The organism is Pseudothauera rhizosphaerae, assembly GCF_004801305.1.
Classification (GTDB): domain Bacteria; phylum Pseudomonadota; class Gammaproteobacteria; order Burkholderiales; family Rhodocyclaceae; genus Pseudothauera; species Pseudothauera rhizosphaerae.
Map to the genome: position 1 here is coordinate 55,888 of NZ_SSOD01000016.1, position 57,671 is coordinate 113,558.

Annotated in this window: 42 protein-coding genes (1 of these 42 running past the window's edge); 16 read left to right on the forward strand and 26 right to left on the reverse strand. The window is 66.8% G+C overall.

The window, feature by feature from the left end; genetic code table 11:
• Positions 1–10: 10 nt before the first annotated feature.
• The gene (locus E6O51_RS17235) at positions 11–1,294 is read left to right on the forward strand and encodes a DUF4175 domain-containing protein (RefSeq protein WP_136386251.1); all 1,284 of its coding nucleotides are present in this window, start codon (positions 11–13) and stop codon (positions 1,292–1,294) included.
• Positions 1,295–1,309: 15 nt separating this feature from the next.
• Here E6O51_RS17235 and E6O51_RS17240 read toward each other — a convergent pair whose 3' ends face one another.
• Positions 1,310–1,858: a YaeQ family protein gene (locus E6O51_RS17240; RefSeq protein WP_136386252.1), complete on the reverse strand. Its 549-nt coding sequence runs from the start codon at positions 1,856–1,858 to the stop codon at positions 1,310–1,312.
• Positions 1,859–2,087: 229 nt separating this feature from the next.
• Between E6O51_RS17240 and E6O51_RS17245 the strand changes: the two genes are divergently transcribed.
• Complete coding sequence (locus E6O51_RS17245) at positions 2,088–3,134, forward strand: hypothetical protein (protein ID WP_136386253.1); 1,047 nt, start codon at positions 2,088–2,090, stop codon at positions 3,132–3,134.
• A 5-nt stretch (positions 3,135–3,139) separates the two neighbouring features.
• Here E6O51_RS17245 and E6O51_RS17250 read toward each other — a convergent pair whose 3' ends face one another.
• Positions 3,140–4,750, reverse strand: a complete 1,611-nt coding sequence (locus tag E6O51_RS17250) for an ATP-binding protein (protein ID WP_136386254.1) — start codon at positions 4,748–4,750, stop codon at positions 3,140–3,142.
• On the reverse strand, positions 4,750–5,439 hold the full coding sequence (pdsR, locus tag E6O51_RS17255; RefSeq protein ID WP_136386255.1) for a proteobacterial dedicated sortase system response regulator: 690 nt from the start codon (positions 5,437–5,439) through the stop codon (positions 4,750–4,752). Before pdsR ends, E6O51_RS17250 begins: the two co-directional genes overlap by 1 nt.
• A 193-nt stretch (positions 5,440–5,632) precedes the next feature.
• On the opposite strand from pdsR, the gene E6O51_RS17260 reads away from it, so the two are divergent.
• Complete coding sequence (locus E6O51_RS17260) at positions 5,633–7,798, forward strand: marine proteobacterial sortase target protein (RefSeq protein WP_168735312.1); 2,166 nt, start codon at positions 5,633–5,635, stop codon at positions 7,796–7,798.
• Positions 7,799–7,937: 139 nt separating this feature from the next.
• A complete protein-coding gene (locus E6O51_RS17265; RefSeq protein ID WP_136386257.1) occupies positions 7,938–8,669 on the forward strand; it encodes a class GN sortase in 732 nt (243 codons plus the stop codon).
• Between the two features lie 6 nt (positions 8,670–8,675).
• Here E6O51_RS17265 and E6O51_RS17270 read toward each other — a convergent pair whose 3' ends face one another.
• Both E6O51_RS17270 and E6O51_RS17275 read right to left on the reverse strand, forming a co-directional pair.
• Positions 8,676–10,304 carry a bacteriohemerythrin gene (locus E6O51_RS17270; RefSeq protein WP_136386258.1) on the reverse strand — a complete coding sequence of 543 codons (1,629 nt, stop codon included), beginning with the start codon at positions 10,302–10,304 and terminating at the stop codon, positions 8,676–8,678.
• Positions 10,305–10,459: 155 nt separating this feature from the next.
• Complete coding sequence (locus E6O51_RS17275; RefSeq protein WP_136386259.1) at positions 10,460–10,846, reverse strand: DUF488 domain-containing protein; 387 nt, start codon at positions 10,844–10,846, stop codon at positions 10,460–10,462.
• A 132-nt stretch (positions 10,847–10,978) separates the two neighbouring features.
• On the opposite strand from E6O51_RS17275, the gene E6O51_RS17280 reads away from it, so the two are divergent.
• A complete protein-coding gene (locus E6O51_RS17280; protein ID WP_136386260.1) occupies positions 10,979–12,973 on the forward strand; it encodes a peptidase U32 family protein in 1,995 nt (664 codons plus the stop codon).
• Here the strand turns inward: E6O51_RS17280 and E6O51_RS17285 are convergent, their stop codons facing one another.
• The 6 genes from E6O51_RS17285 to E6O51_RS17310 form a co-directional block, all read right to left on the reverse strand.
• On the reverse strand, positions 12,974–13,426 hold the full coding sequence (locus E6O51_RS17285) for a CesT family type III secretion system chaperone (RefSeq protein ID WP_136386261.1): 453 nt from the start codon (positions 13,424–13,426) through the stop codon (positions 12,974–12,976). It lies immediately after the preceding gene.
• Between the two features lie 13 nt (positions 13,427–13,439).
• Positions 13,440–14,687 carry a hypothetical protein gene (locus tag E6O51_RS17290; protein WP_136386262.1) on the reverse strand — a complete coding sequence of 416 codons (1,248 nt, stop codon included), beginning with the start codon at positions 14,685–14,687 and terminating at the stop codon, positions 13,440–13,442.
• A gap of 96 nt (positions 14,688–14,783) precedes the next feature.
• Entirely contained in the window at positions 14,784–15,005 is a 222-nt protein-coding gene (locus E6O51_RS17295; RefSeq protein WP_211091449.1) for a SlyX family protein, read from the reverse strand.
• Positions 14,998–15,909 carry a ribosome biogenesis GTPase YlqF gene (gene ylqF / locus E6O51_RS17300; protein WP_136386264.1) on the reverse strand — a complete coding sequence of 304 codons (912 nt, stop codon included), beginning with the start codon at positions 15,907–15,909 and terminating at the stop codon, positions 14,998–15,000. Before ylqF ends, E6O51_RS17295 begins: the two co-directional genes overlap by 8 nt.
• Positions 15,910–16,017: 108 nt before the next feature.
• Positions 16,018–16,206, reverse strand: coding sequence for a DUF2283 domain-containing protein (locus E6O51_RS17305; RefSeq protein ID WP_136386265.1), 189 nt, complete (start codon positions 16,204–16,206; stop codon positions 16,018–16,020).
• On the reverse strand, positions 16,196–16,444 hold the full coding sequence (locus E6O51_RS17310) for a DUF4258 domain-containing protein (RefSeq protein ID WP_136386266.1): 249 nt from the start codon (positions 16,442–16,444) through the stop codon (positions 16,196–16,198). The genes E6O51_RS17305 and E6O51_RS17310 overlap by 11 nt, the downstream gene beginning before the upstream one ends.
• 239 nt (positions 16,445–16,683) lie before the next feature.
• Here E6O51_RS17310 and E6O51_RS17315 point away from each other — a divergent pair, with 239 nt between their 5' ends.
• The 3 genes from E6O51_RS17315 (at position 16,684) to moaA (ending at position 19,887) form a co-directional block, all read left to right on the forward strand.
• Positions 16,684–17,763: a 3-deoxy-7-phosphoheptulonate synthase gene (locus E6O51_RS17315; protein ID WP_136386267.1), complete on the forward strand. Its 1,080-nt coding sequence runs from the start codon at positions 16,684–16,686 to the stop codon at positions 17,761–17,763.
• On the forward strand, positions 17,760–18,590 hold the full coding sequence (gene serB / locus E6O51_RS17320; protein WP_136386268.1) for a phosphoserine phosphatase SerB: 831 nt from the start codon (positions 17,760–17,762) through the stop codon (positions 18,588–18,590). Before E6O51_RS17315 ends, serB begins: the two co-directional genes overlap by 4 nt.
• Positions 18,591–18,807: 217 nt before the next feature.
• Entirely contained in the window at positions 18,808–19,887 is a 1,080-nt protein-coding gene (gene moaA, locus E6O51_RS17325; RefSeq protein WP_136386269.1) for a GTP 3',8-cyclase MoaA, read from the forward strand.
• A 25-nt stretch (positions 19,888–19,912) separates the two neighbouring features.
• On the opposite strand, the gene E6O51_RS17330 is transcribed toward moaA, so the two are convergent.
• From E6O51_RS17330 to E6O51_RS17350, 5 genes are all read right to left on the reverse strand, one after another.
• Positions 19,913–21,277 (reverse strand): HlyD family type I secretion periplasmic adaptor subunit, encoded by a 1,365-nt coding sequence (locus E6O51_RS17330; RefSeq protein ID WP_136386270.1) that lies wholly within the window; start codon positions 21,275–21,277, stop codon positions 19,913–19,915.
• A 142-nt stretch (positions 21,278–21,419) separates the two neighbouring features.
• The gene (locus tag E6O51_RS17335) at positions 21,420–29,270 is read right to left on the reverse strand and encodes a putative Ig domain-containing protein (protein ID WP_136386271.1); all 7,851 of its coding nucleotides are present in this window, start codon (positions 29,268–29,270) and stop codon (positions 21,420–21,422) included.
• A 773-nt stretch (positions 29,271–30,043) separates the two neighbouring features.
• Entirely contained in the window at positions 30,044–30,565 is a 522-nt protein-coding gene (locus tag E6O51_RS17340) for a hypothetical protein (protein ID WP_136386272.1), read from the reverse strand.
• Positions 30,566–30,627: 62 nt separating this feature from the next.
• On the reverse strand, positions 30,628–30,945 hold the full coding sequence (locus E6O51_RS17345; protein WP_136386273.1) for a hypothetical protein: 318 nt from the start codon (positions 30,943–30,945) through the stop codon (positions 30,628–30,630).
• Complete coding sequence (locus E6O51_RS17350; protein WP_136386274.1) at positions 30,942–31,496, reverse strand: hypothetical protein; 555 nt, start codon at positions 31,494–31,496, stop codon at positions 30,942–30,944. The genes E6O51_RS17345 and E6O51_RS17350 overlap by 4 nt, the downstream gene beginning before the upstream one ends.
• A gap of 184 nt (positions 31,497–31,680) precedes the next feature.
• On the opposite strand from E6O51_RS17350, the gene E6O51_RS21925 reads away from it, so the two are divergent.
• Positions 31,681–31,872 carry a hypothetical protein gene (locus E6O51_RS21925; RefSeq protein ID WP_168735313.1) on the forward strand — a complete coding sequence of 64 codons (192 nt, stop codon included), beginning with the start codon at positions 31,681–31,683 and terminating at the stop codon, positions 31,870–31,872.
• Here E6O51_RS21925 and E6O51_RS17360 read toward each other — a convergent pair.
• The 4 genes from E6O51_RS17360 to E6O51_RS17375 form a co-directional block, all read right to left on the reverse strand.
• Positions 31,867–32,493: a hypothetical protein gene (locus tag E6O51_RS17360; RefSeq protein WP_136386275.1), complete on the reverse strand. Its 627-nt coding sequence runs from the start codon at positions 32,491–32,493 to the stop codon at positions 31,867–31,869. The genes E6O51_RS21925 and E6O51_RS17360 overlap by 6 nt on opposite strands.
• Positions 32,494–32,541: 48 nt before the next feature.
• Positions 32,542–33,081, reverse strand: a complete 540-nt coding sequence (locus E6O51_RS17365) for a hypothetical protein (RefSeq protein WP_136386276.1) — start codon at positions 33,079–33,081, stop codon at positions 32,542–32,544.
• Complete coding sequence (locus E6O51_RS17370; RefSeq protein WP_136386277.1) at positions 33,081–35,246, reverse strand: peptidase domain-containing ABC transporter; 2,166 nt, start codon at positions 35,244–35,246, stop codon at positions 33,081–33,083. Before E6O51_RS17370 ends, E6O51_RS17365 begins: the two co-directional genes overlap by 1 nt.
• Positions 35,247–35,371: 125 nt before the next feature.
• On the reverse strand, positions 35,372–36,634 hold the full coding sequence (locus E6O51_RS17375; protein ID WP_230976828.1) for a DNA recombination protein RmuC: 1,263 nt from the start codon (positions 36,632–36,634) through the stop codon (positions 35,372–35,374).
• Positions 36,635–36,725: 91 nt separating this feature from the next.
• On the opposite strand from E6O51_RS17375, the gene E6O51_RS17380 reads away from it, so the two are divergent.
• Positions 36,726–38,003 (forward strand): EAL domain-containing protein, encoded by a 1,278-nt coding sequence (locus tag E6O51_RS17380; protein ID WP_230976831.1) that lies wholly within the window; start codon positions 36,726–36,728, stop codon positions 38,001–38,003.
• 52 nt (positions 38,004–38,055) lie between these two features.
• On the opposite strand, the gene E6O51_RS17385 is transcribed toward E6O51_RS17380, so the two are convergent.
• From E6O51_RS17385 to E6O51_RS17395, 3 genes are all read right to left on the reverse strand, one after another.
• On the reverse strand, positions 38,056–38,574 hold the full coding sequence (locus tag E6O51_RS17385) for a contractile injection system tape measure protein (RefSeq protein ID WP_136386280.1): 519 nt from the start codon (positions 38,572–38,574) through the stop codon (positions 38,056–38,058).
• An 84-nt stretch (positions 38,575–38,658) separates the two neighbouring features.
• On the reverse strand, positions 38,659–40,065 hold the full coding sequence (locus E6O51_RS17390; RefSeq protein WP_211091450.1) for a phage tail sheath family protein: 1,407 nt from the start codon (positions 40,063–40,065) through the stop codon (positions 38,659–38,661).
• Between the two features lie 68 nt (positions 40,066–40,133).
• Positions 40,134–42,626: an ABC transporter permease gene (locus E6O51_RS17395; protein WP_136386282.1), complete on the reverse strand. Its 2,493-nt coding sequence runs from the start codon at positions 42,624–42,626 to the stop codon at positions 40,134–40,136.
• A 223-nt stretch (positions 42,627–42,849) separates the two neighbouring features.
• On the opposite strand from E6O51_RS17395, the gene E6O51_RS17400 reads away from it, so the two are divergent.
• Positions 42,850–43,317: an REP-associated tyrosine transposase gene (locus E6O51_RS17400; protein ID WP_136386283.1), complete on the forward strand. Its 468-nt coding sequence runs from the start codon at positions 42,850–42,852 to the stop codon at positions 43,315–43,317.
• 52 nt (positions 43,318–43,369) lie between these two features.
• Here E6O51_RS17400 and E6O51_RS17405 read toward each other — a convergent pair whose 3' ends face one another.
• Positions 43,370–44,557: a M20 aminoacylase family protein gene (locus tag E6O51_RS17405; RefSeq protein ID WP_136386284.1), complete on the reverse strand. Its 1,188-nt coding sequence runs from the start codon at positions 44,555–44,557 to the stop codon at positions 43,370–43,372.
• Positions 44,558–44,786: 229 nt separating this feature from the next.
• On the opposite strand from E6O51_RS17405, the gene E6O51_RS17410 reads away from it, so the two are divergent.
• From E6O51_RS17410 to E6O51_RS17425, 4 genes are all read left to right on the forward strand, one after another.
• A complete protein-coding gene (locus E6O51_RS17410) occupies positions 44,787–48,158 on the forward strand; it encodes a transglutaminase family protein (RefSeq protein ID WP_136386285.1) in 3,372 nt (1,123 codons plus the stop codon).
• An 85-nt stretch (positions 48,159–48,243) separates the two neighbouring features.
• Entirely contained in the window at positions 48,244–50,724 is a 2,481-nt protein-coding gene (locus E6O51_RS17415) for a circularly permuted type 2 ATP-grasp protein (RefSeq protein WP_136386286.1), read from the forward strand.
• Positions 50,721–51,689 (forward strand): transglutaminase family protein, encoded by a 969-nt coding sequence (locus E6O51_RS17420; protein WP_230976829.1) that lies wholly within the window; start codon positions 50,721–50,723, stop codon positions 51,687–51,689. Before E6O51_RS17415 ends, E6O51_RS17420 begins: the two co-directional genes overlap by 4 nt.
• Before the next feature lie 22 nt (positions 51,690–51,711).
• Complete coding sequence (locus E6O51_RS17425) at positions 51,712–52,677, forward strand: arsenic resistance protein (RefSeq protein WP_136386287.1); 966 nt, start codon at positions 51,712–51,714, stop codon at positions 52,675–52,677.
• Positions 52,678–52,768: 91 nt separating this feature from the next.
• Here the strand turns inward: E6O51_RS17425 and xdp1 are convergent, their stop codons facing one another.
• Positions 52,769–53,617 carry an exosortase-dependent surface protein XDP1 gene (gene xdp1 / locus E6O51_RS17430; protein ID WP_168735315.1) on the reverse strand — a complete coding sequence of 283 codons (849 nt, stop codon included), beginning with the start codon at positions 53,615–53,617 and terminating at the stop codon, positions 52,769–52,771.
• A gap of 133 nt (positions 53,618–53,750) precedes the next feature.
• Positions 53,751–56,543, reverse strand: a complete 2,793-nt coding sequence (gene prsT / locus E6O51_RS17435) for an XrtA/PEP-CTERM system TPR-repeat protein PrsT (RefSeq protein ID WP_136386289.1) — start codon at positions 56,541–56,543, stop codon at positions 53,751–53,753.
• Between the two features lie 401 nt (positions 56,544–56,944).
• Here prsT and E6O51_RS17440 point away from each other — a divergent pair, with 401 nt between their 5' ends.
• Positions 56,945–57,671, forward strand: the 5' portion of a protein-coding gene (locus E6O51_RS17440) for a histone deacetylase family protein (protein WP_136386290.1). It continues 197 nt past the right edge of the window; the window shows 727 of its 924 coding nt (coding positions 1–727); its start codon is at positions 56,945–56,947; the stop codon falls past the right edge of the window.

The window sequence follows — 57,671 nt, forward strand, 5'->3', positions numbered from 1 at the left end:
AATGCGTGGCATGCAGGGTGCTGCCGTGAGCGCCGGCCAGCGTTCGCTCAGCTACGAGGCCACCCCGCCCTTCCACGTCCCGCTGTCCTTCTTTCTCGCCGCACCGCTGTTCGGCGTGGCCGCGGGGCTGTATCTGCTCGCCCAGCCGGAAGCCCTCGCCTCGCGGTGGACGCCCGGCGCCCTCGCGCTGACGCATCTCGTCACCGTGGGCTTCATGCTGCTGGTCATGTTCGGTGCGCTGATGCAGGTGCTGCCGGTGGTGGCCGGCGCCAGCGTTCCGGCGATCCGCCCCGTCGCGGCCGGCGTCCATGGGCTGGCGAGCAGCGGTGCGATCGCGCTGGCTTCCGGCCTGGCGGCGGGCCGGCCCGTCCTGCTGCAGGCCGGCGGCGGCCTGCTCGGCGCCGCCATCCTGCTCTTCCTCGGCGCCGCCGCCGTCGGCCTGCACCGCAGCGCGGCCAGCCGCGTCACCGGGCGCGATCTGCGCATCGCGCTGATCGGCCTCGCCGTCACCGGCGCGCTCGGCATCGTGCTGGTGCTGGCCTTGTCCCGCGGCCTGGCCGTGCCGCTGGTGGAACTCGCCAACCTGCACGCGGGCTGGGGCTGGCTGGGCTGGGGCGGCGTGCTGCTGGCGGCGACGAGCTGGGTGGTGGTGCCCATGTTCCAGATCACGCCCAGCTACCCGGCCTGGCTCACGCGCTTCTGGGCGCCGCTGGTGCTCGCGGTGCTGGCTCTGTGGAGTGCGCTCGGCCTGGGCGGCTCCGCGGCCGGAACGCGCATCGGCCCGTGGCTGCTGGCGCCCCTCGCGCTATGTTTCGCAGCAGCCACGCTGTGGCTGATGCGGCGCACCCGCCGCCCGCATCCGGACGCGGGTTTCCGCACGCTGCAACTGGCCATGCTCAGCATCGCGGCGGGTGCCCTCTGTGCCCTGGCCGCCACCTCGCTGGAACACGGTTTCTGGCCCGTCGCCGCGGGCGTCCTGGTGTTGCACGGCGGCTTCGTCGGCGCGATTTCCGCCATGCTCTACAAGATCGTGCCCTTCCTCGCCTGGCTGCACCTGACCCAGGCGCGCGTGAAGGCACCCAACATGAAGAAGCTACTGCCCGACGCCCCCATGCGCCGCCAACTCCTGCTCCATGCGATCACCCTGCCCGCGCTGCTGGCCGCGGCCTCGGGCCACGCCTGGGCCGGTCGCATCGCCGGGCTGCTGGTGACGGCGGAATTCGGCTGGCTACTGGCGAATCTCGCCGGCACCGCCCTGCGCTGGCGGCGGGTCATGGGCGAAAGCGGGCGCTGACCGCAGCGGCCGCGATCAGGCGCGCGGGCCGCCCTGTAAGGTTTCCGGTTCCACCTGCACCGTGCGCTGGCCATCGGTCACCCACATCTGGCCGTCCTGGATGGTGAACTGCAAGCGCATGCTACGCTCGGTCAGTTCGGCCAGCGCCGGGGCCGTCTCGGGGGGCAGCTTGAGCACGGTGAGCTTGTCCTGGCGCGCGAGCTTGTCGCGCACGCCCTGCCACCAGATGTCCGCCGCGCGGCCATAGCTCAGGATCACGACGCCGTCGGCCCGGTTGCAGGCCTTGCGGATCCACTTCTCGTCCGGCTGGCCCACGTCGATCCAGCGCCGGATGTGGCCGGTCAGGTCGCGCAGCCACAGATCGGGCTCGTCGTCCACGCACAGGCCCTTGCCCGAGGCCAGCCCCTCCTCGGCAAACAGCGCGAACGCCAGCAGGCGCACCATCATGCGCTCGTCGGTCTCGGACGGATGGCGGGCCAGGGTGAGGTTGTGGGTGGCGTAGTAGCCGCGATCCATGTCGGCGATCTGCAGCTCGGCCTTGTAGATGGTTGCCTTGAGGGCCATGGGGGGCGTTCCGGTACGGGGCGCCATTCTGGCAGTCCTGCCGCGGGCGGGCAATCGGCACGAGCAATTCATCTGCTGCCGACAATCCGCGGGATGTCTTCGGCAATCAGGCGACTACGGTCCCGTGCAAAGGGTATATTCCATGCTGCTACGACAGTGCGAAGATTTCAGCCTTGGCGCAGCCCTGCCTTCCTTCTTCTCGGAACCGTTCACCAACGGAGATTCCCCGATGACCGATCCCATTCCCTCACCCACGAATCCATCCGCCACCTTAGGCCGGCCCGGCATTGCGACCGGTATGCACGTGACGGCATCCATCGGGGTTGGCTACGAGAAACAGGTCGATATGGGGAAACTGAGCAATCGCCACGCCCTACGCGTTTTCGACCCCGACCAGAGCAAGTGGCGGTTTCCGAAGGTAAAGCAGCGCATCGAACACGCTGGGCAGAAGCTGCTTGCAGTCATGTACAAGGAGGATTCACGTCTGGGAACCGAGAAGGAAAGGTTCTGGTCCTTGTTGGTGCTCAGCGAATGGCAAGAAGTCCAGGCAGCGGACGAGCGTGGCGCTCCGGCGCGCTGGATTGCCGCCAGAGATCTGGAGCCGGGTCGGCATGTCTTGAAGCTGGCTATCAATGACGCCAAAGGCCCGTGGGCCGAGATCATGAAGATCGAGCCCCCGCCGCCCAAGTGGGAAAAATTCCAGAACGTCCCGGTGCAAGAGATTGTCCTGATCGACAGCGATTCGTATGTCGTCAACAACGTGCTGTGCCGCGCGACCTCCGTACCCGCCCCGCCGCCGGTCAAGAAGCGCCTGGTTTATCCACTGAAGGATTTCCCCCTCCTCAACTTCGTACCCCAGCCCGAGACCCTGTCCCTGGCCCAGGCCGAAATCTGGTACCGCAAGAGTGCCGCCCTGCTGCCCCGTTGCGCGGGCGAATCGGCTGATCCCTTGGCCCGCGTGCGCGCAATGCTGGATCTGAAGCAACGCATGCGTGAGGTGGCCGCCAAGGCAGCCATCGAAACCAAGCTGTGCGGCGAATTCATCAAGAAGCACCCTTTGCCGGCGCTGGAAGAACTGGTGCCGGATGCGGTAGGGCTTGCCCCCGACGCCCTGCAACGGGCCGTCACCGCTGCGGTTGACGTGCTCGCCGCGCCGGGGGATCGGCGCTACTCGGAGTTCACCGGTGGCATGGAGGGCCATCGGGTGTGGAGCAGCGATGGGTATTGGGAGTTCGATGGCGATCGTTGGGTGCTGAGCGCAAAACCGAATCAATGACACTGTTACGCCAGCCGCAGCACCGCGCTGACGCACACCCCGTCGCCGCCGGGCAGGTTGGCCGCGTTCAGGCTGCCTCCGTGGAAGGCAGCGATCATGCGCGCCACGTAGAGGCCGAGGCCCAGGTGGGGTTCGGCGGAGGATTCGGTCTTGCGCGCCGACACCATGGCCTCGAACAGCCGCCCTTCCAGTTCGGCCGGCAGCAGCGGGCCGCGGTTGATGACCGACAGCGTGGCGCTGGTCAGTTCGAACTTGAGCACGACGCGGATGGCAGTGCCCGGGACGGCGAAATCGACCGCGTTATCCACCAGCTTGTCGAGCATCTGCGCGGCCAGATCCGGCGCGCCGCGCACCCACACCGGATAGGGCGGCAATTCGGCCTCGAAGCGATGGGCGGGATGCACGGCACGATAGCCTTCCACGCACTCGCCCACCAGCGCGCGCAGGTCGAAGCGCTCGCTTTCGGTCGTCGCCAGGGCCTGTTCCAGCCGCGTGGCCTCGCTCATGCGGGAAAGGATTTTCGACAGGCGCGCGATGCCCGTCTCCGCCCGCTCCATGTAGGGGCGTGCGGCCTCGGGCAGCGCTTCGGCGTGCAGGTTCTCCAGCGAGGAGCGCACCACGGCGACCGGGGTGCGCAGTTCGTGGGAGAGCCGGCTCGCCATGCTTTCCAGATAGGTGTGGTGGCGCGCCAGGCGTTCGAGCAGCGCGGAGAAGCTGCGGGAGAGATCGCCGATCTCGTCGCCGGCCTTGGAGGCGGCGAGCGGCGCGGCGATGCGGCCGTGGCCGTCGATGGCGCGCTCGGCCTCGTCCCGCAGGCGGCGGATGCGCCAAGAGAGGCGCGAGGCGAAACCCAGCACCAGCACCGCCAGCGCGCCGAAGCCGGCCAGGGTGAGCAGCAGCAGGCGTTCCAGGGCGTGCTGGCGCAAGGACAATACGGAGTCGGAGCGCTCCTCCACCACCACCGCGCCGAGCACGCGGCTGCCCTCCCAGATGGGATGCGCCGCGGAGACCACCAGCGCCCGGCCGTCCACCGTGGTGCGCACCTGGGCGCCGGGGATGCCCAGCAGCGCGTCGTGCACCTCCCGCCCGCGGGTGGGTGTCCAGTCCGCATCCATGCGTCCGCCGGGCGGCGGCACGATGCGGGCCACGATGACACGCCAGAAGCGGCGCCACAGGGGCTCCGGGGGTGCGGCCTCGGCCTCCAGGTTGCCGGCCAGCGCCAGCACGCGCAGGTCGCGGCTCACCACACTGATGCGTGAGGTGCTGCGCTGCACGCCGCGCAGGATGGCCTGGACCTCTTCCACCGCGCGCCGCTCGGCGGCCCGGTCGGCCGACGGCTCGACGATCTCCTCGCCGGGCAGCAGGGATTCGTCGGCGGCCACCCGGGAACTGGGCGACCACTCCTTCATGCCCAGCAGTTGCGGGCGCTCGTGCAGCGCGGTGGCGACTGCCCGCGCCGTGCCGATGAGCGCCTGCTGCTGGCCTTCCAGCAGGAAGGCCTCCGTCTCGGTGAGATAACGGTAGCCCACCCACGGCAGGGCCAGCAGCGGCAGCGCCAGCAGCGCGAGCTTGGTGCGCAGGCTGATGCGCCAGCGCGGGGCGGCGGCGTCGGCCATCACTGCGCCTTCCAGCGGTAGCCCATGCCGTACACGCTCTCGATGGCGTCGAAGCCCGCATCCACGGCCGCGAACTTGCGCCGGATGCGCTTCACGTGGGAGGTGATGGTGCCGTCGTCCACCAGCCGCGCGTCGTGCATCAACTGGTCGCGGCTCTTCACGTGGCCGGGAGTCTTCGCCAGCGTGTGCACCATCCAGAACTCGGTCAGGGTCAGGTCCACCGGCTGCCCGCGCCATTGGGCGGCCAGGCGCATGGCGTCCAGGCGCAGGGGGCCGCGTTCGATGGCCTCCTCCTGCGCCTCCCCATCCGCCAGCGCGTCGATGCGGCGGAACAGCGCCGCGATGCGCGCCAGCAGGTGGGGCATGGAGATGTCCTTGGTGAGGTAGTCGTCCGCCCCCAGGCGCAGGCCGGAGACCACGTCGAAATCGCTGTCCCGCGCGGTCAGGAAGATGATGGGCAGGCGCTTCGACAGGCCGCGCAGTTCGCTGCACAGGGTGAAGCCGCCCTCCGGCTCGTCCCCCAGGCCGATGTCGATCACCGCCAGGTCCGGCAGGCGCGCGCGGAAGGCGGCCAGGGCCTGCGGGCGGTCGGCGTAGGCGGCCACCTCGTAGCCTTGGCGCGCGAAGGCCGCGGCGTAGTTGTCGCGGATGGCGGCTTCGTCCTCGACGATGGCGATGCGGCGTCCCATGGGCATCTTCGCTGTTGATCCGGGGCGGACTATAGCACCGTGGCCGGGCGCTGCCGCCCGCCGCGCCAAGAGCCATTTTTCCGCCACATTTCGCCCCCGCTTCTCCCCTTTTGCCCCCGAATGCCGGCCCTGTCCGGCGCTGAAATGCCAACACGGGCAAACGGCCCGGCCACCGCAAAAGGGAGAACAAGCAATGAACACCACCACAGCGCGCGACGCCGCGCCGGCATCCGGCCGGCAGCACATCGCGGAGATTGCCGCCCTGGTCCTGCGCATCCTCGCCGGCGGCCTGCTGGTCGCCCTGGTCCAGGTCGTCCTCGTGCTGCTGCTCACGTCCCGTGCCTACGCCGTGGAGATGCAGGCCACGCCCATGAAGGTGTCGGAAGCAGGCCAGGGCACGCTGCTGATGCGCGCCGACGACGGCAGCACCCACGCCCTGCCAACCCTTGCCACCGACGTGACGATACGGGTCAACGGTCCGCTCGCCCGCGCCCGCGTGGTGCAGACCTTCCGCAACCCGGGCACCGACTGGCTGGAAGGCATCTACGTGTTCCCGCTGCCGGACAACGCCGCCGTGGACCGCCTGCGCATGCAGGTGGGCGAACGCGTCGTGGAAGGCGAAATCCACGAGAAGGAACAGGCCCGCGCCCAGTTCGAGCAAGCCCGCAAGGAAGGCAAGCGCGCCGCGCTGGTGGAGCAGGAACGGCCCAACATCTTCACCACCAGCGTCGCCAACATCGCACCGGGCGCGGAAATCCGCGTGGAAATCGAATACCAGCAGACCCTGGACTATCAGATCGTGGATGACGCAGGCCGCTACAGCCTGCGCTTTCCCATGGTGGTGGGTCCGCGCTACATCCCCGGTGCGCCGGACGGCGAGCGCAGCGCCGGCCACGGCACCGTGCCGCCGACGAACCAGGTGCCGGACGCCCACCGCATCACCCCGCCCGTGCTGCACCCGGACAAGGGCCTCATCAACCCGGTGAGCCTGCGCGTGGAACTGGACGCGGGCGTGCCCCTGGCATCGGTGGACAGCCCCTACCACGCGGTGCGCATCGACACTCCCCATGCCCACCGCCGCGTCGTCGAACTGGCCGCCGGTACCGCCCCCGCCAACCGGGATTTCGAACTGGTGTGGACGCTGGCCGCCGGCCAGGCGCCCCAGGTGGCCCTGTTCACCGAATCGGGCAGGAACGTGGATTACGCCCTGCTGATGATGGTGCCGCCGCGCCTGAAGGCCGACGAAAGCCCGCTGCCCCGGGAGGTGATCTTCATCCTCGACACCTCCGGCTCCATGGACGGCACCTCCATCGTGCAGGCGCGGGAGGCGCTGGCCCTGGCCCTGCGCCGGCTGAACCCGGCCGACCACTTCAACGTGATCGAATTCAACTCCCAGGCCAACGCCCTCTTCCCCGCCGCCCAGCCGGCCACCCGCAACCACGTGGAACTGGCCGCCCGCTGGGTGCGCAGCCTGCAGGCCCGCGGCGGCACGGAGATGCGCCAGGCGCTGGCGATGGCGCTGGACGGCGCGGAAGACCCGACGCGGGTGCGCCAGGTGATCTTCCTCACCGACGGCGCAGTGGGCAACGAGGAGGCCCTGTTCCGCCTCATCGAGCAGCGCCTGGGGGATTCCCGCCTCTTCACCGTCGGCATCGGCTCCGCCCCCAACAGCCACTTCATGCGCAAGGCCGCCAGCGCCGGGCGCGGCACCTTCACCTACATCGGCAAGCTGGAAGAGGTGCAGGAACGCATGTCGGCCCTGTTCGCCAAGCTCGAATCCCCCGTGCTCAAGGGCATCGAGCTGGCGTGGCCGGACGGCAGCGCCGCCGAAGCCTGGCCGCGCCGGGTGCCGGACCTGTACGCCGGCGAACCGCTGGTCGTGGCCGCCGCGCTGAAGAAGACCGGCGGCACGCTGCGCGTCACCGGCTGGGGGCGCGACGTGCAATGGCAGGCGGACGTGCCGCTGGCCGAAGCCTCCCCCGCGGCCGGCATCGGCGTGCTGTGGGCACGTCAGAAGATCGACTCGCTGCTGGACGGCCTGCGCGGCGGCGCACAGGAAGCGGAAGTCCGCCCCGCCGTCGTGGAACTCGCGCTGCAGCACCACCTGGTGAGCCGCTACACCAGCCTGGTGGCGGTGGACAAGACACCCGTCCGTCCGGCCGCCGAAGCCCTCAAAGGCGGCGCCATGCCCACCAACCTGCCGGAAGGCTGGAAGTACGAATCCGTCTTCGGCCAGTTGCCCAAGGGTGCCACCGGCGCGCGCATGAACCTGCTCCTCGGCTGCCTCGCCCTCTTCGCCGGCGCCGCGCTGTGGCTGATCCAGCGCCGCAGCCGCGCCGCCTTCACCCTCCCCGCCTGATTCCGCCTTTACTCACCCGACGATCCAGCGCACGACACCGTTCGCCCTGAGCCTGTCGAAGGACTTTGGCACCAATCGGGCTTCGACAAGCTCAGCCCGAACGGTACTTGGTTGCCGGATTGACCCTAGGAGCCCGACCATGAAATCCGCCCGTACCTGCCATCACTGCAACAGCAAGGACTTCCTCGGCGTGGAATGCGCCTGGCCGGCCCCGGCCTGCCTCGGCCTCTCCGACACCATCACCCCCCGCCAGCGCTGGCGTGCCCGCGTGCTGCGCACCGCCGCCGTGCTGGCGCTCGCCGCCGGTCTGTGGCAGTTCGGCCAGGCCGGCTACATCCACGCCAAGGCCTGGCTCGCCCAGGTGCTGATCGGCCAGGCCTGGGCCGAGACCCAGGCCGGCGCCACCCAGGTCAAGCCCTGGCCGTGGGCGGACACCTGGCCGGTGGCCCGCCTGCGCGCACCGGCCCACGGCGTGGACCTCTACGTGCTGGCCGGGGCCGAAGGGCGCACCCTGGCCTTCGGCCCCGGCCACATGTACGGCACGGCGCTGCCCGGCGAGGACGGCAACGCCGTGCTCGGAGCCCACCGGGACACCCATTTCGCCTTCCTGCAATGGCTGGAGGACGGCAGCGAACTGGAAGTGGAGACGCCCTACGGCGACCTGCTGCGCTACTTCGTCGCCCACCGCGAGGTGGTGGACCAGAACGACCTGCGCCCGCTGGCCCAGCCGCCCGCCGGCCGCGTGCTCACCCTGGTGACCTGCTGGCCCTTCGAGGCCCTGCAGGCCGGCGGCCCGCTGCGCTACGTGGTGACGGCGGTGGGTGCGGAAGAGAACGAATCCTCACGCCGACGTGGCGCGGTAGCGCTGTAGTGGCGGCTACACGCGCTGCGCCACGATCCCTTCGTCGCGGAAGCGCAGCAGGCGTTCGCGGTCGGGGATGGTCACGTAGCGCCGGCTGATGGTGATCAGGCCGTTGTCGGTGAGGGTCTGGAAGGCGCGCGACAGCGTGGGCGGGCTGATGTTGAGATAGGAGGCGATGACCTGCTTCTGCGCCGGCAGCAGCGCTTCGACCACGCCGTGGGCGTTGACGCTGGCGTGTTCGAGCAGGTGGTCGATGATGCGCTCCATGGCGGTGTGCAGCGTGAGGGCCTCGATCTCGCCGGTGAGCTTGTGCACCCGACGCCCCAGGTGCGCCAGCAACGCCGTGCCGAAGGACAGGCTGGAGGCCTGCACGCGGCGCAGGGCGTCGGCCGGGATCAGCAGCAGCACCGTGGACGTCAGGCTGTGCGCATGCACCGCGGCGGGCTGGCGGGTCAGCACCTCGACTTCGGCGAACACCTGCGGCGGGTCGAGGATGTCCAGCACCTTCTCCGCGCCGCGGGTGTTGGACGCGGACAGGCTCATCTGCCCGCTGATGACGATGTAGGCGCCCTCCGGTTCGTCGCCCTTCTGGAACAGCACCTGCCCCTTCTGCAGGCACACCAGGCGGGCGGCCTTTTCCAGGAGGGCCATCTCCTCGCGCCCGAGATCCTGGAACAGCGGATGGCGCGACAGCACCGTGCGCCCGGCCAGCGTGCCGTGCTCCTCCGCGACGGCCGCCGCGCGCCGGCCGCCGCGCGCGCGTCCGGCCTGGGACGCGAATACCGTCAGGATCACCATGCGCCCCTGCAGCACAAGGTGCGTGATGCGCACCGGCACCGGCTTCGCCCGGCCATCCTGCACCACGCAGTCGAATTCGCCCTCGTAGGCGCCGTGCATCAGCACTTCGCTCATCACCACGGGCAGGCGCTGCACCTGGGCCTCGCCGAAAAGCTGTGCCGCCGAGCGCGCCTGGAGTTCGTCCGCCGGCACGCCGAACAGGGTTTCGGCCGCGGCATTGGCATGCAGCACGGCGACGGGCAGCAGGGAGGCGTCCAGCGCCATCACCAGCGTGGGCGAAGTGCCCTCGGCGATCATCTCCAGCACGTCGGATTCGCTGGCGTGCAGCGTGGCGCTGCCGAGGGCGAGCACGTCGGCGAAGCCGCGCGTGAGCCCCGTGGAGCCGATCCCGCCGCCGACCTGGGCTTCGCTGTGGAACTCGCCGTGGCCGGCGGCACTGGCCTCCCGCAGGCGGCGCGCCAGGCCCTGGTCCTCGCCCTGGATGTGGCGGATCAGCCAGTCGCCCAGAAAGGCCAGCAACTGGCGGCCGTCGGGCACGGCATTCTCGGACAGGTCGTCGATCATGTCGCCCACGTGGGCGAGGAAGCGTTCGTGGTTGCGGTGGTGGTGCTCGGCGTAGTCCGGCGACACGCCGCACAGCGCCATCAGCGCCTCTTCGGTGCCGAAGTGGACCTCCGCGTAGTCCTTCAGGTAGCCCACCAGCAGACGCACTTCATCGGCGCTCAGCGTCTTCTCCGCATCCAGGCGGATCGCCACGGCATTGACCATGTCCACCAGGCCGCGGTGCTGCCGGTCGATCACGTCGACCCCGGTCCGCAGCGCGTCGCTCCATGCCAGTTGTTCCATACGGTTCACCTCGGGTGTTGCCGGAACGCGTCTCGCATGTCCGGCGCAATGCGGCGATTCTGGCCAAGCCGGCCGGCAAGGCGATTGATGCAGGTCAAGTACGCCGGAGGCCGGGTGCCGGGCGGCCCGAATCGAGTCCCCCGGTGCATTGCCGGTCACGCCAGATCGGCACCCTTTTCCTGCAGCAGGGCGCGCAGTATGGAACGATGGCAGCGTGCCTCGTCCTCACAGTAGCAGCCGACGGAGAAATTCGTGCCGTGGGAAAGCGCGGCGAGCAGTTCCAGGTCGTGGGCGCTCGCGGGCTGCGCCATCTCGGCGCGATAGCGCTTCGCGAACGCGGCCCACTGGGCCGGCGTCCCGGCGGCCTGCGCCATCTTCATGGTCTCCACGCTGGGCGCGAGGTTCGGAAACCAGACGTCGTACCAGTTCCGCGTGCCGAACTCGGACTTGGGCACGCCCCGCGGCGGCCGGCGCACCGTGCCGATGCGGATGCCTTCGTCCGGCGCCCGGGCGCTGCCCAGGCGAACGACCCGTATGACCATCTGGCTCACCTCCAATAGACCGCGATACGAACGCCAAGGATACGCCGCCCGCAGCGCCACGATGGTACCCGGGCGGGCAAGGAAGGCGGCCGAACCGCTATCATTGCGCCCTGTTCCCAGCCGCCGCGCCCCATGACCACGCCGCATCGCCACGCCCCCGACGCCCGCCTCGAACTCCTCGCCCCCGCCCGCACCGCCGACATCGGCATCGAGGCGATCAACCACGGCGCGGACGCGGTGTACATCGGCGCCCCGGCCTTCGGCGCCCGCACCGGCGCGGGCAATCCACTGGCCGACATCGAACGCCTGGTGCGCCACGCGCACCGCTTCGGCGCACGCATCTTCGCCACCCTCAACACCATCCTGCGCGACGACGAACTGGAAGAGGCTCGCCGCCTGGCCTGGGCCCTGTACGAGACGGGCGCGGACGCGCTGATCGTGCAGGACATGGGCCTGCTGGAACTAGACCTGCCGCCCATCCAGTTGCACGCCAGCACCCAGACCGACATCCGCACGCCCGAGAAGGCGCGCTTCCTGCAGGACGCGGGCTTCTCCCAGATGGTGCTGGCGCGCGAACTCACGCTGGCGCAGGTCCGCGCCATCCGCGCGGCCACCGACCCGGCCCGCTGCACCCTGGAATTCTTCATCCACGGCGCCCTGTGCGTGGCCTACAGCGGGCAGTGCTACATCAGCCACGCCCACACCGGGCGCAGCGCCAACCGGGGCGATTGTTCGCAAGCCTGTCGCCTGCCCTACAACGTGCTGGACCAGGGCGGGCGCATCGTCGTCCACCAGCAGCACGTGCTGTCCCTGAAGGACAACGACCAGTCCGCCAACCTCGCCGCACTGGTGGATGCCGGGGTGCGCAGCTTCAAGATCGAGGGGCGCTACAAGGACATGGGCTACGTGAAGAACATCACCGCCCATTACCGGCAACTGCTGGACGGCATCCTCGCCGGACGGCCGGAACTGGCCCGCGCTTCCAGCGGGCGCTGCAGCTACACCTTCACCCCTGACCCGCGGCGCAACTACAACCGCGGCGCCACCGACTACTTCCTCCACGGCCGCCAGGCCGACATCGGCGCCTTCGACGCCCCCACCTGGGCCGGGCTGCCGGTAGGCCACGTGGTGCGTGTGCTGACCGACGGCTTGGAACTGGAAGGCGATGCCGCGCTCGCCAACGGCGACGGCCTCACCTGGTTCGACCTGCAGCGCAACCTGCAGGGCCTGCGCGCCAACCGGGTGGAACGCCTGGTCCAGCCGGCCGCGGAACCGCAACTCGCGCGCTGGCGTGTGTGGCCGGCCGACGGCATGGCCGGGCGCAAGGACCTGCGCCCCGGCACGGAAGTGTCCCGCAACACCGACATGGCCTGGGACCGCCTGCTGGAGAAGAAATCCGCCGACCGCCGCATCGCCCTGGCAATGACGCTGCGGGAGACCGCCGACGGCCTCGCCCTGGACGTGGAGGACGAAGACGGCCACCGCGCCACCGCCACGCTGGCCCACGCCTTCGAGCCGGCCAGGGATACGGCCCGCGCCGAAACCACCCTGCGCGAACAGCTCGGCAAGCTGGGCAACACGATCTTTGCCGTGGAACGCATCGCCATCGCCCTGCCCCGCCCCTGGTTCCTGCCCGCAGGCGCGGTCAACGCCCTGCGCCGGGACGCCATCGAAAAACTGGAAGCCGCCCGCGCCGCCGCCTGGCAACGCCTGCCGCGGGCAATGGCCGTCGAACCGCCCGCGCCCTACCCGGACGGCAGCCTCACTTATCTTGCCAACGTCTTCAACCACAAGGCCCGCGACTTCTACGCCCGCCACGGCGTCCAGGTCATCGCCGCGGCTTACGAGAGCCACGAGGAAACAGGCGAAGCCAGCCTGATGATCACGAAGCACTGCGTGCGCTACAGCCTGAGCCTGTGCCCGAAGCAGACCGCCGGCGTCACCGGGGTGGCCGGCACCATCCGCGCCGAACCGCTGGTGCTGGTCAACGGCAGCGAACGGCTCACGCTGCGCTTCGACTGCAAGCCTTGCGAAATGCACGTGGTCGGGCGCATCAAGAAGAGCGTGCTGCGGGAAGCCCAAGCCGCCCCGCTGCAGTTCTACCGCCCCCGCCCGCCGGCCGCCTGACTAGACGCGGAGCCCCTGCATGGCCGCGGTGCCGGCGGCGGGGGTGGAAGCCCCATGGAGTTCGTCGCAGAAACGCTCGCTGACCTCCGCGAAATTCCCCACCGTGTTCTGGAACGCGAGGACGTCGGTGCCCTCGATGGGCAGCGCATAGCACAGCATTGCCCGCTCGGAACCCCGGTCCACGGCGAAGCTCGCGCCGCGGGTCTCCAGCCCGAACATGTTCCATTCCAGCAGGCGGCGGTAGAAGGCGGCCTGGTCGGCCTCCGGCACCGGGGCGACCGGGCAGTACAGATGCAGCACGTCGGAGTCTTCCGGCAGCTCGAAGACGATCTCCGCCCTATCCCCGTAGCGCAGGGCGCAGACGCCTTCGGGGTTGAGGGCAAGGCCGTCGATGCCGGCCAGGACGGCCAGTTCGTTGAGCCAGGCATTCACGGTATCGGTATGGCGCGACATGGTCTCTCCCCGGTCAGAACAGCAGGCCTTCGCCGCTGCGTGCCGTCACGATTTTGTTGAACTGCTCCAGCGTCAGGCGGTCGAGGAAGTCCAGCGACTTTTCGGTGTAAGACTCCTTCTTGGTGTCCACCATGGTGTTCATGATCTTGCCGCGCTCGAAGTCCACCACCGTGCTCCCCAGGGCCTGCTGGAATTCGGTCATCCCCTTCTTGGGGCTGGCGATGCGGTCCTTGGTCTCGTCGTCCAGCTTGTCGAGCATGGTGTGCGACTGCAGCATGCGCAGCGTGCCCGCGGGCAGTTCCTTGGCCGGCACCATCAGCAGACCGCCGCCCTGGCCCGGTTCGAGGTTGCGGAAACCGCCTTCCTTCGCGCCCTGGGCCAGGCGTTCGAAGAGGGTTTCATCCCGCGACATCACGCTCAGTTGATCCAGCGTAAAGCGCGAACAACTGTTGTCGTCGAACTGGATCTGACCCACCTCACGGTCGTTGAACTCGTAGATCGTGCATTCCGGGAAGGCTTCCCGCAGCGCGCCGGACAGGTTGGCCGTGGATTGCTGGGCCGCGTCCATGACGAAGAAGTGCGGCTTGCCGTCGATGATCTTGGCGTCGATGGCGGTCCAGTGGGCGCCGTTCTGCACGGCGATCTGGAAGCGCTGGCCTTCCTTGAGGCCGCCGCTTTCCAGGCTGCTCTTGATGCCGTCGAGAATCTTGCCCAGTTCGCAGCCCTTGGGATTGCCGGGATCGAACTCCGCCACGAAGGCGCGGATGGGCGCGCCGCCGGATTCCTTGCGGGCCACCATCTTGGCGTACAGCGCCACCGTCATCTGGTCGCGGTTCCAGAAGTCGTTGTCGAAACCTTCCGCGATGCGGTTCTTCGCTTCCACCAGTTCCTGGTCGGTATTCACCTTGCCCTGCACGCGGCCGACGTTCTCTTCGCCGGAGCCCCGCTCTTCCAGCGTCAGGTTCTGGTTCTGCGGAGGCGTGTAGTCCCGGATGCGGGTGGGCTGCGTACCGCTCAGGTCCACCTTGACGAAGCGGCCGAAGCGGGCGGAGGTGATGTCGGTGGCGATGTGCCGCCCGGTCTGGGAGTCCCGCACGAACAGACACTTGGGCGGGTCCATCTTGAAAATCTTGCCGATGAAGGTCTTGGCCAGCCAATTCTTCAGCCTGGTGCCGACACTGGCATTTTCGACCGATTCGCCCGGCCGGTAGTAGCCGGTCTTGACACGCACATCACCGGCGGAATGGACATTCATGTTCATGAAGCAGCGCTCCTGGATTGCCGTCGCAAGTCTAAGTACCTTCCCCGCTTGAGTAACGGCTGCGCGGAATTGGTTCGCGCAAGCTGTCGCACCGGCTCAATAGTGCGGCGGAATCTCGTCGCGCAGCGAAAGCGGCTGGGCCGGAGTCGTGGCGTTGCGCAACTGCTCCTGCAGGTGCGCCAACTGCTTCTGCAGGCGCTCGATCTCCCGTTGCTGGCGGAACACCGTCATGTTCAGCGTGTCGAGCAGGTCCTCGGCGAAGGAAATCTTGCTTTCCAGCTCCACCAGGCGGGCATCGAGGGCGTTCGGTTCACTCATCGGCATCGCTCTCCTCCTCCGCCGTCCCCTTCACGACCGCCGGCGCAGCCGCCGCCAGCATGGCCACACGGGTGTCGGGCGTCTCCAGGCTGATGCGGCCGATGGCTCCGGCGCGGAAATCGGTCAGCAGCAGGCCGGCGGCCTTTTCCAGGTCCAGCCCGCCGCCCTTGAGCAGGCAGCCGCGCCGGCGCGCCACTTCTTCCACCACGGCGTGGCCGTCCGCGGGCGGCGCCTTGAACCTGTAGCGCGCGGCAAGCTCCTGCGGGTAGCGCGCCAGCAGGATGGTGCCGAGAAAGGCCGCGACCTCTTCGTCGATCACCGCGTTGCGGCCGATAGCGTGGCAGGCGGCGAGCATGAAGCCGTCGGAATCGTGGTCGATCTTGGGCCACATCATGCCCGGCGTGTCGGTCACGGTCATGTGCTCGCCCAGGTCGAAGGTCTGCTGGGACTTGGTCACCGCCGGCTCGTCGCCCACCTTGGCCACGCGGCGGTTGAGCAGCGCGTTCATCAGCGTGGATTTGCCCACGTTGGGAATGCCCATGATCATCAGCCGCAAGGGCTTGGTGCCGTCGTTGCGGTGCGGCGCCAGCGCCTGGGCGAGCCGGGGGACACGGGCCACGTCGCCCGGCTTCTTGCACGACAGCGCCACCGCCTTCACGCCCGGCTGGCGGTCGTAGTACGCGAGCCAGGCGCGGGTCGCCTCCGGGTCCGCCAGATCGGTCTTGTTGAGGATCTTCAGGCAGGGGCGCTGACGGAACTCGCGCAGCTCGCGGATCATCGGGTTGCAGCTCGCCTCGGGGATGCGGGCGTCGAGCACCTCGATCACCACGTCGGTGCGCGCCATGGTCTCGGCCGCCTTGCGGCGCGCCGAGGTCATGTGGCCGGGGAACCATTGGATGGACATGCGTGAACCGGGGAATGCGTCTGCAGGGGGCGCCATTATCGCAGCAATGGGCGCAGCAAAACGCCCCGTTTCCGGGGCGTCCCATCGGTATCCGGGCTTGTCGCTGGCTTATGCGGCTTTCTGGACCAGATCGTCCTGCGCCCGCTTGCTCACGGACAGGATTTCGATGCCGATCAGTGCGCCGTTCTCGTCGTAGTCCGCAATGACGCCAGGCTCGATCTCGCGGCTGGTGGCGACTTCCTTTTCGGATAGCCCGACGTAGGCGCAATCCGCAATGGGGTCGAACTCAAGTTTCATGGCTGTCTGCCTCTTCGAAGTAGGCCGTGATGATGAAAGGCGGATGCGTGGTTTCCTTATAGATGACGCGCAGCACCTTGAACCGTTCCGGGATGTAAAGCAGGGCGTGGGCCAGTTCGGGATCGTTGTGGTCGGGCTCGGTCCTCAGCGGATTCTCCAGGGCGACCTGTACCCACTCGATACGCACTTTCCGCTGGGCAAGGCGCTTCTTCGCGTGTTCGGTCAGGATGAATTCCATGCGGTGACCTGCGTTCCCATTGGTGACGGATCGAACCTGCCAGGTGCGCGTTCCATCAAACCCGACTCTATCGGATTGGTGGCGAAGTCGCCACCCGGACGGCCGCCAGCGTCGGCATTCCCCTGTCCGGCAGGCTCGATCCCCTTCATTTGCTGCAGGCGCGAATCGGCCTGCACGCCTGCGCCGGGGCGGGCGTTCGGAGTACAATTCTTCCCCTTTGCTGCACTGCGGAGCACGCCATGTCTGTCGCCCAGACCGAAAACCTCAACATCGTCGCCGTCGACCACATGCCGTCGCCGGAAGAGATCAAGGCCCGCGTGCCGCTCTCCGAGACGGCCGCCGCCACCGTGCTGGCCGGCCGCCGCGCGCTGGCCGGCATCCTGGACCGCAAGGACGAACGCCTCTTCGTCGTGGTCGGCCCGTGCTCCATCCACGATCCGGTGGCGGGCCTGGACTATGCCCGCCGCCTGAAGAAACTGGCCGACGAAGTGGCCGACACCATGGTACTGGTGATGCGGGTGTACTTCGAGAAGCCGCGCACCTCCACCGGCTGGAAGGGCTACATCAACGACCCCTACATGGACGACTCCTTCCGCATCGACGAAGGCATGGAGAAGGCGCGCCGCTTCCTCATGGACGTGTGCGAAATCGGCCTGCCCACCGGCACCGAGGCGCTGGACCCCATCGCCCCGCAATACTACGGCGACCTGATCTCGTGGACCGCCATCGGTGCGCGCACCTCCGAATCCCAGACCCACCGGGAGATGTCCTCCGGGCTATCCACGCCGGTGGGCTTCAAGAACGCCACCGACGGCGACCTGGAAGTGGCCATCAACGCCATCATCTCCGCCTCGCGTCCCCACAGCTTCCTCGGCATCAGCGGCAAGGGCCAGTCGGCCATCCTGCGCACGCGGGGCAACCGCCTGGGCCACGTGGTGCTGCGCGGCGGCGGCGGGCGGCCGAACTACGACACGGTGTCGATTTCGCTGGCCGAGCAGGCACTGGCCAAGGCCAAGCTGCCGGTGAACATCGTCGTGGACTGCTCCCACGCCAATTCGTGGAAGAAGGCCGAGTTCCAGCCTCTGGTCATGAAGGACGTGATCCACCAGATCCGCGAGGGCAACCGCTCCGTGGTCGGGCTGATGATCGAGAGCAACATCGAGGCCGGCAACCAGCCCATCCCGGCCGACCTGTCCCAGCTCAAGTACGGCTGCTCGGTCACCGACGCCTGCGTGGGCTGGGGCACCACCGAGGAGATGATCCGCAACGCCGCTGCCGTGCTGCGCGAAGTGCTGCCGAAGCGGGGCGAGGCTGCATGAATCTCGTCGTACAGGGAGCGGAGGTCGATTCCCTCGTCCTGAAGCAACTCGCCAGCCTCACGGCGGCGCATAGCATCGTGCAGATCACCCCCGGCGCCTTCCGCCTGGTGGATGCGGAAGAACACGACGACGTGGCCGCCCTGTGCGAGCGCGCCGCCCTCGACCATGCCTGGGTGCCCGGTGGGCGGCGGCTCGCCGACTACGGACTGTTCGTCACCGACATGGACTCGACGCTGATCAACATCGAGTGCATCGACGAGATCGCCGACCTGCAGGGCCTCAAGCCCCAGGTGGCCGCGATTACCGAGGCGGCCATGCGCGGCGAGATCGACTTCCGCGAGTCCCTCATCCGCCGCGTCGCCCTGCTCGCCGGGCTGCCGGTGGAAGCCCTGGCCCAGGTGTACGAAGAGCGCCTGGCCCTGAACCCGGGCGCTGAACGCCTGCTGCGCGGCCTCAAGCAGGCCGGCATCCATACCGTGCTGGTGTCCGGCGGCTTCACCTATTTCACCGAGCGCCTCAAGCAGCGCCTGGGCTTCGACGAGGCCTGGGCCAACGAACTGGAAGTGGTGGATGGCCGCCTCACCGGGCGGGTCAGCGGCTCCATTGTCGACGCCGCCGGCAAGGCCGCCCACCTGGAACGCGCCCGCGCGGCCCTCGGTCTGCACCCCGCCCAGACCATCGCCGCGGGCGACGGCGCCAACGACATCCCCATGATCCAGGCCGCCGGCTTCGGCGTCGCCTTCCGCGCCAAGCCGGTGCTGCGCGCCGTGGCCGACTGCCGCCTGGACCACAGCGGGCTGGACGGCATCCTCAACGTGCTGGGCTGACCCCCAGCGGGCATCGCCTGTGTGGAGCGGCCTTGGCCGCGATCCAGCCGATGAAGGAACGGGCGCCGCCATCGCGGGCAAGCCCGCTCCCACCAAAGCCGGCCCGCCTTGCCTTGCGCCACTCGCCCGCCGATAATCGGAACCGGCCGACGAACGCCGCGGCCGCCGCGCGATCTATATACAACAATCGGCGTATCGCTCTCCACACCGTCCGACCATGAAGGTCATCCCCATCCGCCAGGCCGGCACCGGTCCGGCAACCGATGTACCGGCCGCCTCCGACGGCACTGGCATACCGCACACCGACCGGCGTGGCCGCAGCGTGCGCGACCTGCGCATCTCGGTCACCGACCGCTGCAACTTCCGCTGCGTTTACTGCATGCCGCGGGCGGTGTTCGACAACGACTACCCTTTCCTGCCGCGCAACCAGTTGCTGAGCTTCGAGGAGATCGTCCGCGTCGCGCGCCTCTTCGTCGCCCGCGGGGTGAAGAAGATTCGCATCACCGGCGGCGAGCCGCTGCTGCGCAAGCACATCGAACGCCTGGTCGGCATGCTGGCCGAACTGGACGGCGTGGAACTCACCCTGACCACCAACGGCGTGCTGCTGCCCAAACTCGCCCGCCCGCTCCGGGACGCGGGCCTGCACCGCGTCACGGTGAGCCTGGATTCCCTGGACGACGCCACCTTCCGCCGCATGAACGACGCCGACTTCCCGGTGGCACGCGTGCTCGAAGGCATCGCCGCAGCCGAGGCCGCCGGGCTGGCGCCCATCAAGGTCAACATGGTGGTCAAGCGCGGCACCAACGACGACGGCATCGTGGACATGGCCCGCCACTTCCGCGGCAGCGGCCACATCCTGCGCTTCATCGAGTTCATGGACGTGGGCGCCTCCAACGGCTGGAAGATGGACGAGGTGCTGCCCTCCCGCGAGGTCGTCGAACGCATCCACCGGATCTTCCCGCTCGACCCCATCGACCCGAACTACGAAGGCGAAGTGGCCGAACGCTGGCGCTACCAGGATGGCGCGGGCGAGATCGGCGTGATCTCCTCGGTCACCCACGCCTTCTGTTCCACCTGTACGCGCATCCGCCTGTCCACCGAAGGCAAGCTCTACACCTGCCTGTTCGCCGACCACGGCCACGACCTGCGCGCGCTCCTGCGCAGCGACGCCGACGACGCCACGCTGGACACCGCCATCGCCCGCGTCTGGGCCGTGCGCGACGACCGCTACTCGGAAATCCGCACCGCCAACACCCCCCGCCAGCACAGGGTCGAGATGTCCTACATCGGCGGCTGAAGCCGAGTACCCCGATAAAGCGGGGTCACCGCTCCCTGCCGGCTTCATGCCAGGCTTTCTGCACCGGCGACAGCAGATACTCCGCCACCGTCCGATCGCCCAGGAGAACCTCCGCCGTCGTCTGCATGCCTACCGCCAGGGAGTAGCGGTGACCGCCCGTTTCCAGCGCCACGCTCTGGAGCGCAACCAGCGCCTTGTAGCGCAGCGGCCGCTGCTCCGTGGTCATGCCGGCATCACGCGCCTCTTCTTCACTCTGCGCGTCCGCGCTGACGTGCTCGACGGTGCCGTGGCCCATGCCGTACTTCTGGAAGGGATAGGGCGCGAACTTCAGCTTCACGGCCTGCCCCGGCCGCACGAAGCCGATGTCCTCGTTCGATACCCAGATCTCGGCCTTGAGCTGCTCTCCGCCGGGCACCAGGCTCGCCAGTACCGTTCCCGGCTGCACAACCGTGCCCGCCGTATGCGTGGCGAGGTTCTTGATCACGCCGTCCTGCGGCGCCTTCAGTTCCAGCAATGCGTGCCGATGCCGCTGCTTTTCCAGTTCCATGGCGAGGCGGTCGAGCTGAATCCGGGTCTCGTTGCGTTCGGCGTGCAACTGGCGGAGGTAGTCCGCCTCGATCTGGCGCAGCTTCTTCTCCGACTGCTCGATGGACGCCTGCGCGGAAGCGATCAGATGAATCTGCGTGGCCAGTTCCTGTTCCTTCTCGATCCGTTCGCGCCGCTTGTCGCTGACCATCAGCGGCCCGTAGAAACCCCTGCCGGCCAGTTGTTCGAAAGCCCGTTCCTGCTCGACGTAGTGCGGCAGCACCGCTTCGAGCCGGATCTTCTGCTGCCTGGCGGCGGCCAGTTCCTGCCGCGCTTTTTCCAGGCGGCTTCTTTCCTCGGCCAGCGCCGCCGCCAGAGCTTCGCGATTGGCCAGGTACTGCGCCGCGGCTTCGCGCGCCAGAGCCGGCGGGGCCGCGGAATCCGGTTCGAAGGGGTGCCCGGCAAGTTCCGCGTCGATGCGCCCCAGGGCCAGACGCTTGTGCGCGTGCTCGGTGGCCAGCGCTTCCAGATCCGCCTCGGTCGTGAGCGCATCCATGCGCATCAGCACCTGCCCGGCACTCACCCGTTCCCCCTCACGGACCAGGATGTCCTTGACGATGCCCGCTTCGGCGGGTTGCACGATCTTGAGATAACTCGCCGGCACGAGCTTGCCTTCCGCGACCGCCACGATGTCCAGCCGGCCCAGCACGGCCCAGAACAACAGGAAGCCGAGCAGGGCCGACAGGGTCCAAAGTACTCGCCGCCCCTGCGGATTCGGTGCGGTGTGCTGCAGGCGGATGAGCGGTGGATGAAACGTCCGATAATCGGCGGAAGACGGTCGCCCGAGGGAATTCAGTGGCGGCATTCCGGTATCTTCTCCTGGCATGCAGGGCATGTTCTGGTGGATGGGGAGCCAACCTGGCGGCAAGCTGCAGGCACCGGGCAGAACACAGGCTCCACCCGGTGCCCATGCGGTCAGCGCGTGGGCGATGGAAACGCCATACGCCCTAGCACGGCAGCCGCCCCAGCCCTTCGCGCAAGCCCGCAAATCCCTTCAACTGCGTGCCGCTGCCGGCGGCGAGCGAGAAGGCATCCACGCCGCCGCGCGCCTGGTGGGTGCCGCCGTGCAGCAGACCGGCCAGGCCCGACGTGTCCGCACCCTGCTGCGGACGGCTCCATGCCGGTGCACCCTGCCGTTCGGCGTCCAGCCGCGAGAGGGCGTGCTGCAACTGCGACCAATGCGCCTCGACGGCCTTGTCGGCACCGAACCCATGCGTGCCCTCCCAGGCATTCCCGGATTCGGACCATGGCGCGAACCAGCCCTGGCCCAGGCCGGGCACCGCCTTGCGGCCGTCCCGCCCGAAACCATCGAAGAAGCGCTCCAGCGCATCGTGGCCGTACCGCTGCCCCGGACGCCACGGCTTCGCGCCCGGCCCGTCGTGATGGCCGGAACCGTGGCCGGGCAGCGGCAGATCCGGGCAGTACCCCACGCTCTCGTCGCCCGTGGGCACGATCGTCCTGTTGCCGAAGCTGATCTTGAAGGTATCGGCTGCCGCGGAGCATTCACCGTGCCCGTCGGTCACGGAGATACGGACCTCGATGCTCCCCTTGGCGCCGGCCGGCGCGGTACCGCTGAAGGTCTGCGTGGCGGCATCGAAGCCGAGCCAACCGGGCAGCGGTTTGCCGTTCTTGAGCGTGGCCGTGTAGGTGAGCGTGTCGTTGCGGTCGCGGTCGACGAAGCTGCCGGCCGGCACCTGCCACAAGAAGGACTTGCCCTTGGCAAGCTGCACGTCCTGCAGGCTGCGCGCCAAGTACGGCGCATCGTTGGTGCCCTGGATGGTCACCGCCAGTTCGCCGGCGCTGCGGTTCGTGCCGTCGCTGGCCAGGTAGGTGAAGCGCTCCACCCCGATCTCGCCCGCGCCCAGGCCCTGCACCTTGGCAGAGCCGTTGTCCAGCGCGTACGCATAGCCCCCGTTGGGCAGCAGCGTGAGCCAGCCGTACTCGCCGCGGCGGACGCCGGGATCGGCCACCGTAAGATGGCCGCCTTGCGGAGCATGGTCGTTGGCGAGCACGTTCCCCCAGGCGGCCAGCCAGCGGTCTTCCGTGACGGTGGCCTCGTCGAGCACGGTCACCGGCGCCGGGTCGGCGCTGTCCTGGACCCGCAGCGTAAACGTCTGGCTCGCCGAGGCGCCGGCCAGATCGGTGGCGGTTACCGCGATGCGGTAGTCGCCGGCCTGTGCGGGAGTGCCGCTGAAACTGCCGGTTTGCGCATCGAAGGAGAGCCAGTCCGGCAAGGGATTTCCGTCCGCGAGCGCGGCCGCAAGGCTCAGCGAATCGCCCGCATCGATGTCCACAAACGCCCCGGCGGGAATCTGCCAGACGGCGGCCATGCCCGGCTCCGCCGTCTGGTCCGCGAGCGCCTCGCCAGCCAGGGGCGCGTCGTTGACGTTCGCCACGTCCAGCGTGAAAGTCTGCGAGGCGGAGGCCCCGGCCAGGTCGGTCGCGGCGACGGTGATCGCGACGCTGCCCACCGCTTCGTTGCCGGGCACGCCGGAGAAGGTGCGCGTTGCCGCGTCGAAGGCCAGCCATGCCGGCAGCGGCGAACCGTCGGCCAGTTGCGCCGACCAGTTCAGCACGTCCCCCGCATCCACGTCGCGGAAGGCGTCTTCCGGCAGAACGAACGAGAAGGCCTCGTCCTCGGTGAGGCTCCGGTTGGCGAGGGACGCACCGGCTTCCGGCGCGTCGTTGGTGTTGTGCACGTCGAGCCGCACGGTCTGCGTGGCCAGCAGTCCGTAGTCGCCCCATGCCTCCAGCACGATGTCCAGCGTGCCAACGTCGTCGTTGCCCGGCGTGCCGAAGAAAACGCCGCGCGCCCCGTCGAAGACGAGCCAGTTCGGCAGCACGCCGCCGTCGGCCAACCGGGCGTGCAGCAGCCTGGCCTGGCCGAAGGCGCCTTCCTGATCGAACCCGGACAGATCGACGGTGTACCGATAGGGCGCATCCTCGACGGCCGCGGGCACATCCCCGGCATCGGTCTCAACGGGGTCGCCGGCGCCGATCAGCACCGGCAGCGCCGCCATTTCCCCATCGTCGAAACGCAGCGCCGTCACCGTCGGCGTACCGTCCTGCGTCTTGGCCAGATAGTCCGGGATGCGGATCTCATCGCCGGGGCCGTAGCGCAGCACCAGCGTATCGCCGTCCCAGCCGATCTCCAGGTCCGCAAGGACGATGCCGGGGCCGAACACGATGAAGTTGTCGCTGGGGCCGTCCAGGATGGTGTCGATGCCGTCGCCCCGGTTGAAGAAATAGCCATCGACCCCGTCGCCGCCGATGAGGGTGTCGTTGCCCGCACCGCCATGGAACTCGTTGACGCCCGTACCGCCGTCGAGCACGTCGTCTCCTTCGTGGCCGTACAGGCGGTCGTCCAGGTTGGTGCCGTGGAGCACGTCGTCTTCGCCGTCGCCCTCCACCGTGAAACCCCACGTAACCAGCGTGGCGTAATCCACCACCGTGCCGTCGGCGAACACGAAGGTGTCCACCGCATGGCCGCCGCCCAGCACGTCCTGCGGGTTGAAGCCCGACAGGCGCAGCACATCGCCTTCGCCGCCGTAACGGATGAGCAGGAAGTGGCCGCCCTCGCCGTCGTCGGCGAAGCTCAGCCGGTCTTGCAGCGCATCCGCCTCGATGCCGGGGCCAAAGCGCACGGCATTGCCCGCATCGGTCGTGGACACATCCACGATGGTCACCTCGCCATCGCCCAGGTTGACATCGTAGGCGTCCTGCGTCTGCCCGTCGTAGCGCACCCCGCGGGCGAGCAGTTCATCGAAGCCCAGCGTGGCACCCGTCCATGACAAATGTATTTCCGCCACCGGGGCCTGCATGCCGGGCATGCGCGGGTCGAAGCCGGCAAAGCGCACGCTGCCGCCGTCTTCGCCCAGGCGCAGCAAGAGGTCATGGCCGTCGAACTCCAGGTACAGATCGTCGGCGCTCACGTCGGCGCTCAGTTCGAGGCGGTTGTGATCCTCGGCACGCCATGTTTCGACGATGGTCGTTTCCGCGGCGTAGTACTGATAGACGTGATAAGTGTCCGACCCCACGCCCCCCACCAGCAGGTCCGAACCGCCGTTGCCGTCCAGATAATCGTCGCCTTCGCCGCCAACCAGCGTATCGGCATACTGCGTGCCGTACAGCCAAGCGCCTTCGTCATGGCCGAACTCCGTCCGTCCGGCAACTTCGATCTCATCGGCGGCGACCTCCGTACCGTCGGCAAAGCGGATGATGTCCACGGAACGGGTCTGCGTGGCACGATGGGGCGCATAGCCGCGCAGAATCACGCGGTCGCCGGGTCGGTCCGCGAACTCGATCACCAGATCACCGTCGCGCTCCGAGTAGATCAAATCCTCCGGCCGGATTCCCTCACCGAACTCCAGCACGTTGGGGGCGTCGTCGATGAAGGGATCGCCCTCTCCCCCCTCCTCATCAGTGCTCCCCATGGAAAATCCAACAAAGGAAGGTATGACGGGGCCACCAGCTCCTCTGATGTCCCGGTGATCGTCATCGATGATCACCTCCTGGTCGCCGGCCCGGTACACATAGGTATCCCCGCCCCATTCACCGTAGAGTTCATCCCGGCCCGCGCCTCCACGCAGGGTGTCCGCCCCCAAGCCGCCGTGAAGTATGTCGTCGCCGGCCCCTCCGTCGAGCACGTCGTCGCCATCCAGACCCATCACGATGTCGTTGCCTTCGCCCGCATCGAGCACGTCGCCCTCCGGACTACCGTAGAGCACGTCGTCACCGCTGGTGGGAATATTGGCCGCCAAGTGAGGAGCCGCGAAAAGATCGCCGGTCTGCGCGTAGGCCACGGCTTCCAATCCACCAGCCGGTGCCGCCCGACCGCTCAGTTCGAACCCGCTGCCGTCGAAGGCAAGGGGAGTCTCGGACGTAGCCGCCATCAATGCTGCCGTCTGAGAACGAACCCAGCCCGCAAAATCGAACACGCGCGCCTTACCCTCGGCGTCGATGAACTGGATGCGTTCGAGATCGCCCGGCAGTGTGTCGGCATCTGCCCCGGCGAGCGTGACCGAACCACCTTTACCGCCATCGACCGACAGCACCAACCGCCCATCGAGATCAAAAGCGATCGTGAGCATGGCTGGTTCGATACCCGCACCGAAAGACAGGGTGTCCCGCCCCTCGCCGGCTCCAACCCAATCGTGGCCGTCTCCGTAATTGAATACGAACACGTCGTCCCCGGCCCCGCCGTCCAGTTCGTCGTCGCCCGTCTCACCCGCGATCAGATCGTCGCCGCTATTGACATACACATAGTCGTTGCCGCTACCGGCCGAGACGACATTGCTCCCCCCCGCAAGGTATACGTAGTCATCGTTAGCCCCCGCGCGCACGGCCACCGATTCGCCTGTGTAGTCATAGATCGAGTCATCGGCTGCGCTGCCCAGAATCGTGGTGCCGTCGCCTTGTTCCCGCCATTGCGAGCCCATCACGCCACCGTCGGCACGCTCAACCATTTCTTCGAGCGTCAATTCGGTACCATCGTCGAAACGGAAACGCTTGATCGCCCCGCGCCCGAGATCGCTCCATGCCCCATTGCGCAGCACCAGCGCATCGTTGCCGCCAATGCCAACCACCATGTCGATGTAACCGATATCTCCGGGTTGGGTGTCCCAATTGCGCCCACCCATTTGCACGGTCACATCCTCCAGCCGGATGCCTGGAGCGAACAGCACAGTGTCGTCCGCCACTTGGGCAGAAGCGGCATGAACGGTATCCAGCCCGGAACCCTGCGCCAGGACATAGGTATTGCTGCCGGCACCGCCGTACAGTTCATCGCGGCCAGAGCCGCCTTCGAGCACATCGCTGCCGTCTTCGCCGTAGAGCAGGTCGTCACCGTCCCCGCCCATCAGCGTATCGTTGCCTTCCCGGCCATGAATGGTGCTGTGCTTCTCCGTGCCAACGATCAGTTCATCCTCCGGCGAGCCGTACAGGACCTCCGAATCATCTCCCACGTTGAGTAATGTCTGGACTTCATTCGCGCTCAATGACGCACCGTTGGTGAACTCGAAACTGTGAATGCGCTGCCAGTCGTACAGCCACCCATTGATCCGGACCGAATCGCCGGAGGCAATCACCGTGGCGATGAGATCCTTGCCCTCCAGGCTGAAGCTCACGCCAAACTGGTCGATGCCGTCCTTGAAGACGATTTTCCCAGGACCGCCCTCGATCACGTCCTGCCCGTCGCCGATGCCGAAGTGGTAATTGTGGTATCCCCCGAGATTGAAGAAACGATCGTCTCCCGCACCGCCGTCGATTTCGGCATTGGCGTGTCCGCCAACAATCACATCGTCGCCCGGAGTGCCAACAGTCGTCCGTACAGCCAACGCTTCACGATTCCACACGGTGCCATCGGCAAAGTGCAACTGATCGATGCCATAACCGTATTCCCCCGTCGAACCCCAGGTCTGGTTACGCACCACGACACCCGTACCGTCGGACAGCGTCACTGCCATATCCCCCTGTACGGTCCAGCGCACGGTGACATCCTCGGGCCCGATGCCTGCCGCCAGTTCCAGCGTGTCCAAGCCGTCCGGGTCGTAGCCTTCCTCGATCACGCTTTGCCCGTCGCCCAGGCCGATGCGGTAGGTATCGGAGCCCTCGCCTCCCCGCAGCACGTCGTTGCCCCGCCCGCCTTCCAGCGTGTCGTCGCCTGAATTGCCCAGCAGCGTGTCGTTCCCGCCCCCGCCGACGATCAGATTGTCCCGCCCGGCAAAGCCGTGCAACAGCTCGTCACCGTCGCCGCCGATGAGCACCTGGGAGCGGATCGCCTCGGTATCCCACACCGTGCCATCGGCAAAGACGATCTCCTCCACGGCATAGCGGTTGCCGGCATTGAAATGGTTCTTGACCGTGATCGTCTCGCCCGTGTCGAGGATCGTCAGCACCAGGTCGTCCGACACCTGCCATGTGTTCACCTGAACCTGGACCCGTTCGAGCCGAACGTCCGCCGGGCCGATGCCGGGCTTCAGTTCGATGCGGTCCACCTCGTCCGCCAGCCACGAATCTTCGGTGATCGTGTCGTGCCCGTCGCCGCGGCCGAAGCGGTAGGTGTCGCTGCCGGTACCGCCGGTCAGGGTGTCGTTGCCGGCACCGCCGTCGATGACGTCGTCACCTGCAAAACCTTGCAAGTCATCATTGCCAGCTTCGCCGGTCAGTACGGCCATGCGGATGGCCTGGGCATCCCACACCGTGCCATCGACAAACACGATCTGTTCCACCGCGTAATAGCTACCGCTGTTGAAGTGATTCTTGACGGTGATCGTCTCGCCCGTGTCGCGGATCGTCAGTACCAGATCATCCGAGATCTGCCAGCCCGTCTTGGCCTGCACCCGCTCCAGCTTGACATCCGCCGCCCCGATGCCGGCCTTCAGTTCGATGCGGTCGACATCACTCGTTCCCCATGAACCTTCGGTGATCGTGTCGTGCCCGTCGCCACGGCCGAAGCGGTAGGTGTCGCTGCCCTCCCCGCCCTGCAACTGGTCGTTTCCGGCGCCCCCGTCGAGGGTGTCGTTGCCTGCCCCGCCGATCAGCGTGTCGTGGCCATCGCGGCCCAATATCCGGTCGTTGCCACCCAGCCCATTGATGAGATCGTCTGAACTGCTGCCGCGCAGTACGTCGCTGCCCTGTGTCGGCGTGTTCGTTCCCACCCAGCCGGACAGCGCCACGGAAAAGGTCTCCGCCACGTCTGTTCCCAACGGAGCCAACTGCGCCTGGAGTTCCGCCATGTCCAGTTGATCCAGCAGCCCCATGCCCCGCAGGGCATGGACGAACTCGCCCAGTTCTTCCAGGCCCGCCTCACGGTCGACTCCGATCCGCCCAGCCAGAGTGGAGGCCACCTCGGACAGGTCGCCCACCACGCTCTCGATCTCGTCATCCCAGCCGTAGCGAATCTGCTGGAACAAGTCCTTGAGATGGCTTTGCGCCATCAGTTGCCCATATACCAGCGCTTCCAGTTGGGCATAGGCTTCGTTCAGCGTGCGGCCCGCGTCCCGGCCCGGATTCCGGCCCCAACTGCGCTGCGACCATGCCTGCCCCAGGAAGGCTTCCAGCGCCTCCAGCCGGCGCGCGTCTCCGATGGCATTACCCCACCCGGAGTTCGTGCGGCTGGCCGGGTGGATGTCTTGCACTCCCGTCCAGCGGTAGATGATCTCGGTCACCAGCGCGTTGCGTTCGTCCGCATCCGCCGTGCCCACGAAGCGTTCGACCAGTGCGGTCAGTTCAGGATCGAGCACCATCGCCTGGTGCAGGTCGCGCACCTTGCCGTAGCCCTGCGCATCGGGCAGCGCGGCAATGTCTTCGGGCACTTCCAGCCATTCGGTGGGCACGCTGTAGGCCGCATCGGACTTGAACCACACGTCGGAGGCAGTGCGCTCCTCCCCGTCCGTGGTGGTGAAACTGCCCACCTGCTTGTGGGCGTTGCCGTTGGCATCCACGTGGCTGGAATTCGTATAGCCCACATCGATGCTCTGCACGCCAGCCTCTTCCAGCGTCAGCAGTTCGCCCTCGTCAGTGTAGCCATCGCCATCAGCATCCCGCCATACGCGCAGTTCGGAGAAAGCCGCATCGGCCGCGTCGATCCAGCCGTCGCCGTTGCCATCCAGTTCGGCCAGCGCCTGGAACCCGTTGGCTGCCTTGCGCCCGTCAGAGAGTAGCGTCTCGGAGCCGAACATTTCCCGCCCGGTGTCGATCAGACCGTTGCCGTTGAGGTCGCGTACAAGGAGGCCGTCTCCGTTCGCAACCCAGCCCGTCAGTTCGGCAAAGCCGTCCGAAGCGTGGTCGAAATGCACCCCAACCGACAGGCCGATAGTCTGGATGCCATTTCCATTAAGATCCAAAATGATAGGAGAAGCGTAGTTGGATGCAGTAGACGTCTTATTCCCTATACCATCCCAAATATCACTAAAACCATCACGGAACCAAACCCTGTCTTTTATTTGATCATACCATTCTCTAATTCTATTAAACCCATCATGCCTGCTTTTCATCCATTCATAAAGATCACCCCAAAAATCCCGTCCTGTATCTGGAGCGGGAGTATCCCCACCCGGCAAATCAAAACCAGAGCCAGGAGACCAGTAATCTGTTGGCCCATCCATTTTAGGTGACTGTAAACCTGTTTCTCGAAGAGCCTCATCTACCGTTGAATTTGAGTTACTTGTTCTAGGATCATAGGGAATATCATTATGATCAACATCTCTAAATACATCTTTTATTATGTCCCATTCGCGGGATAGATCGCCCCCTTCTTTTATAGTTTCCCGTGGATGAGGAGTTGCATCTTGATCGGGATTTAGAGGGTCCCGCGCAGGGTCCCAATCCGGACTCTGATCCGTATACCTTCCGGTATCAGTTTTAATGTTACCAAACGGGGAACTAGAAGATTCATTTTTGCCACCATTTTCAGCTCCGGGACCAAAATACCCCGGACCTCCTCGCGCATAAAACTGCTCACCATTTGCATTAGTATATAAAATATATTTGTGGTATATACCTAACCCCCCAACTACTGCTGCAGGGGTATAGCCGACCTCAATTTTCTCAGACATGACAGCCTCTCTTATCAAATCGAGTCAACCCAAATGGATGCCTCTACGTTACTTACTTCACCATCTCTATCATTTATAAAAATTGTTATTACAACGTATTTTTGAAAGATTATCCTCTCAACTTTATATTTTTTTCTTGCCGTAAGACGACTTGCATTTCTTGGAATTAAGGTTTGAAAATTTCTCTTTGTCTCTTCATCTGCATATAGTTTAAATTCACCATCCGGCCATTTCCTTGCACCATCGTGCCTATATTCCCCAACATCAAAGCCGTATCCCTTCAAATCCGTCAATACTCTGAAAGCCTCCTCCCTAGAAACCCCTGGCTTTAAGTATCTTTGTACCACGGCATTTACTGCACCATCTCTTTCTTTTTGCCCGCGCCCAGCCTTGTCCGCCTCAATCCAAGCAGATTCCATTTCTGCTATCATTGTGCCAACCCATGAATTATTATCCATTTTGCATCCACCAATTAGTATTAAAAATGAAATCAAAGATATTATTATATTCATGCCCACAAACTTAATGCCTATCACTCTATTCGCAGCAGGAATCGGATTGGTAATTTCATACCGACATTTCATATATCACCCGTATATCAAATTAAAAATGTGACAAATAAACGGGGATCACACGTTAGATGTGATGGGGCCTTGTATATGTCTAGGCGGGCAGGCGGTCGAATAACTTCCAGCAGGAGAGGGCTTAAAGGCACAGAGGCAAAAGAGGCAAAGGGGTCAGGGACATTTGTTTTATTGATCTTACCCACTGGACCACCGATTTTACCAATTATTGAAGGATCCATTCCTTTTGACTTTTGATCGTCTATGAAGGCATCAAATCCATCCAGAGCTGAACTTGAAACATCACCAAGCGCCCCCAGAGAACCATCTTGACTCCCTTGATTGCAGCTCATCTTTGTACCCCCCTACGCGAAAAAGCAGAGAACACAACCATATATGCGTGCATAACACCTATCCCAATGGCTCCCGTCAGCATCAATGCGGAAGGTGCAACGCCACCCACCCAAACAGCCCATTCACCACGTGTTAGTGGATACTCGACCATCCACAGCATTCCAAAATATGCCAATCCATACAGCGGAACGGCAATCATCAGATGAGGTAACCACCCTCCGAAGTTTTCGTTCCTCTGACGCCAGTAATCTGCATAGCGGGATCGCCCCCCATTTCTCTTTACAATCAAATACGGAAGCAGTGGCGGAAAAATCCACGTCGCCAACACATGGCAGTGAATGAAATATCGCGGATTGGCCGAAAAAGCGATTGAGTATTCGGAGAGATATGGGTTGATCTTGCTAGCGACGTCAAAGGCGACCTCACCAAATGCTGTATCCAGCCAATTTGTGGGAACAAGCCATATCGCCAGAAAGTAACTGACGATCAAGAAAATTTCCGCCATGGAAATGGAAGGTGGCTTTACATCACTTGATGAATCTACCTGCATTAATTTTTCCTCATGCTTTTACACTCCATCGGCTGCCGTCACACAACCGGTTCGCCCGAACATAGATTCACCCCCCTTTTCACCAAATTTTTCCTACACATTTCATTACCCGTTCATGCCTTCAGGATGCGTCCCCATACTCACCATCCCATCCACCTGCAACCCCCTGGGCACTTGATGGGTGATGAAAATCATCGTCACCCTGCCCTTGATGATCCGGAACGCGCGGGTGTCAAAAACAGGTGAGCATGAATTACGAAGTTGCAGTCGCGAGCCGCCTCATGCACCAATGGAGGTAGCACCGGAAATTCTTCTCGACAAAGAAGCAAGGTTCACGATTGATCCCGCGCTGGACGATGTGCAGCGGATATCATGACTTCACCTCCTCAGGAAAAAGCATCTTAATCAGCAAATAAACAAAAGAAGCAAAAATAGAAAACACCATCACATGGAATGAATTTATGTATTTTTTATAAACTTCAGATTTATATTCATTTATATATCTCTCAGCAAGGCGGTTATGAAGAACATCCTTTTCCACATCATCTGAATCAATTTTGATGTATTGAATAACCCCCTTTTGAGGACTTATCTCCAAAACACCAACCTCAGACACTGCACGCCAAGAATAATATTTCGACACTCTGCATATGCGACTCTCAAGCCCCTGACATGACGACAAAAAAACAACCTTTCCATCCTTTCTAACAGCTATCGTCATGGGAGATCTTGACGCCCCTCCAACCCGAATAGATGAATCGCCAATTGAGAAACTTTTCGGCTCGTCGTATGAATTGGATACCTCCAAACAATCATACAAAGCAAAAGGCAGCAGCAGAATAAAGAATATTGAAATAATCCATGTCGCAACCCATCTGAATTGACAAATAAGTGGAATGAAATCTTCTTCAAATAATACATTTATTCTGATAATTGGCATATCAATCCGACCATTCAATGGCGATGGCAACATAAGGTTTGTGATAGATCTACTCACACCAACCAAAATACCAAGACGTTTCGGAGCACCATACAAAATCCCATTTCAATATCCCCCAATACGAATAAAGAAACCAATCGCACCGAACATAATGAACCAGCCCACAGTTGAAATCCAAATTCCTCCAATCGCACCTACCCAATAAACGCACTCTTCTTCCTTCGTCGTCGGGTAGAGGTCAGCTTCAATTACCTCTCTCCACGACCCAACGCCAGAGAGATTAATTGGATAGCCGTGTTCGGAGTATTCTTTTCCGTCTATCTTGCTAGCAGAATAAAAGTAGCAAACCAACCCAATGGCCAGCAGAAATACAAACAGACCGCCGATATGTGAAAACTCTAAGAATATGAATTGAACAACAGGAGTTTCCACCATCACCATCTTCCATGATTCAGACAATACCGGCAAAAGAACGATAAGAAATGCAGAAATGAAAGAAATCGAATGCAATACCCAAAGCCACTTTAGTCCGAACCTAGCAAAAGCTTCATGAAAATGTCTTCTGCTCAGAACAATTGGGTCCACTGGATCTTTGGATTCCCTAATCCCGTATATCCTGCGCATCTGCTCTTTGCTTAATGCCATCAATCTTTTTCCTTTATTGGATCGGTCCGCAGCGTATGACTCCCTATATCCACCACCCCATCCACCTGCAACCCCCTAGGCACCTGATGGGTGATGAAGATCATCGTCACCCTGCCCTTGAGCCGGTTGATGGTCTGGGCGAAGTGTTCGGCGGTCTGCTGGTCGAGGTTGGAGATCGCCTCGTCGAAGATCAGCACCTTGGGACGCTTGAGCAGGGCGCGGGCGATGGCGATGCGTTGGCGCTGGCCGCCGGACAGGCCGGTGCCGCGCTCGCCGATCTCGGTCTGGTAGCCTTGCGGCAGGCCTTCGATGACGTCGTGGATTTCGGCGGCCCGGCAGGCGGCGATGACGTCCTCGAAGCCGGCGTGGGGGTGGGCCATGACGAGGTTGTCGTACACGGTGCCGGAGAACAGTACCGTCTCTTGCGGGACCACGCCGAAGTAGGCGCGCAGTTCATTGGCGGCGAGTTGGCGGATGTCGCGCCCGTCGATGGTGATCTGCCCTTCCTGAGGCCAGTAGAAACCCTGCATGAGCTTGGCCAGCGTGCTCTTGCCGCAGCCGGAGGGGCCCATCAGCACGGTGAGCTTGCCGGTGGGGATGGCGAGGTTCAGGTTGCGGTATAGCCAGGGGTGCTGCTCGGAGTAGCGGAAGCCCAGGTCCTTGATTTCGATATGCCCCGCGCCGCCGGCCGCGCGCCGGGGCGTGAGGGTGACGGGTTCCTGGGGCATGTCCAGGATGTCGCCCAGGCGCTGGACGGCGACGCTGGCCTGCTGGAATTCCTGCCACAGGCCGACCAGGCGCATCACCGGCTGGGAAAGGCGGCTGGCGAACATCTGGAAGGCGACTAGCATGCCCACGGTGAGCCCGATGTTCTGCATGACGTACCAGGCGCCGACGATGAGGATGGACAGGGTCATGACCTGTTCTAGGCCCGAGGCGACGACCTGATAGGTGTTGCCTACCTGCCGCGTGGCGAAGCTGGCCGTGAGGTATTGGGCCAGATAGGTGCCGTAGCGCCGGTCCACGTCCGGTTCGAGTTGCAGGGATTTCACCGTGGCCATACCCGAGAGGTACTCGGTGAGGAAGGCCTGGTTTCTGGCGCCGAGCAGGAACTGCTTGTCCAGCCGGGCGCGGAAGACCGGCACCATGACCAGGCTGGAGAACACGATGAGGGCGAGGATGCCGAGTGCGATGAGGGTGAGTTGCCAACTGTAGAAGAACATCACCGCGAGGAAGATGAACAGGAAGGGCAGGTCCAGCACCAGGGTGACGGCCGCGCCGGAGACGAATTCGCGCAGGGTTTCCACGCCGTGCAGACGCGCGACCAGGGTGCCGGTGGGGCGCTGTTCGAAGTACGGCAGGGGCAGGCGCAGCAGGTGGCGCATGACCTTTTCGCCCAGCACGGCGTCGATGCGGCTGCCGGTGTGCAGTACGAGGTACTGGCGCAGCCAGCTCATGACGCTGGTGAACAGCATGAAGGCCACCATGGCCACGCCGAGCACCACCAGGGTGCTTTGCGAGTGGTGTGCGATGACCTTGTCGATGATGACCTGGGTGAACAGCGGCGTGGCCAGGGCGACCAACTGGATGCACAGGCTGGCGAGCAGCACGTCGCGCCACAGGCGGCGGTGGCGCAGCAGTTCCGGCACGAACCAGGAAAAACCGAAGGGTTTGCGCTGTTCGGCGGCGGGGTCGGCCTGGGTGGTGGATTCACTCAGCGGCGGGTCGGCCCGCGCCGCCAGCAGCAGGAAGGGGGCGCATTGCGCGCGGGCGGCATCGATGGACAGGGTTTGCGGCGCCGTCTCGCCGGGTTGCACCCAGGCGATCGCCTGGTCAGCGTGCTTGACGATCAGTGCGGGGCCGAATGCCTCGGGTTGGGCGGGCCCGGCTGCATCCGCAACGGGATTGGCGATGAAGGCCACCGCGGGCAGTGGCAGCTCGCCGCAGTCGCCGCCCGGCCAGGGCACGAGCCCTGCCTTGAGCCCGAGCGATTCCAGCGCCTCGATGAGGGTGGGCAGATCAATGGGTGGAGGAAAACGCTTGAGAACCAGTTCCGCATCGAAGGGCTGGCGAAAAAGGGCCGCGAGACTGGCTAGCAGCCAGACGACAGCTTCAGCGGTGAGTTTTCCGGGCGAGACGAGCTGCCCTTGGGGCCGTTCATGCATGGCTGCTGCTCGAACATGTCATTGAAAAACGACAAAGACATGATTCGATACAGGTAGCAAGGGAATGTCAATAGCAACATCTTGAAACGCATCGCCATCAGCCACCGCGGTGGGGTCGTTGCGCCCTATCCAGCCTCGCCGCTGCCGCCAAGCTCATCCAGCCGCGCTGATTCGATCTTCTCGAAGTGCGCGCTGATCTTGCGGCTGGAGACCTGCACTTCCTGCACGTCGCGGCCGGCCTGTTCGATGTGGCGGGCGAGCGCGTTCATGCGTTCGTCGAAGCGGTGGAAATCCTTCGCCAGCTTGGCGAGCGCGTCCTTGATGACGTGGATCTGGCGGCGCGTTTCCACGTCCTTGAGCACCGCCCGTGCGGTGTTGAGCACCGCCATCAGCGTGGTGGGCGAGACGATCCACACGCGGCGCGTCTGGGCATACTCCACCACTTCCGGGTGATAGGCGTGCAGCTCGGCGAACACGGCCTCGGCGGGCAGGAACATGACCGCGCCGTCGGCGGTGACGCCGGGGAGGATGTACTTGTCGGCGATGGCGTCCACATGCCGCCTGACGTCGGCGCGGAAGGCCGCCTGGGCGGCGCGGCGGTCGGCTTCGGCCAGCGCCGTGTCGAACATGCGGTGGTAGTTTTCCAGCGGGAACTTGGCATCCACCGCCACCTGGCCGGTGGGCGCGGGCAGCCTGAGCAGGCAGTCCACCCGCGTGCCGTTGGGCAGCGTGGCCTGGAATTCGCGGGCGTCCGGCGGCAGCGCGTTGCGCACCAGGGCTTCGAGCTGCACTTCGCCGAATGCGCCGCGCGCCTTCTTGTCCCCCAGCAGTTCCTGCAGGCTGACCACGTTGCGGGTCAGGCCGTCGATCTTCTTCTGCGCCTCGTCTATGGTGGCCAGGCGCGCCATGACGCTGGCGAAGGTTTCGTTGGTCTTGCGGAAGCCTTCGTCCAGGCGCTGGTTCACGTGCCCGCCGATGGCTTCCAGGCGTTCATTGACGCTGCGGGTGAGCGCTTCGATGCTGGTGCCGAGTTGCATCCCGGCGCGCGCCAGCCCCTTTTCCAGCAGTTCGCGATCGGCACGCGCGTGTTCGGACAGGGTCTTCAACGTGTGGCCGAGCAGTTCGCCGCGCAGCCGTTCCTGGGCATGGACGGCCGCCGCGGCATGCTCGGCCAGGCGCAGGGCCAGGTCCTCGCGCTGGCGCGCGAAGCGCTCGGCCAGGTCCATTTGCAGCCCCTGGACCGCCTCGCGCTGCTGCGCGGTCAGCGCCGCGGGCAGTTCGCGCGCCGTGCGCCCCAGACGCATGCCCAGCCAGACGATGCCGGCAAGGAGCACGATACCGAGCAGCGCGGGGAGCAGGATTTCGGGGCGCGCGGCATGGTCGAACACGGCATTCTCCTGGCACAAATCGTGCATGATTATATCGATTGGAGTATCTTTCGCTGCTTTGCAACATGAAACGCACCCCGTCGTGAACACGATGCACGCCCTGAGGGCAGTTCCCCGCCGGCAGCACGACACCGTGGTCGACTTCGCCGCGCTGCAGCCGCTGACGCGCCGCCTCGAAGGCCGCCTGACCGTGGACTGGGCCGACTACCGCCTCGGCAGCCACCTGCAGCCCATCGTCAGCTTCAGCCATCGCAGCGTGGTCGGACATGAGGGGCTGGTGCGCGCCATAGACGCGGCGGGCAACAGGATCGGGCCGCTCACGCTGCTGCAAGAGGCCGACAACGCCGCCGAGTTGATCAGCCTGGACCGCAGTTGCCGCTACCTGCACATCGGTCAGGCCGCCACCTGGGGCACGCCCGGCTACCTCTTCCTGAACATGCACCCGCTGGCTTTCGCCAGCCTGGAGGCGACCGGTTGCGCGGACTTCATGCGCGACACCACCGCCGCCTTCGGCCTGCCGCCCGAACGCCTCGTGATCGAGATCACCGAGGACGTGCTGACCGACGATTCGGCCTTCGAATCCAGCGTGCGCTACTTAAAGGATATGGGCTGCCGCATCGCGCTGGACGACTTCGGCGCGGGGCACTCGAACTTCGACCGCGTATGGCGGCTGAAGCCGGAGATCGTCAAGCTCGACCGCGACTTCGCCACGCGCGCGGCGGACGACGAGGCGGCACGCCGCTTGCTGCCGCAAATCGTCGAACTGCTGCATGAGGCCGGTTCCCTGGTGCTGCTGGAAGGCATCGAGACCGCCGGGCAGGCGCGCATCGCCATGGCCGCCGACGTCGATTTCGCCCAGGGTTTCTTCTTCGGCCACCCCACGGGCGAGGCTCCCGAGCCGGCGCCCTCGGTAGCCGCCATCGACGCGGTGTGGGCCGATTACGACACCGTCCAGGCCGACGACCATCGGCGCTACCGCGAACACATCGGCGACTACGTGAATGCCATCGGCCACGCCGCCGCGCTGCTCTCCGACCGGCGCAGCATGGACGAGGCGCTGAAGCTGTTCCTGACCCTGCCCAATGCCCTGCGCTGCTACATGCTGGACGAACAGGGCTTCCAGATCAGCCGCAACATCCCTGCCCACGGCGAGCGCCTGGCCACGGGGGTCACCCCCGCGGTGGACTCGGCGCGCTCGCGCTGGTCGCGCCGGCCCTATTTCCGCCGCGCCATGGAAACCCCCGGCCGGGTCTGCGTCACCCGCCCCTATCTGTGCATTTCCAGTGCGGTGCTGTGCGTCACCGTGTCGATCTGCGTTCAGGTCGGCGGGCACAGACGTGTGCTGTGCGGGGATGTGAGCTGGGCCTGACCCTGCCGTTGCCGGCCTCGCTGGACGGCGCCGGAGACGGGTCGAAACCGAATCAGGCGTTGCGCCATGCGACGCGCAGCGGTTTATCCATCCATGGGTAGTGAATCGGGCCGACGCTCCAGGACAGCCTGTCCAGCAGCAGATCATACGACCGCGCCTGCACCCGCAGGTGCCAGCCGTCCTCTTCCTGCGACAGCAATCCCTCGCGCAGCAGGAAGACCTCGCGGAATGTCTCCGGGGAGGTCGAATCCATTGACGGCCAGTGCATGAGCATGCCGTGGAGCATCTGCTTGACGGTATCGCGCTCATGCTCGGTGAGCTCGATATGGGGGCTCAATTTCCCGTTGGCATCGATTCCGCAGAGCACCTTGCTGAGCGCCAAGCCAGAATCCCGTTCCCTGCTTTCTCCATACACCATGAACTGCAGCAAGTACACCGCACGCTCCGCAGCCACGGAGTCCGCAAATCTACTCCCGATGAGGAGACCGAGCACGGAGAACATGCGCGGCAGAAAAGACTGCGCCAATACCTGGCCTGCATTATCGATTGGCCACTCATTCCTTTTGAACATGTTTCCGCCTCCGTCCGGCCGACTACCTGAAAATCACGGGAAGCACCCCGCAGCGGCAGACCGGCACATCCAAAGCGGCCGCCATCATGACTTCTGCATCTGTTGCTGAAAAGCAATCTCGATGAACTTGCCTGGCCGCGCCAGGGCGACCAGAACGGAGACCCGCAGGGTGCCAGCCTGGACATCTTCGGGCGTCATGGTCTGGCCAAGACCGATACGTACCGAGAACGCATCGTCGGGAACGGCTCCGGCGAGCCCTCCTCTTTGCCAGATACCGAGCAGGAAGTTGGAGAGCGCGGATCTGATCATGCCCCAGGTATCGGCGGTGTGAGGCTCAAAGGCGTAGGACCCGCAGGCGAGCCGCATCGATTCCTCCAGCATGCTCGCCGTGCGCCGGACGTTGATGTAACGCCAGTCGGCGCTGTTGCTGTCCAGCGTGCGTGCGCCCCAGACCAGGACGCCTTCTCCGGGGAAGGATTGGATGGCATTGACCGATTTGCCATCCGGGCTCACGTTCATGTTCTCCTGTTCGCTGTCGGAAACCATGACGGCAGGAGCATTCACCGCGTTGACCTGAACGTTGGCGGGCGCTTTCCAGACTCCCTTGGTCCGGTCGACGAGCGCGTAGATGCCCGCCATGGCACCGCTGGGCGGAAGCAGGTTCAGGCGTTTCCTGATGTCCTCCATCGACAGTCGGAAAACCTTGCTTTGGCGCATTACGTTTTCGTCGATTCGCGCCCTGGGAATGCCGAGTTCCTCTTCGATCAAGGCTTGCAGCAGGTCTGCGTTGCCGATGTTTTCCGGACCGACATCCTGCGATCCGACGACGGTGGTTTTCAGCCAGGGGTAATAGGCCGCAGCGTGGCCGAGGCAGGCGGTGCCGATGGCATCCCGGAAAGCCCGGATGGCCTTCCTGTCCGGATCATCGCCGCCTTCAGGTCCCTCGTAGATGTCGAGAATCGCGAAGCGGTTGCGCGCATGCCGTCCGCAATGCTCCAGGATGGCCCGCTGCAAGGCCGCGCATTCCGCGCCGGACTCCAGAAGCATGGCATCGGGAACGGCCACCAGCGTCGGCTCCCGCTCCTGGCGCAACGGTTCGAGTCCTCCCGCGAGCCGTTCCAGCGTGATGCTCTCCTGATAGCTGCCGACCGATACCACGTAGCATGGGCCACCGCCATTGGCGAAGAACAGGCGCATGCTGTAGTCCAAAAAATAGCGTCCCGATTGCCGATGCAGGCAGTAGCCCTGCCCCTGAAGGGAAAAGACGGCTTCCTGGGACGAACCCGCCTCCTTCCGCCGGATTTCGAACTTGGGCGTTGGTGCGCCACCGAAGTATTTCCGGTATTCATCCGGACCGTCGATCCGATGCGGACGGTTCAGCAGCGACTTTCCTTCGTGCTCGGCCTTCTGTGTGTACCCGATGAATACCGGAACCGCCGTGGCCACTTCGGCAACGATGCCCGGGAAATCGTTCTTTTCGTCGACATACACACCAGGAGCCAAGTAAGCGCCAGACTGAGTCATGGAAATTCCCGTATCGATCGGAGCGATTTCACGCCCTACCCCAATGCCCGCAGGCTGGCCAGCGGCGGCCGCGCCAGCAGGCCGCGCACGCCCAGCCAGCCGCCGGCCAGCACGCCGAGCGCGCCGGCCGCCGCCCCGCCCAGCACCGGCAGCACGCCGGGCAAGTATTCCATACGGAATACCTGATCGGCCAGCGCCCAGCCGATGGCACTCGCGCCGATGCCCGCCAGCACGCCCGCCACGGCGCCGAGCACGAGGAACTCCGCGAACAGCGCATGGCGCACCTGGCGGTTGCGCGCGCCCAGGGTGCGCAGCATGGCCAGTTCGTATTCGCGCTCGTCGTGGGTGGCCTGCAGCGCGGCAAACAGCACCACCAGGCCGGCGGCGAGGGAGAAGCCGAAGACGAACTGCACCACCACGATCAGCTTGTCCATCATGGCCTGCACCTGGGCCAGCATCGCGGTGATGTCGATCACCGACAGGTTGGGGAACTCCCGCACCAAATGTGCGGTGAAGTCGTGTCGTTCCGGTGGCAGGTGGAAGCTGGTGATCATGCTGGCCGGATGGCCGGCGAGGACGCCTGATGAGGCGATGAAGAAGAAATTCACCCGCATGGAATCCCACTCCAGCCGCCGCACGCTGGTGATGGGCGCCTCCAGCGTCTGCCCGGCGACCTCGAAGGCCACGCGGTCGCCCACTTTCAGCGAGAAGGTGCGCGCCAGGCCCTCCTCCACCGAGAACTGGGGCGTATCCGCTTCCCCGTGCCAGGCGCCGGCGGAAATGCGGTTGCCGGACGGCAGGCGGGCGCCGTAGGAGAGGTTGAATTCCCGCTCGGCGAGCCGGCGGGTGCGGCGGTCCTCGAAATTGTTCGGGTCCACGGGCGCGCCGTTGATCGTGCTCATGCGCCCGCGGATCATGGGCAGCAGTTCGGGCACGGGCAGGCCGGCGTCGCGGAACAGGGCCTCGATGCCGGCCTGCTGCCCGGGCTGGATGTTGATGACGAAGCGGTTGGGCGCATCCGGCGGCGCGCTGCCCCGCCAGGTTTCGAGCAGGTCGGCGCGGATCAGCGTGAGCAGCAGCAGCGCGGTGAGCCCCAGCCCCAGCGCGGTGGCCTGGATCACGCTGCCGCCCATGCGCCGCCCCAGCGCCGCCAGCCCGTAGCGCCAGCCGCCGGCCGGACCGCCGGCACGCAGGCGCGCGGCCGCCCCCAGCACCAGACGCGCGGCCAGGGCGAACACGCCCAGCGCCACGCCGAAGCCGCCCGCCACCAGCAGCCCGAGGCGCAGCTCGGCGGCGATCCAGAAGATGATGGCCAGCAGCGCCACGGCGCCGGCCGCCCACGCCGCGCCGGTGACCGGCTCCACCCCGCCCAGCTCGCGGCGCAGCACGCGCAGCGTGGGCACCGCGCCCAGGCGCAGCAACTGGGGCAGCGCGAAACCCACCAGCAGCACCAGACCCACCGCGATCCCATGGGCCAGGGGCAGCAGCGAGGGGGCCGGCAGGCTGGTGGCCACGACTTCGGCCAGCACGCCGGCGAGCGCGAACTGGGTGGCCCAGCCCAGCGCCGCGCCGGCCAGCGCGGCGGCGAGGCCGAAGAGCAGGAACTCGCCGATGAAGAGCCGCAGCACCTGCCCCTGCCCCGCCCCCAGGCAGCGCATCACCGCGCAGCCGTCCAGGTGGCGCTGCAGGAAGCGGCGCGAGGACAGCCCCACCGCCACCGCGGCCAGCACCACCGCCAGCAGGGCCGCCAGGCGAAGGAAGCGCTGGGCCTGGTCCAGCGCGGTGCGCACCTCCGGGCGGGCATTCTCGATGCTTTCCACCGCCTGGCCGCGGCCCAGGTTCTGCTTCGCCCAGCGCTCGTAGCCGGCCACCGCCTCCGGGCTGCCCGCTAGATGCAGGCGCCAGGTGGCGCGGCTGCCTTCCACCAGCAGGCCCGTGGCCGGCAGGTCCGCGGCATTGAAGATGGCGCGCGGCAGCAGGCTGAAGAAGTTGGCGCCCCGGTCGGACTCGAAGCTCACCATGCCGCCGACGCGGAACTCCACCAGGCCGAAGCCGACCCGGTCACCCACCTGCACGCCCAGTTCGGCGAGCAGCCGCTCGTCCAGCCACACCTCGCCGGATGCGGGCACCCGGCCGGAGTCGGCATCGGGCTGGTTGGGGCCGGGCGCGATGCGCACCGCGCCGCGCAGCGGGTAGCCCTCCTCCACCGCCTTCACGCCGGCCAGCACGGCGCGCTCCTCGGTACTCGCCATGCTGGTGAACAGCACCGTGCCGGTGGACGCCAGCCCGCGCATACGGGCCTCGTCCACGAATTGCGCCGGCCACGGCTGGTCCGCGCGCAGCAACAGGTCGCCGCCCAAGAGCTGGTTGGCCTCCCGGTCCAGCCCGCGGCCGACCCGATCGGCCAGGAAACCAACGCTGGTGAGGCTCGCTACCGCGATCAGGATGGCTAGGCCGAGCAGGTGCAGTTCGCCGGCGCGCAGGTCGCGCAGCATCATACGGAAGGCGAGGCGGAGGGAAGCGATCATGGGAAAGGCGGGAGAAAACGGACGCCCGTCAGAGCCGTGGGCGAAATGATTGGTTCCTGGGCCGGCACATCATCGCCGTCTCTGGACGGCCGTGCAATGGCGTGGGAGCGGGCTTGCCCGCGATAACGGCGTCCTTTGCACCCGGAACCGCCGTATCGCGGCCAAGGCCGCTCCCACAAGAAGCCATTTGACATGGATTCAGAATGAAATCCATAGTCGCACCATGAACGCACCCCATCGCCCCCAGGCCGCGCGCTTGCGACGTGGTCGTTTCTCGGAAACCGGCCGCATCTACCTGGTGAGCACCGTCACTCGCGAACGGCAACCCGTTTTCCGCGACTTCACCCTGGCGCGGCTGGCGATCCGGGAGTTGGCCGCCTGCGACGCTCTGGAGGCGTGCGAAACGCTGGCTTTCGTGCTCATGCCGGACCATCTGCACTGGCTGCTCGACCTTGGAACCGCCGACCTTTCCGCCCTGCTGCGGCGTTTCAAGTCCACCAGTGCCCGCCGCGTCAATGCCGCGCGAAACACAGCGGAAAGCCCGCTCTGGCAAACAGGCTTCCACGATCACGCCCTGCGGCGCGAGGAGGATGTGGCGCAGGTGGCGCGGTACGTCGTTGCCAATCCGGTACGGTCCGGGCTGGTCAGGTCCGTACGGGACTATCCCCACTGGAATGCCGTCTGGCTGTAGGAGCGGCCTTGGCCGCGATGGGGCGTCAATTGAGCCCGGAACCGCCCCGGATTCAGGTCTTCACCGGACCCAGGATGCGGTGCACGAGTTCCGCCCAGTAGGCCACACCCGCCGGAATCACTGCGTCGTTGAAGTCGTAGGTGGGGTTGTGCAGCGTGCAGCCGCCCTCGCCCGGGCCGTTGCCGACCCACACGTAGCAGCCCGGTTTCTTCTGCAGGAAGAAGGCGAAGTCTTCCGCGCCCATGCTGGGGCGGGCGGTGGTGGTGACGGCCTCGTCCCCCGCCACCGCGCGCGCCACTTCGGCGCACAGCGCGGCTTCGGGCACGCTGTTGACGGTGGGCGGATAGCCGCGGCGGTAGTCGAAGGCCACGCGCAGGCCGAAACCGGCGGCGATGCCTTCGCACAGGCGGGCGAGGTGGCGCTCCACGTGGTCCTGCACGTCCTCGGAGAAGGCGCGCACGGTGCCGGCGAGCTGGGCGCGGTCGGGGATGACGTTGTAGGCCTCGCCGGCGTGGAACTGGGTCACCGAGACCACGGCGGCGTCGATGGGGTCCAGCGTGCGCGCGACGATGGTCTGCACCGCCTGCACCAGCGCCGCGCCCGCGGCCACCGGGTCGCGGCCCAGGTGCGGCATGGCGGCGTGGGCGCCGTGGCCGAGAATCTCGATGTCGAAGCGGTCGGCGCTCGCCATCACCGGGCCGGCGTGCACGGCGAAATGGCCGATCGGCAGGCCCGGCCAGTTGTGCATGCCGAACACGGCCTCCATCGGGAAGCGGTCGAACAGGCCGTCCTCGATCATCGCGCGGGCGCCGCCCTCGCCTTCCTCGGCGGGCTGGAAAACCAGGTATACGGTGCCGTCGAAATCGCGCGCGGCGGCCAGGGTCTCGGCGGCGCCGAGCAGCATGGTGGTGTGGCCGTCGTGCCCGCAGGCGTGCATGCAGCCGGCGTGACGCGACTTGTGGGCGAACTCGTTGCGCTCGGCGATGGGCAGCGCGTCCATGTCCGCGCGCAGGCCGATGGCGCGCAGGCCCCCGCTGCCACGTACCGCGCCGCGCACCACGCCGACCACGCCGGTGCCGCCGATGCCGCGATGGACCTCGATGCCCAGGCTTTCCAGGTGGCGGGCCACCAGTTCCGCGGTGCGATGCTCGGCGAAGGCCAGTTCCGGGTGGGCATGGATGTCGCGGCGGATCTCCGTCAGCCGGGCGAGGCTGGCGCCGGGTAGTGAAAGGGTGCTCATGGCGTCACTCTGTCTTAACGGTACTCTGCTGGAGTGGTCTATTACACCATGGCAGACTCCGTGCGGACATGCCGGAATGGGGCACGCGGCCATCCGGCATGCACGCGCGCGGTGCATCCCATCCAGCGGGCATGGGCAGGTGCCCCGGAAACCGCCGCCAGTGCACCGGCTGCGGCATGGCGCGGGAATTGCTGAGTGCCGGACAACCTTTTGCGTCGAGGAAGCCCAGATGTCCATCCACGTGGCCCTGCATCACCTCACCCGTTACCGCTACGACCGCCCGATCAACCTCGGCCCGCAGATCGTGCGGCTGCGCCCGGCGCCCCACAGCCGCACGCGCATCCTGTCCTATTCGCTGAAGGTGCAGCCGGCCGAGCACTTCATCAACTGGCAGCAGGACCCCCAGTCCAACTACCTCGCCCGCCTGGTGTTCCCGGAAAAGACCACCCATTTCGACATCGAAGTGGACCTGGTGGCCGAGATGGCGGTCATCAACCCCTTCGACTTCTTCCTCGAACCCTACGCCGAGCACTTCCCCTTCCAGTACGAGGACTGGCAGCGGGATGAACTCGCGCCCTACTTCAGGAAACTGCCGCTCACGCCCAAGTTCAAGGCCTATCTCGACGCCGTCCCGCGCGAGAAGAAGCAGAGCGTGAACTTCCTGGTGGACGTAAACCGGGAGCTGTACGAGCACATCGGCTACCTGATCCGCCTCGAACCGGGCGTGCAGACGCCGGAGGAGACGCTGGAACTGCAGTCCGGCTCGTGCCGCGATTCGGCCTGGCTGCTGGTGCAGTTGCTGCGCCACCTGGGGCTGGCGGCGCGCTTCGTGTCCGGCTACCTGATCCAGCTCACCCCGGACGTCAAGTCGCTGGACGGCCCCTCCGGGCCGGAGGCCGACTTCACCGACCTGCACGCCTGGGCCGAGGTCTACCTCCCCGGCGCGGGCTGGATCGGCCTGGACCCGACCTCGGGCCTCTTCGCCGGCGAAGGCCACATCCCGCTGTCGTGCACGCCGGAACCCGGCTCGGCCGCGCCGGTGACCGGCGTGCTGGACGAATGCGAGGTGGCGTTCGAGCACCAGATGAAGGTCACCCGCATCTGGGAAGCGCCCCGCGTCACCAAGCCCTACACCGAGGAGCAGTGGCACGAGATCGAAGCGCTGGGCCACGCCATCGACGCCGAACTCACCGCCGGCGACGTGCGCCTGACCCAGGGCGGCGAGCCCACCTTCGTTTCGGTGGACGACCCGGACGGCGCCGAATGGAACACCACCGCGCTGGGCCCGGACAAGAAGCGCCTGTCGGTGGAACTCTTCCACCGCATGCGGCAGAAGTACGCCCCCAAGGGGCTGGTGCACTTCGGCCAGGGCAAGTGGTATCCGGGCGAGCAGTTGCCGCGCTGGTCGCTCAACTGCTTCTGGCGCAAGGACGGCGAGCCGATCTGGGACGACCCGCTGCTGATCGCCGACGAGCATGCCGGCGGCGACGCCGACGAACACGACGCCGGACGCTTCCTGCGCGCGCTGGCCGAACACCTCGGCCTGGACCCGAAATACGCCTTCCCGGCCTTCGAGGACGCCTTCTACTACCTGTGGCGCGAACGCCGCCTGCCGGCCAACGTCGATCCCCTCGACTCGCGCCTGGACGATCCGCTGGAACGCGCCCGCCTCGCCCGCGTGTTCAGCCGCGGGCTGGACCGCGTCACCGGCCACGTGCTGCCCGTCACCCGCGACCCGGCCAGCGGCCAGTGGCAGACCGGGCCGTGGTTCCTGCGCAGCGAACGCTGCTACCTGGTGCCCGGCGACTCGGCGATGGGCTACCGCCTGCCGCTGGATTCGCAACCGTGGGTGGCCGAAGGCGACTACCCGTGGATCCACCAGCCGGACCCCTTCGACCATTTCCCGGCGCTGCCTCCGCACACCGCGCTGCGCCGCCAGTACGGCCCCGGCGAGGTCGGCCCGCACGGTTTCCACGACGTGCGCGGCGCCCCCGGCCGCGGGCGAGGCGCCGCTGCGGCGGCCGCGCGCGCCGCGGAATCCGCCGTCCGCGCCCCGGCCCCGCACGAGTCGGCCGCCTGGGTCACCCGCACGGCGCTGTGTACCGAGGCGCGCGAGGGCACGCTGTACGTCTTCATGCCGCCGCTCGCCCACCTGGAGGACTATCTGGAACTGGTCGCCGCCATCGAGGCCACCGCCGCCGCGCTCGACCGCCCGGTGCTGCTGGAAGGCTACGAACCGCCGCGCGACCCGCGCCTGCCCCACTTCCGCATCACCCCCGACCCCGGCGTGGTCGAGGTCAACATCCACCCCGCCGAGAACTGGGACCAGCTAGTGGACCAGACCACCCATCTCTACGAAGCCGCCCACTACTCCCGCCTGACCACCGAGAAATTCATGCTCGACGGCCGCCACACCGGCACCGGCGGCGGCAATCACTTCGTGCTCGGCGGCCCCACCCCGTCCGACTCGCCCTTTCTGCGCCGGCCCGACCTGCTGAGGAGCCTCGTCGCCTACTGGCACAACCACCCCTCGTTGTCCTACCTGTTCTCCGGCCTCTTCATCGGCCCCACCTCCCAGGCGCCGCGCATCGACGAGGCGCGCAACGATTCGGTATACGAGATCGAACTGGCCTTCCGCGAGATGAACCGCATCTGCGCCCAGGGCCCCAACGGCTGCCCGCCGTGGATGGTGGACCGCCTGCTGCGCAACCTCCTCATCGACGTCAGCGGCAACACCCACCGCGCCGAGTTCTGCATCGACAAGCTGTATTCCCCCGACGGCCCCACCGGCCGCCTGGGCCTGCTGGAGATGCGCGCCTTCGAGATGCCGCCCCACGCGCGCATGAGCCTCACCCAGCAACTGCTGCTGCGCGCGCTGGTCGCCCGCTTCTGGAAGGACCCCTGCGACCCGCCGCAACTGGTGCGCTGGGGCACCGAGCTGCACGACCGCTACCTGCTGCCCCACTTCGTCTGGCAGGACTTCACCGACGTGGTGCAAGACCTGCAGGCCGACGGCTACCCCGTCCAGGCCGACTGGTTCGCTCCCCACCAGGAGTTCCGCTTCCCCAAGTACGGCGATTTCGCCGTCAAGGGCATGACGCTGGAACTGCGCAGTGCGCTCGAACCCTGGCACGTGATGGGCGAGGAAGGCGCCGTCGGCACCACGGTGCGCTACGTGGATTCCTCGGTCGAACGCCTGCAGGTCAAGCTGTCCGGCGCGCCTCCGGCGCGCTACCGCGTGACCTGCAACGGCCACACGGTGCCGCTGGTGCCCACCGGCACCGTGGGCGAGTTCGTCGCCGGCGTGCGCTACCGCGCCTGGCAGCCGCCGTCCTGCCTGCATCCCACCATAGGCGTGCACGGCCCGCTGGTGTTCGACATCGTGGACACCTGGAACGAGCGCAGCCTGGGTGGCTGCCAATACCACGTGGCGCACCCGGGCGGGCGCAATTACGACACCTTCCCGGTCAACGCCTTCGAGGCCGAGAGCCGCCGCATGGCGCGCTTCTTCCGCATGGGCCACACACCGGGCACGTTGCAGGCAGGGGAAGCCCGCATCAACCTGGAATTCCCGTTCACGCTAGACTTGCGCCTGGGTTGAACTCCGCCCCGCCTCGCGGGGCGGTGCAGTTTCCGGCCGCCAGACATCCACCTGCAAACAAGAAAGAAGCGCACCGCCCGCCGCCATGCCCGCCGGCCTCATCGAAACCTACCCGTTCGCCGCCGACCGCTACGACGAAATGCTGGCGGCTGCCGGCGAGCCCCGAGCCCACTGGCAGGCCTTCGCCGACCGGCTCGCCCGCTTTTCCGACGGTGTCCTCGCCGGCCGCGCCGACTTCGTGCGCGGCGCCATCGAGGCGGACGGCGTCACCTACAACGTCTACACGGACCCCAAGGGCACCAAGCGCCCGTGGGAACTGGACATGCTGCCCCTCATCGTCGGCGCCGACGAATGGGAAACGCTGAGTGCCGCCGTGGCCCAGCGCGGGCGCCTGCTCAACGCCATCCTGGCCGACCTCTACGGCCCGCGCACGCTGCTCGCCGAAGGCCTGCTGCCGCCCGCGCTGGTGTTCGGCCAGCACGGCTACAAGTGGCCCTGCCAGGGCGTGCAGCCGCCGGGCGGCATCTGGCTGCACAGCTACGCGGCGGATCTGGCCCGCGCCCCGGACGGCAAGTGGTGGGCCATCGCCGACCGCACCCAGGGTCCCTCGGGCGCCGGCTACGCGCTGCAGAACCGCCTCATCGTCTCCCGCACCTTCCCCGACGCTTTCCGCGAACTGCAGGTGCATACGCTGGCCGGCTTCTTCCGCTCCATCCAGGACAGCCTGGCCCGTCTGGCACCCACGGACGGCGAGGCGCCGCTCAACGTGCTGCTCACGCCGGGCCCCTACAACGAAACCTACTTCGAGCACGCCTTCCTCGCCCGCTACCTCGGCTTCCCGCTGGTGGAAGGGCAGGACCTCACGGTGCGCGACGACACCGTCTACCTCAAGACCCTGCGCGGCCTGCGCCGCGTGCATGCCATCCTGCGCCGGCTGGACGACGATTTCTGCGACCCGCTGGAACTGCGCGCCGACTCCGCGCTGGGCATCCCCGGCCTGCTGGGCGCCATCCGCGCGGGGCGCGTGCTGATGGCCAACCAGCTCGGCAGCGGCGTGCTGGAATCCGCCGCCCTGCTCGGCTTCCTGCCGCCCATCTGCGAACGCCTGCTGAACGAGCCGCTGAAGATGCCTTCGGTGGCCACCTGGTGGTGCGGCGAGGAACCGGCGCTCGAATACGTGCTGGAGCACCTGGACGAACTGGTCATCAAGCCGGCCTTCCCGTCCATGCGCATGAACGCCGTGTTCGGCCATGAACTGAAAGGCGAATCGCGCCGCCGCATGATCGAGCGCATCGTCGCCCAGCCCCATGCCTACGTCGGCCAGGAGTGGGTGCGCCTGTCCCAGGCACCGATGTGGAACCACCGGCTGATGCCGCGCTCGGTGGGCATCCGGGTGTTCGCCGCCGCCACCCCGGACGGCTACACCGTCATGCCCGGCGCCCTGGGCCGCGTGGCACCCCGCGCCGGCATGGAAGTCATCTCCATGCAGCGCGGCGGCCTGTCCAAAGACACCTGGGTGCGCGCCGACGCCCCGGTGGTGCGCACCACCCTGCTCAAGCGCCGCCTGGGCGTCATCGACCTGGTGTGCGGCGGTTCGGACATCCCCTCCCGCGTGGGCGAAAACCTGTTCTGGATGGGGCGTTACGCCGAACGCTGCGAAGCCAGCGCCCGTCTGCTGCGTGCCGCGCTGGTGCGCGTGTCCAACTCCGATCCGGAAACCGAACTGCGCCTGTCGGGCCTGCTCGCCGCCGCGCGCCGCTCCGGCGTGCTGCCCGAAGAGGAGGACGCGGACGAGATGCAGACGCTGGAAGAGGAACTGCTCGCCGCCCTCACCGACGTGGAGCAATCCGGTTCCGTGGCCGCCAACCTGCGCGCACTGGCCTACTCCGCCGGCCACGTGAAGGAACGCCTGTCCTCGGACAACTGGCACGCCCTCAACCACCTGGAACAACTGCTCTCGCGCCCCGTCGGCACCGTCGACCAGGCCCTGTCCGCCATCGACCAGGTGATGCTCTCCTGCATCTCGCTGGCCGGCTTCGCCATGGACGACATGACCCGCGACGAAGGCTGGCGTTTCCTCATCCTCGGCCGCCGCATCGAACGCCTGGCCGGGCTGTCGGCGCTGGTGTCGGTGCCGCTGGAACCCGAGGTGCGCGGGCGGGAGCGCATGTTCGAATGGCTGCTGGAAGCGGCCAACTCCATCGTCACCTACCGCGCCCGCTACCGCCGCGTGCCGGAACTGCTGCCGCTGGTACACCTGCTGGTGTTCGACGCCACCAACCCCCACTCCGTCGGCTTCCAGGCGGAGGCGCTGCAGCGCTACCTGCAGCGCACCGCCCGGGAACTGGGCCACCCCTACCCTTCGCTGATGATCGACCCCCTCGCCCGCCGCCTGGCGGATTTCGACCTCACCCGCTTCGAGGCCGACGACTGCGAACTGGCGGTGGGCACGCTGCGCACCCTGCTCGCCGAAGCGGAAGAGGCCGCCGCCAGCCTGTCGGAAGAGGTGCACCGCCGTTTCTTCATCCACACCGTGCGCCCGATGCACCTGAGGAGGGTCGCGTGAGCGCAATCCCGAGGATTCCGGTGCGCTATCACGTGCGCCACGACACCCGCTACCGCTACGACCAGCCGGTGGGCGAATCCCGCCAGTTGCTGCGGCTCACGCCCCGCGAACTGCCCTGGCAGCACACTTGCGCCCACCGCCTGGACATCGACCCGGAGCCCGCCCGCCGCCAGCGCTTCGTGGACGGGCTGGGCAACACCGTCGAAACCCTGCACTTCGAACAGGACCACGAAGCCCTCTTCATCCGCGCCGAAAGCTGGGTGGAACTCGCCCCGCGCGACCTGCCCGCGCTGGCCGACTCGCCCGCCTGGGAGAGCGTGCGCGACGCGCTGGAATACCGCGCCGGCCACACGCTCGACGCCGAACGGCTGGAAGCCTGCGCCTATCTCTTCGAATCGCGCCACGTGCGCGTCAAGCGCGAGTTCGCCGAATACGCCGCCCCCGACTTCCCGCCCGAGGCCCCGCTGCTGGTCGGCGTGCATCACCTGATGCAGCGCATCTTCGACGAATTCACCTTCGACCCGGAAGCCACCGACGTCTCCACGCCGGTCACGGAAGTGTTCGAGAGCCGCCGCGGCGTGTGCCAGGACTTCGCCCACTTCATGCTCTCCTGCCTGCGCTCCCTGGGCCTGCCGGCGCGCTACGTGAGCGGCTACCTGCTCACCCGTCCGCCGCCCGGCAAGCCGCGCCTGGTCGGCGCGGACGCCACCCACGCCTGGGTGGCGGTGTACTGCCCCGGCCACGGCTGGGTGGATTTCGACCCTACCAACGCACTGATGCCGGACCTGGAACACATCACCCTGGGCTGGGGGCACGACTTCGCCGACGTCTCGCCGCTGCGCGGCGTGATCCTCGGCGGCGGCGAGCACGAGCCGGAAATCGCCGTCACCGTGGTGCCGGAAGAGGAGTTCGCCACGCTCTACGGCGCCGCTGAACTGCCCGGCCTCGCGCCGGCCTGCGGCTGAGCGGCATCCGCCCCGGCGCGCAATGGACCGGCTGACACTCGAACGCCGGCAGGTCTGGATCTACCTGGCCGCCATCTGCGCGGGCCTCGCCATCGGCAGCGCCGCGCCGGCCCTCTCCGCCCCGTTCGAGGCCGCACTGTGGCCGGTGCTCGCCCTGCTGCTGTACGCCACCTTCGTGCAGGTGCCGCTGCTGCACGTGCGCGATGCCCTGCGCGACCGCCGCTTCGTGCTCGCCATCGCGCTCGGCAACTTCGTCGCCGTGCCGCTGCTGGTGTGGGGCCTGCTGCACGCCCTGCCGCCCGACCCGGCGCTGCGGCTCGGCGTCGCGCTGGTGCTGCTGGCGCCGTGTACGGACTGGTTCGTCACCTTCACCCAGCTCGGGCAGGGCGACGGCGCACGCGCGATCGCGGTCACGCCGCTCAACCTGCTCGCCCAGGTCCTGCTGCTGCCGCTCTACCTATGGTGGCTGATCCCGGCCGGCAGCGCCGACGCCGCCTTCCGCCTGCGCGACCTGCTGCCGGTCGCCGCCGCGCTGATCGGCCTGCCGCTCACCGCCGCCGCGCTCAGCGAGCGCTGGATCGAAGCCGCACCGGCGCGCGCCGTGTGGCGCGAGCGCCTGGCCTGGTGGCCGGTGCCGCTGCTCGCGCTGACGCTGTTCCTGATCGCCGCCGCTCAGGCCAGCACCGTACGCACCGCGGGTACCTGGCTCGCCACGGTGCTGCCGGTGTTCGTGGCCTATCTGGCCGCCGCGCTGTTCCTCGCCCGCGCCCTCGCCCACCTGCTGCGCCTACCGGTACACAGCGCCCGCACGCTCGCCTTCAGCCTCGGCACGCGCAACTCCTTCGTCGTGCTGCCCATCGCCCTGGCCCTGCCGGCGGGCTGGGAAGCCGCCGTCGTCGTCATCGTGTGGCAGTCCCTGATCGAACTCTTCGGCATGACCGCCTGCCTGTGGCTGGTGCCCACGCGCCTGTTTCCCTCGGCGCGCTGAACCGCGGCGCCGGTGCGCCCCGGAAGCCACAAACGGAATCGGCGCCCGAAGGCGCCGACCCTTTCAACTTCCTGCGGGCGATCCCGGACGATCAGGCCTCCTTGCGGCGGCGCAGCCCCAGCATGCCGGCGAAGGCGAGGCCGGCCAGCGCCAGGGAACCCGGTTCGGGAACCGAATTGCCGCCATCCTTCTTCGTGACGGTGACGTTGGCGAGCTTGATGTAGTCGTAGTTGCTGTCCTTGAAAGCCTTCCACGAGCCGTTGCCGTTCTTGTCCCCGGACGTCACGCCGGTGCCCGCCTCGAAACCGCCCGCACCGATCAGCCAGAAGCTGGAATAGATGCTGGTATTCAGATCCACCGACGCGGACGAATTGTTGGCGAGGTTGGAATAGTTGCCGACCAGGGTCCAGCCCGCGAGGCTGCCGTATTGCTGGTCGACGAGGCTCGGGGTGCCGCCGCCCGTATAGGCCAGCACGAAGAAATCCGAATCGGTGTAGCCCAGCACGTTCAGCGTATCGAGCTTCACGCCCTGAGAGCCGTTGAGCGCCGAGAAGTCGAGCAGGATCGAATCGAAACGTTCGTTGTTGTCGATGGCGAGTTCCCGGATATCCCAAATGCCACCATTCTCATTGGTGTCACCCGGCCACGTCCCGTACGCATCGTTGTTGGTGATGCCCACGCCCGGGTATCCCGGCCCCGCATTCAGGTAGGCGGTTTCGATCCTGTTGGCGTTGCTGTTGTCGTTGTCGGGATAGCCGGTGCTGGAATATCCCCTGGCCGTCAGGGTGGCCCCGCCCTGGGTGTAGGTGAGTTGGGTGCCGCTGGACGATCCTGTCGGATCGAGCAGGTCGAAGGACCACGACTGGCTCGCGCCGGCACCGGCCGACACGGACATCAGCAGTGCGGCGCCGATCAGCGCGAATGAAGGACGAGGGGACATGCTCATCTCCCGGACAAATAGGTTTGCGCTACATGCTGCAAGATTCGCGCCACTCCTGCAACGGGCTGTTTTTGAAACAGAATCTTTGGCCGCTCGCAGGACAACCCAAAAAATGTAAGAAAAGGCGACACTTTCAGCGCGCGCCCACGTTCAGCAGCGGCGGCCCTTCGAGCACCGCGGCATCCAGCGTGCCGCCCAGTTCTGCGCGTGCCTCGGCACTGCGGCCGGCATCGTGCAGCACCTTGGCCAGGTGGTAGCGGATGTCGCGGTCGTCGGGCTGGCGCACGCGCGCTTCGCGCAGATAGCGCAGGCCCTCCTCGCTGCGGCCGTGGCGGGCCAGAACCCAGCCGTAGGTGTCGATCACCTTCGCGTCCATCGGGGCCAGCGCGTGCGCTCTGGCCGCCATGTCCAGCGCCCGGGCATCGCCGAGTTCGAGCAGGACCAGCGCGTAGTTGTTGTAGGCCCACGCCCCACCGCCGGTGGCACCGCCTCCCAGCAGGGTTTCGTATTCCCGCGCCGCCTCCCGCCAGTCGCCGCCGCGCATGTGCAGTTCGGCCAGCGCCTGGCGCACGGCGGCATCGCCGGGCTGGGGCTTGAGCCAGTCCTGCAGCGCGGCCAGGGCTTGGGCACGCTCGCCGTGGGCCAGCAGCGCGCGCGCCCGGCGCAGCGTCAGGTCGGCGGAGACCCGCAGGCCGAGGGCGGCACGGTAGGCCTCCTCGGCCTCCGCGTAGCGCCCCGCCGTCATGGCAAGATCGCCCGCGAGCCGGAAGCCGTCCACGCGCTTCGGATGCGTGCTGCGCAGGCTGCGCGCATGCTCGGCCGCTTGCGCGTAATCACGCTCGGCAATCGCCGCCTCGGCCGCCAGCACCAGCGCGTCCGCATCGCCCGGCCGGCCCTGCAGCGCCTTCTGCGCGCTGTAGGCGGCCGCGCTTGGGGCGGCCGCGGCCAGTTGCAGGTAGCCGATCCGCACCAGCGCCACCGCGTCGAATTCGGCGAAGCGGACCATGTCGCGCAAGGTCTGCTGGGCGGCCTTGTTGTCGCCGACGGCCATCTGGGCGCGTGCCAGCGCCGCCAGCACGGTGAGATCGCCCTGTTTGCGCACCGCCAGCGCCCGCGCGGCCTCCAGTGCGCCGGTGGTGTCGCCCGCCGCCGTGCGCGCGTCGATCAGCGCCAGCCCGATGCGCGCGTCATCCGGCCGTTCCGCGGCAGCCTTCTCGACCCAGCGCATGGCCTCGGCCGCATTGCCGGCAGCCCGCTCCAGCAGGGCGGATTCGTACATCGCGGTGGCGTCGCGCCGGTCGCGCTTCAGCAGCTCGGCATAGACCTGGCGGGCCTCGGCAAACCTGCCTTCGGCCACGTCCACGCGGGCGAGGTTGAGCCGCGCCGGCGCAAACCCCGGCGCGCGCTGCAGCGCCTCGCGGTAGGCCGCGCGCGCGCCCGGAAGGTCTCCGGCTGCCGCCTTGATGACACCCACGAGGTTGAGCGCCGCCGGGTTGCCGGGCAGCGCGCGCTCGGCGCGCCCGGCCACGGCGAGCGCTTCCGCGGCATTGCCCTGGCGGGCATGGAGATTGGCCAGCGCCATGGCGAGGCCGAGGTCGCCCGGTGCCTTGTCGAAGGCCGCCTGCAGGCGCTGCGCCGCGGCCGCGGTGTCGCCCTCGCCGAGCTTGCTGAAACCCAGCGTGGCCTCCACGCGCGGATCGCCGCCGAGGGCCGCGGCCCGTTCCAGCAATTCGGTCGCCTTGGCGTAACGCTTCTGGGCGAGCCAGGCGCGGCCGAGCAGATGCAGGGCCTGCGCATCGTCGGGCGCGAGCCGCAGCACGCCTTCGAGCACGTCCACCGCGCGCAGGGGGTCGTCGCCATCCAGATGGACCGCGGCCAGCAGCTTCTTGGCACCGAGGTTGCGCGGATAGCGCGACACCAGCACCTCGAGATACTTGCGCGCGTTCCCGTACTGGCGCCCGGCGTGGTGGGCCAGCGCACCGGCCATCAGCAACTGTTCCTGCCCCGCGATCCATTCCGCCGGCAGGACGTCCACCAGGCGGGCGACTTCCTGCAGATGTTCGGCGGCGGCCCGGGCGTCACCGCGGCGGCTGGCGAGCAGTGCGCGCAGGTAGGCGATGCGGGGCTCGACCGGTGCAAGGGCGGCCATGCCGTCGAGCATGGCCCGAGCCTCCTCGTCGCGGCCCAGGTCGACCAGGATGCCGGCCCGGGCGACGCCCGCATCGACGAAGTCGGCGCGCAGCGCGAGGGCGCGCTCGTAATCCCGCAGGGCGCCGGCGAGATCGCCGCGGGCGTGGAAGACCGAAGCCCGCGCGTTCCAGGCACCGGCATCATCGGGCGCGAGCTGCACCGCGCGCTCGGCACGCTCGCGCGCCACGTCCAGCTTGCCGGTGGCGAGCAGCAGCGGCACCTCGGCCACCAGCGGCACCGGCGAGGCCGGGTCGACGGCACGCGCGTCGGCGAAGCTGCGCGCGGCCTCGGCCGGCTTGCCCAGCGCCACGTAGGCGCTGCCGCGCAGCGCGAGCACGTCGAGCCGCACCTCCGGCGCCAGCCCTTCGGCGGGGATGGTGTCGATCACGCGCGCGGGTTTGCCCTGCAGCAGGTAGATGCGGGCGAGCGGCACCGCCACCTCGGCGCGGTTGACGCCCAGCCGCAGGGCTTCGCGGAATTCGACCTCGGCCGGACCGAGATCGCCGCCGGCGAGATAGGCGCGTGCCAGCAGCAGGTGGGCGGCGAGCATGTCCCGGTCCTGCTGCAGCGCGTTCTGGAGCTGGATGATGGCGCCGGGCAGATCCTGCGCGGAAAAACGCGCCAGGCCGTCCTCGTAGTAGCGGCTGGCCCTGGCCGCGTCGGCATGCGCCGGCGCCGCCAGCGCGGCGAGGCACAACAGGAGGACCGGCAGCGGCCGGAACGGTGCACGCTTCATCGAGCGGAACGGATACTGGAGGATGGGTGGAACGAGTATAGGGAGTCAGCCGCCCGCGGGCCGTTAAATGCTTCGCTCTCCGACGACATTGTTCTCCGGTCGCCGCAACGGCGGGAACGGGCTTGACAACCCGCCCGCATGGGCACCAGAACGGCAATTCCCCCAAGCCCCTTTCGCGCCCCAATACTGTTCGGATAAGTTAACCGCGCTGCGGGTGTCGCTGTGCTCCCTCTCCCCTTGCGGGGGAGGGCTGGGGAGAGGGGCGCCCCGCAGGGGCGGCGGCGTGCCATTCCGGCTGCGGCTTTCCCCCTCTCCCCCAACCCCTCTCCCGCGAGGGGAGAGGGGAGAAAAAACCATTCCGTCCACCTGACTGAACCGTATTGCCTTTCGTGCCCCCGTCCTTGAAGCTCTTTTACGCCGACCACTTCGTGTTGCCGCTGCCGCCGGGGCATCGCTTCCCGATGGAGAAGTACGCCCGCCTGCACGCCCGCCTGCAGGCCGGGGGGCTGTTCGCCGCCGAAGACTTCCGCGTGCCCGCAGCGGCCGACGATGCTGCCCTGCTGCGCGCCCACGATGCGGGCTACCTGCAGCGTATCGTCAGCGGCACGCTGGACGCGGCGGAAATGCGGCGCATCGGCTTTCCGTGGTCAGCGGCGATGGTGGAACGCTCCCGCCGCTCCGCCGGTGCCACGCTGGCCGCCTGCCGCGCCGCGCTGGAAGACGGGTGCGCGGCCAACATGGCCGGCGGCACCCACCACGCCCACCGGGATTCCGGCTCCGGCTTCTGCGTGTTCAACGACGCCGCCGTCGCCGCGCTGGCCATGCTGGCCGAAGGCCGCGCCACGCGCGTGGCGGTCATCGACTGCGACGTGCACCAGGGCGACGGCACCGCCACCATCCTCGCCGGCAACCCGGCCACCTTCACCCTGAGCCTGCACGGGGCGAAGAACTTCCCCTTCCGCAAGGCCGCCAGCGACCTGGACATCGAACTCCCGGACGGCACCGCGGACGCGGACTACCTCGCCGCGCTGGAACGCGGGCTGGAGGCGGTGTTCGGCGGCTTCCGCCCGGACCTCGCCATCTACCTCGCCGGTGCCGCCCCCTTCGCAGGCGACCGCCTCGGCCGCC

Bases quoted from the DNA above. Each gene is read 5' to 3' on its own strand.
- E6O51_RS17235 (WP_136386251.1), top strand. From the start codon at position 11: ATGCAGGGTGCTGCCGTGAGCGCCGGCCAGCGTTCGCTCAGCTACGAG.
- E6O51_RS17240 (WP_136386252.1), bottom strand. From the start codon at position 1,858: ATGGCCCTCAAGGCAACCATCTACAAGGCCGAGCTGCAGATCGCCGAC.
- E6O51_RS17245 (WP_136386253.1), top strand. From the start codon at position 2,088: ATGACCGATCCCATTCCCTCACCCACGAATCCATCCGCCACCTTAGGC.
- E6O51_RS17250 (WP_136386254.1), bottom strand. From the start codon at position 4,750: ATGGCCGACGCCGCCGCCCCGCGCTGGCGCATCAGCCTGCGCACCAAG.
- pdsR (WP_136386255.1), bottom strand. From the start codon at position 5,439: ATGGGACGCCGCATCGCCATCGTCGAGGACGAAGCCGCCATCCGCGAC.
- E6O51_RS17260 (WP_168735312.1), top strand. From the start codon at position 5,633: ATGAACACCACCACAGCGCGCGACGCCGCGCCGGCATCCGGCCGGCAG.
- E6O51_RS17265 (WP_136386257.1), top strand. From the start codon at position 7,938: ATGAAATCCGCCCGTACCTGCCATCACTGCAACAGCAAGGACTTCCTC.
- E6O51_RS17270 (WP_136386258.1), bottom strand. From the start codon at position 10,304: ATGGAACAACTGGCATGGAGCGACGCGCTGCGGACCGGGGTCGACGTG.
- E6O51_RS17275 (WP_136386259.1), bottom strand. From the start codon at position 10,846: ATGGTCATACGGGTCGTTCGCCTGGGCAGCGCCCGGGCGCCGGACGAA.
- E6O51_RS17280 (WP_136386260.1), top strand. From the start codon at position 10,979: ATGACCACGCCGCATCGCCACGCCCCCGACGCCCGCCTCGAACTCCTC.
- E6O51_RS17285 (WP_136386261.1), bottom strand. From the start codon at position 13,426: ATGTCGCGCCATACCGATACCGTGAATGCCTGGCTCAACGAACTGGCC.
- E6O51_RS17290 (WP_136386262.1), bottom strand. From the start codon at position 14,687: ATGAACATGAATGTCCATTCCGCCGGTGATGTGCGTGTCAAGACCGGC.
- E6O51_RS17295 (WP_211091449.1), bottom strand. From the start codon at position 15,005: ATGAGTGAACCGAACGCCCTCGATGCCCGCCTGGTGGAGCTGGAAAGC.
- ylqF (WP_136386264.1), bottom strand. From the start codon at position 15,909: ATGTCCATCCAATGGTTCCCCGGCCACATGACCTCGGCGCGCCGCAAG.
- E6O51_RS17305 (WP_136386265.1), bottom strand. From the start codon at position 16,206: ATGAAACTTGAGTTCGACCCCATTGCGGATTGCGCCTACGTCGGGCTA.
- E6O51_RS17310 (WP_136386266.1), bottom strand. From the start codon at position 16,444: ATGGAATTCATCCTGACCGAACACGCGAAGAAGCGCCTTGCCCAGCGG.
- E6O51_RS17315 (WP_136386267.1), top strand. From the start codon at position 16,684: ATGTCTGTCGCCCAGACCGAAAACCTCAACATCGTCGCCGTCGACCAC.
- serB (WP_136386268.1), top strand. From the start codon at position 17,760: ATGAATCTCGTCGTACAGGGAGCGGAGGTCGATTCCCTCGTCCTGAAG.
- moaA (WP_136386269.1), top strand. From the start codon at position 18,808: ATGAAGGTCATCCCCATCCGCCAGGCCGGCACCGGTCCGGCAACCGAT.
- E6O51_RS17330 (WP_136386270.1), bottom strand. From the start codon at position 21,277: ATGCCGCCACTGAATTCCCTCGGGCGACCGTCTTCCGCCGATTATCGG.
- E6O51_RS17345 (WP_136386273.1), bottom strand. From the start codon at position 30,945: ATGAGCTGCAATCAAGGGAGTCAAGATGGTTCTCTGGGGGCGCTTGGT.
- E6O51_RS17350 (WP_136386274.1), bottom strand. From the start codon at position 31,496: ATGCAGGTAGATTCATCAAGTGATGTAAAGCCACCTTCCATTTCCATG.
- E6O51_RS21925 (WP_168735313.1), top strand. From the start codon at position 31,681: ATGAAAATCATCGTCACCCTGCCCTTGATGATCCGGAACGCGCGGGTG.
- E6O51_RS17365 (WP_136386276.1), bottom strand. From the start codon at position 33,081: ATGGCATTAAGCAAAGAGCAGATGCGCAGGATATACGGGATTAGGGAA.
- E6O51_RS17370 (WP_136386277.1), bottom strand. From the start codon at position 35,246: ATGCATGAACGGCCCCAAGGGCAGCTCGTCTCGCCCGGAAAACTCACC.
- E6O51_RS17380 (WP_230976831.1), top strand. From the start codon at position 36,726: ATGCACGCCCTGAGGGCAGTTCCCCGCCGGCAGCACGACACCGTGGTC.
- E6O51_RS17385 (WP_136386280.1), bottom strand. From the start codon at position 38,574: ATGTTCAAAAGGAATGAGTGGCCAATCGATAATGCAGGCCAGGTATTG.
- E6O51_RS17395 (WP_136386282.1), bottom strand. From the start codon at position 42,626: ATGATCGCTTCCCTCCGCCTCGCCTTCCGTATGATGCTGCGCGACCTG.
- E6O51_RS17400 (WP_136386283.1), top strand. From the start codon at position 42,850: ATGAACGCACCCCATCGCCCCCAGGCCGCGCGCTTGCGACGTGGTCGT.
- E6O51_RS17405 (WP_136386284.1), bottom strand. From the start codon at position 44,557: ATGAGCACCCTTTCACTACCCGGCGCCAGCCTCGCCCGGCTGACGGAG.
- E6O51_RS17410 (WP_136386285.1), top strand. From the start codon at position 44,787: ATGTCCATCCACGTGGCCCTGCATCACCTCACCCGTTACCGCTACGAC.
- E6O51_RS17415 (WP_136386286.1), top strand. From the start codon at position 48,244: ATGCCCGCCGGCCTCATCGAAACCTACCCGTTCGCCGCCGACCGCTAC.
- E6O51_RS17425 (WP_136386287.1), top strand. From the start codon at position 51,712: ATGGACCGGCTGACACTCGAACGCCGGCAGGTCTGGATCTACCTGGCC.
- xdp1 (WP_168735315.1), bottom strand. From the start codon at position 53,617: ATGTCCCCTCGTCCTTCATTCGCGCTGATCGGCGCCGCACTGCTGATG.
- prsT (WP_136386289.1), bottom strand. From the start codon at position 56,543: ATGAAGCGTGCACCGTTCCGGCCGCTGCCGGTCCTCCTGTTGTGCCTC.